Origin of the sequence: Neolewinella xylanilytica (genome assembly GCF_002934605.1) — a bacterium.
GTDB classification, from domain to species: Bacteria; Bacteroidota; Bacteroidia; order Chitinophagales; family Saprospiraceae; genus Neolewinella; species Neolewinella xylanilytica.
Map to the genome: position 1 here is coordinate 1,730,144 of NZ_PTJC01000005.1, position 57,671 is coordinate 1,787,814.

Annotated in this window: 46 protein-coding genes (2 of these 46 running past the window's edge); 17 read left to right on the forward strand and 29 right to left on the reverse strand. The window is 59.5% G+C overall.

Going from position 1 to position 57,671, the window contains the following annotated elements; genetic code table 11:
• The 9 genes from CLV84_RS06850 to CLV84_RS06890 form a co-directional block, all read left to right on the forward strand.
• Positions 1-1,140, forward strand: partial view of a sensor histidine kinase gene (locus CLV84_RS06850; protein ID WP_104418973.1) — the 3' portion only. 90 nt of this gene lie to the left of the window's left edge; only the last 1,140 of its 1,230 coding nucleotides appear in the window; the start codon falls outside the window, past its left edge; its stop codon occupies positions 1,138-1,140.
• 39 nt (positions 1,141-1,179) lie between these two features.
• Positions 1,180-2,382, forward strand: a complete 1,203-nt coding sequence (locus tag CLV84_RS06855; RefSeq protein WP_170067601.1) for a sensor histidine kinase — start codon at positions 1,180-1,182, stop codon at positions 2,380-2,382.
• 67 nt (positions 2,383-2,449) lie between these two features.
• Positions 2,450-4,159: a mechanosensitive ion channel family protein gene (locus tag CLV84_RS06860; protein WP_104418975.1), complete on the forward strand. Its 1,710-nt coding sequence runs from the start codon at positions 2,450-2,452 to the stop codon at positions 4,157-4,159.
• A 191-nt stretch (positions 4,160-4,350) separates the two neighbouring features.
• Positions 4,351-4,791, forward strand: coding sequence for a 50S ribosomal protein L13 (gene rplM / locus CLV84_RS06865; protein WP_104418976.1), 441 nt, complete (start codon positions 4,351-4,353; stop codon positions 4,789-4,791).
• 7 nt (positions 4,792-4,798) lie between these two features.
• Entirely contained in the window at positions 4,799-5,188 is a 390-nt protein-coding gene (gene rpsI, locus CLV84_RS06870) for a 30S ribosomal protein S9 (RefSeq protein WP_104418977.1), read from the forward strand.
• 114 nt (positions 5,189-5,302) lie between these two features.
• On the forward strand, positions 5,303-6,049 hold the full coding sequence (gene rpsB, locus CLV84_RS06875; protein ID WP_104418978.1) for a 30S ribosomal protein S2: 747 nt from the start codon (positions 5,303-5,305) through the stop codon (positions 6,047-6,049).
• Between the two features lie 165 nt (positions 6,050-6,214).
• A complete protein-coding gene (gene tsf, locus CLV84_RS06880; RefSeq protein ID WP_104418979.1) occupies positions 6,215-7,045 on the forward strand; it encodes a translation elongation factor Ts in 831 nt (276 codons plus the stop codon).
• A gap of 95 nt (positions 7,046-7,140) precedes the next feature.
• Positions 7,141-7,356, forward strand: a complete 216-nt coding sequence (locus tag CLV84_RS06885) for a heavy-metal-associated domain-containing protein (protein WP_104418980.1) — start codon at positions 7,141-7,143, stop codon at positions 7,354-7,356.
• Positions 7,357-7,360: 4 nt separating this feature from the next.
• On the forward strand, positions 7,361-8,266 hold the full coding sequence (locus CLV84_RS06890) for a 1-aminocyclopropane-1-carboxylate deaminase/D-cysteine desulfhydrase (protein ID WP_170067602.1): 906 nt from the start codon (positions 7,361-7,363) through the stop codon (positions 8,264-8,266).
• 1 nt (position 8,267) lies between these two features.
• On the opposite strand, the gene CLV84_RS06895 is transcribed toward CLV84_RS06890, so the two are convergent.
• The 3 genes from CLV84_RS06895 to CLV84_RS06905 all read right to left on the reverse strand — a co-directional run bounded on the left by CLV84_RS06895 (position 8,268) and on the right by CLV84_RS06905 (position 11,102).
• The gene (locus tag CLV84_RS06895) at positions 8,268-9,128 is read right to left on the reverse strand and encodes a glycosyltransferase family 2 protein (protein ID WP_104418982.1); all 861 of its coding nucleotides are present in this window, start codon (positions 9,126-9,128) and stop codon (positions 8,268-8,270) included.
• A 173-nt stretch (positions 9,129-9,301) separates the two neighbouring features.
• Positions 9,302-10,276, reverse strand: a complete 975-nt coding sequence (locus tag CLV84_RS06900; RefSeq protein WP_104418983.1) for a polyprenyl synthetase family protein — start codon at positions 10,274-10,276, stop codon at positions 9,302-9,304.
• A 19-nt stretch (positions 10,277-10,295) separates the two neighbouring features.
• The gene (locus CLV84_RS06905; RefSeq protein ID WP_104418984.1) at positions 10,296-11,102 is read right to left on the reverse strand and encodes an SdiA-regulated domain-containing protein; all 807 of its coding nucleotides are present in this window, start codon (positions 11,100-11,102) and stop codon (positions 10,296-10,298) included.
• A gap of 137 nt (positions 11,103-11,239) precedes the next feature.
• Here CLV84_RS06905 and pdeM point away from each other — a divergent pair, with 137 nt between their 5' ends.
• Entirely contained in the window at positions 11,240-11,890 is a 651-nt protein-coding gene (gene pdeM / locus CLV84_RS06910; RefSeq protein WP_104418985.1) for a ligase-associated DNA damage response endonuclease PdeM, read from the forward strand.
• A 154-nt stretch (positions 11,891-12,044) separates the two neighbouring features.
• Here pdeM and CLV84_RS06915 read toward each other — a convergent pair whose 3' ends face one another.
• The 6 genes from CLV84_RS06915 to CLV84_RS06940 all read right to left on the reverse strand — a co-directional run bounded on the left by CLV84_RS06915 (position 12,045) and on the right by CLV84_RS06940 (position 16,644).
• Positions 12,045-12,587, reverse strand: a complete 543-nt coding sequence (locus CLV84_RS06915) for a hypothetical protein (RefSeq protein WP_104418986.1) — start codon at positions 12,585-12,587, stop codon at positions 12,045-12,047.
• A gap of 192 nt (positions 12,588-12,779) precedes the next feature.
• On the reverse strand, positions 12,780-14,168 hold the full coding sequence (locus tag CLV84_RS06920) for a sulfatase family protein (RefSeq protein WP_104418987.1): 1,389 nt from the start codon (positions 14,166-14,168) through the stop codon (positions 12,780-12,782).
• Positions 14,169-14,243: 75 nt separating this feature from the next.
• A complete protein-coding gene (locus tag CLV84_RS06925; RefSeq protein WP_104418988.1) occupies positions 14,244-14,678 on the reverse strand; it encodes a hypothetical protein in 435 nt (144 codons plus the stop codon).
• Between the two features lie 50 nt (positions 14,679-14,728).
• Positions 14,729-15,160 carry a hypothetical protein gene (locus tag CLV84_RS06930; RefSeq protein ID WP_104418989.1) on the reverse strand — a complete coding sequence of 144 codons (432 nt, stop codon included), beginning with the start codon at positions 15,158-15,160 and terminating at the stop codon, positions 14,729-14,731.
• Between the two features lie 171 nt (positions 15,161-15,331).
• Entirely contained in the window at positions 15,332-15,673 is a 342-nt protein-coding gene (locus CLV84_RS06935; protein WP_104418990.1) for a hypothetical protein, read from the reverse strand.
• 83 nt (positions 15,674-15,756) lie between these two features.
• Complete coding sequence (locus CLV84_RS06940; RefSeq protein ID WP_104418991.1) at positions 15,757-16,644, reverse strand: NAD(P)H-binding protein; 888 nt, start codon at positions 16,642-16,644, stop codon at positions 15,757-15,759.
• Between the two features lie 140 nt (positions 16,645-16,784).
• Between CLV84_RS06940 and CLV84_RS06945 the strand changes: the two genes are divergently transcribed.
• On the forward strand, positions 16,785-17,156 hold the full coding sequence (locus tag CLV84_RS06945) for a winged helix-turn-helix transcriptional regulator (protein WP_104419530.1): 372 nt from the start codon (positions 16,785-16,787) through the stop codon (positions 17,154-17,156).
• Here CLV84_RS06945 and CLV84_RS06950 read toward each other — a convergent pair.
• From CLV84_RS06950 to CLV84_RS06965, 4 genes are all read right to left on the reverse strand, one after another.
• A complete protein-coding gene (locus tag CLV84_RS06950) occupies positions 17,153-17,830 on the reverse strand; it encodes a haloacid dehalogenase type II (protein ID WP_104418992.1) in 678 nt (225 codons plus the stop codon). The two genes, CLV84_RS06945 and CLV84_RS06950, sit on opposite strands and share 4 nt — an antisense overlap.
• Before the next feature lie 14 nt (positions 17,831-17,844).
• Positions 17,845-18,714, reverse strand: a complete 870-nt coding sequence (locus CLV84_RS06955; protein ID WP_104418993.1) for an alpha/beta fold hydrolase — start codon at positions 18,712-18,714, stop codon at positions 17,845-17,847.
• A complete protein-coding gene (locus CLV84_RS06960; protein ID WP_211295186.1) occupies positions 18,707-19,285 on the reverse strand; it encodes a redoxin domain-containing protein in 579 nt (192 codons plus the stop codon). The genes CLV84_RS06955 and CLV84_RS06960 overlap by 8 nt, the downstream gene beginning before the upstream one ends.
• 108 nt (positions 19,286-19,393) lie before the next feature.
• A complete protein-coding gene (locus CLV84_RS06965; protein WP_104418994.1) occupies positions 19,394-21,073 on the reverse strand; it encodes a DUF2341 domain-containing protein in 1,680 nt (559 codons plus the stop codon).
• A 411-nt stretch (positions 21,074-21,484) separates the two neighbouring features.
• Between CLV84_RS06965 and CLV84_RS06970 the strand changes: the two genes are divergently transcribed.
• Both CLV84_RS06970 and CLV84_RS22065 read left to right on the forward strand, forming a co-directional pair.
• Positions 21,485-22,078: a Crp/Fnr family transcriptional regulator gene (locus CLV84_RS06970; protein WP_104418995.1), complete on the forward strand. Its 594-nt coding sequence runs from the start codon at positions 21,485-21,487 to the stop codon at positions 22,076-22,078.
• Between the two features lie 65 nt (positions 22,079-22,143).
• Positions 22,144-22,530, forward strand: coding sequence for a VOC family protein (locus tag CLV84_RS22065; protein WP_104418996.1), 387 nt, complete (start codon positions 22,144-22,146; stop codon positions 22,528-22,530).
• 36 nt (positions 22,531-22,566) lie between these two features.
• Here the strand turns inward: CLV84_RS22065 and CLV84_RS06980 are convergent, their stop codons facing one another.
• The 13 genes from CLV84_RS06980 to CLV84_RS07040 form a co-directional block, all read right to left on the reverse strand.
• Complete coding sequence (locus tag CLV84_RS06980; protein ID WP_104418997.1) at positions 22,567-23,007, reverse strand: MarR family winged helix-turn-helix transcriptional regulator; 441 nt, start codon at positions 23,005-23,007, stop codon at positions 22,567-22,569.
• Between the two features lies 1 nt (position 23,008).
• Positions 23,009-23,500 (reverse strand): glutathione peroxidase, encoded by a 492-nt coding sequence (locus CLV84_RS06985; protein ID WP_104418998.1) that lies wholly within the window; start codon positions 23,498-23,500, stop codon positions 23,009-23,011.
• 239 nt (positions 23,501-23,739) lie between these two features.
• Positions 23,740-24,546 (reverse strand): oxygenase MpaB family protein, encoded by an 807-nt coding sequence (locus CLV84_RS06990; RefSeq protein ID WP_104418999.1) that lies wholly within the window; start codon positions 24,544-24,546, stop codon positions 23,740-23,742.
• 178 nt (positions 24,547-24,724) lie between these two features.
• Positions 24,725-25,729 (reverse strand): SGNH/GDSL hydrolase family protein, encoded by a 1,005-nt coding sequence (locus CLV84_RS06995; RefSeq protein ID WP_104419000.1) that lies wholly within the window; start codon positions 25,727-25,729, stop codon positions 24,725-24,727.
• A 6-nt stretch (positions 25,730-25,735) separates the two neighbouring features.
• On the reverse strand, positions 25,736-27,046 hold the full coding sequence (locus CLV84_RS07000) for a trypsin-like peptidase domain-containing protein (protein WP_104419001.1): 1,311 nt from the start codon (positions 27,044-27,046) through the stop codon (positions 25,736-25,738).
• Position 27,047: 1 nt separating this feature from the next.
• Positions 27,048-28,211, reverse strand: coding sequence for a hypothetical protein (locus CLV84_RS07005; RefSeq protein ID WP_104419002.1), 1,164 nt, complete (start codon positions 28,209-28,211; stop codon positions 27,048-27,050).
• A gap of 4 nt (positions 28,212-28,215) precedes the next feature.
• Entirely contained in the window at positions 28,216-28,974 is a 759-nt protein-coding gene (locus tag CLV84_RS07010; protein ID WP_104419003.1) for a hypothetical protein, read from the reverse strand.
• A gap of 229 nt (positions 28,975-29,203) precedes the next feature.
• Entirely contained in the window at positions 29,204-29,626 is a 423-nt protein-coding gene (locus CLV84_RS07015; RefSeq protein WP_104419004.1) for an SRPBCC domain-containing protein, read from the reverse strand.
• Between the two features lie 42 nt (positions 29,627-29,668).
• Positions 29,669-30,100, reverse strand: a complete 432-nt coding sequence (locus CLV84_RS07020) for an SRPBCC domain-containing protein (protein WP_104419005.1) — start codon at positions 30,098-30,100, stop codon at positions 29,669-29,671.
• 64 nt (positions 30,101-30,164) lie between these two features.
• Entirely contained in the window at positions 30,165-31,565 is a 1,401-nt protein-coding gene (locus CLV84_RS07025; protein ID WP_104419006.1) for a sulfatase-like hydrolase/transferase, read from the reverse strand.
• A 58-nt stretch (positions 31,566-31,623) separates the two neighbouring features.
• Positions 31,624-32,961, reverse strand: coding sequence for a hypothetical protein (locus CLV84_RS07030; RefSeq protein WP_104419007.1), 1,338 nt, complete (start codon positions 32,959-32,961; stop codon positions 31,624-31,626).
• A 57-nt stretch (positions 32,962-33,018) separates the two neighbouring features.
• Positions 33,019-33,393 (reverse strand): epoxide hydrolase N-terminal domain-containing protein, encoded by a 375-nt coding sequence (locus tag CLV84_RS07035; RefSeq protein ID WP_104419008.1) that lies wholly within the window; start codon positions 33,391-33,393, stop codon positions 33,019-33,021.
• Between the two features lie 144 nt (positions 33,394-33,537).
• Entirely contained in the window at positions 33,538-34,806 is a 1,269-nt protein-coding gene (locus CLV84_RS07040; RefSeq protein ID WP_146088740.1) for a glucuronyl esterase domain-containing protein, read from the reverse strand.
• Between the two features lie 1,016 nt (positions 34,807-35,822).
• Between CLV84_RS07040 and CLV84_RS07045 the strand changes: the two genes are divergently transcribed.
• The 3 genes from CLV84_RS07045 to CLV84_RS21975 all read left to right on the forward strand — a co-directional run bounded on the left by CLV84_RS07045 (position 35,823) and on the right by CLV84_RS21975 (position 56,009).
• Positions 35,823-42,830, forward strand: coding sequence for a malectin domain-containing carbohydrate-binding protein (locus CLV84_RS07045; protein WP_245911400.1), 7,008 nt, complete (start codon positions 35,823-35,825; stop codon positions 42,828-42,830).
• A gap of 95 nt (positions 42,831-42,925) precedes the next feature.
• Positions 42,926-50,458 carry an immunoglobulin-like domain-containing protein gene (locus CLV84_RS07050; protein ID WP_104419011.1) on the forward strand — a complete coding sequence of 2,511 codons (7,533 nt, stop codon included), beginning with the start codon at positions 42,926-42,928 and terminating at the stop codon, positions 50,456-50,458.
• 70 nt (positions 50,459-50,528) lie between these two features.
• Positions 50,529-56,009, forward strand: coding sequence for a MopE-related protein (locus CLV84_RS21975; RefSeq protein WP_211295188.1), 5,481 nt, complete (start codon positions 50,529-50,531; stop codon positions 56,007-56,009).
• A gap of 123 nt (positions 56,010-56,132) precedes the next feature.
• On the opposite strand, the gene CLV84_RS07060 is transcribed toward CLV84_RS21975, so the two are convergent.
• Positions 56,133-56,363, reverse strand: coding sequence for a hypothetical protein (locus tag CLV84_RS07060; RefSeq protein WP_104419013.1), 231 nt, complete (start codon positions 56,361-56,363; stop codon positions 56,133-56,135).
• Between the two features lie 85 nt (positions 56,364-56,448).
• Positions 56,449-56,901 carry a hypothetical protein gene (locus CLV84_RS07065; protein ID WP_104419014.1) on the reverse strand — a complete coding sequence of 151 codons (453 nt, stop codon included), beginning with the start codon at positions 56,899-56,901 and terminating at the stop codon, positions 56,449-56,451.
• Between the two features lie 209 nt (positions 56,902-57,110).
• Here CLV84_RS07065 and CLV84_RS07070 point away from each other — a divergent pair, with 209 nt between their 5' ends.
• Positions 57,111-57,464 (forward strand): hypothetical protein, encoded by a 354-nt coding sequence (locus CLV84_RS07070; protein ID WP_104419015.1) that lies wholly within the window; start codon positions 57,111-57,113, stop codon positions 57,462-57,464.
• A 134-nt stretch (positions 57,465-57,598) separates the two neighbouring features.
• Here CLV84_RS07070 and CLV84_RS07075 read toward each other — a convergent pair whose 3' ends face one another.
• Positions 57,599-57,671, reverse strand: partial view of a hypothetical protein gene (locus CLV84_RS07075; protein ID WP_146088741.1) — the 3' portion only. The gene runs 431 nt beyond the window's last position; 73 of the gene's 504 nt are visible here — the last part of the coding sequence; the start codon falls outside the window, past its right edge — the gene reads right to left on this strand; it ends in the stop codon at positions 57,599-57,601.

A 57,671-nucleotide genomic window follows, 5' to 3' on the forward strand; every position in this document is an offset into this window, starting at 1 on the left:
GATCTCGTAACGTTGGCCGCCGAGATTTGCCAAACGCCCGTAGCGCAGATTGCGCTGGTCGATGAGGACCGGCTGTGGTACAAGGCGGAATACGGCTTCCAAATTCCGGGGCGACAGATCCCCAGGAATGACGGGTTCTGCACCCATACCATTCTGGAAAAGAACCGCCCGCTCATCGTTTCCGACATGCGCGTCGACGAGCGCTTTCGCCACAATCCTTTCGTTGCTCAGGACCCCAACGTGGTTTTCTACGCCGGCTTCCCCCTCTGTTCCCGCGAAGGGTACCCGCTGGGCTCGCTTTGCGTGATCGACCTGGAGCCCCGGCAGCTTAGCGAGGGGCAACTCAACTCCCTGCGCCGGCTCAGTAACCAGGCCGTCAAGCTGCTCGAGCTGCACCGGTCGGTACGGGTAAGCCAGGACCGGCTGCGGGAGAAAGAATACGCCTACCGGCTGCTCAGGGATTTCAGCCACATCATCGCTCATGACCTGAAGGCGCCGGTCCGCAACATCCGCCAGGTAGCGGAAATTCTACGGGAAGATCATCAGCGGGAGCTTTCGGCGGAAGCGGCGCACTTGTTTGCCATCATCGAGAGCCGGGCCGCGGATGCGGGTCGAATGATCGAAGGAGTTCTCCGGTATAGCAAAGTTTCCGGTAGCATGGACGCCAAGAGCGAGCCGGTGGTTTTGGCCGACCTTATCCCCCTGATCGCCGCTCAGGTGGGGAAGGAAGCGTGCCGGATAGAATACGTCGGCAAGGTCGAAGCGCTGAACATCTCCCCCATTGCGCTGAAGCATATCTTTCAGAACCTGATCGGCAACGCCGTGAAGTTCAACGACAAGCCGGAGGGCCGGGTCGTTATCGACAGTTGGTATACGGAGGGCGTCGGGTGCACCTTTACCGTTAGCGACAACGGTCCGGGCATCCCCGAACGGGAAATCGGCGCCATTTTCCAGTTGTTCCATTCCGCCGGCGAGGAGCACCTGCGCGGGCATGGCGTCGGCCTGTCGATCGTGCGTCGGCTGCTGGAGGATTTGTCGGGTAGCGTTTCGGTAGCATCGAAGTTGGGGGAGGGGGCGACATTCACCCTGGTCATTCCCTCGCGGCCGATCTCCGCGCCGACCCAGCTCCTGCGGCCCTAGGCGCGCAGACGGGTCGGGAAATATCGTATGTTTGCCGGGGTGAGGCATTCCGACAACGAAGAGAAGCGACTAGAGGAACTGCGTCGCTATAAGATACTAGACACGCTGGCCGAAGAGGAATACGATGAGCTGACCTCCCTGGCGTCCCAGCTATGCGGAGCGAAGGTGTCGCTGATCAGCCTGATCGACCGCGACCGCCAGTGGTTCAAGTCACAGGTCGGCTGGGATCTCGGGGTGCGGCAGACGACCCGTGACCTAGCCTTTTGTTCGCACACCATTCTCGACCCCGATCGACCCCTGGTTGTTCGGGACGCCCGCGTCGACGAACGCTTCCGCCACAATCAGCTGGTCACCGACGATCCGAATATCGTATTCTACGCCGGGATGCCGCTAGTGACCCAGGAAGGGTACGCGCTGGGCAGCCTCTGTGTTATCGATCACGAACCCCGGGACCTTAGTGCGGAACAGTTGGCGGCCCTCGAGAAACTTGCCCGCCAAGTGGTGCGGCTGTTTGAATTAAGGCGGGCGGTGGACCGGAGCCACAAACTGCTGCGGGAGCGGGAAGCCGCGTACAACGTGCTGCGGGATTTTAGCTATGTTATCGCCCACGATCTCAAGGCGCCGGTACGCAACATCAGCCAGGCCGGTGAATTCCTGGCCGAGGATTACGGCGACTTATTGCCCGAGGACGGTACGGCGCTCATCGGGATGATTCAGCAGCGGGCGAGCGATGCCTCCCGGATGATCGAGGGCGTACTGAAGTACAGCAAGGCCGCGCACACCCTCCGCATCGAAAATAACCGGGTGATCGTCCGCGACATCATCGAACAGGCCGTGCGCCAGGTGGAGGTGCCGGCCGGTTGCGCGGTGGAATACGTCGGCGAAATCGAAACGTTGCACACTTCCCGGATCGCAATGCTGCAGATCTTCCAGAACCTGATCGGCAATGCCCTGAAGTTCAACGACAAGGAAAGTTGTTCCGTCCGGATCTCCTCGCACCTGGATGCGGATGAGGGCTACGTTTTCGCCGTCCAGGATAATGGCCGCGGCATTCCTCCCCAGCACTTGGAGGCCGTGTTCCGGCTCTTTCATTCCGCCGTGTCGGATAACGATGCCATGCGCGGGCACGGCGTCGGGCTGAGCATCGTAAAGCGGCTGGTCGAGGCCCTCGGCGGGACGATCCGCATCGCGTCGGAGGAAGGCCTGGGATCGACCTTCACCTTCACCATCGCCGACCACTGATTCGACGAATAGGGAGCGGTTTGCCCGTACCGGCAAACATCCGCTCCCGGGCGAACGTAGGACTAACATGCGTACGTTTTGTTATCTCCTTTTCTTTCTGCCGGGCATCCTCTGGAGCCAAAGCGGAGCTCCGGATACGCTGCCCACCCGGGACACGGTGGTGCAATCCGTTCCTACCAGCCTGCCCGATACCCTTGCCCTCGGTGAATACGCGGAAGCCTACTTCCAGCTCGAGCGGCTGAATACGGGCTTACCCGACCGACCCACCACCATCAACCTGCGCACGCCGCAGGCCGCAATGGAGCACTTCATCCTCTCGGCGCGGGAGGGGGATTTCGCCAGCGCGGCTTTCGCCCTTAACCTCAATCTTATGCCGGCCCGTGTGCAGCCACAGGAGGCTGCCGTGCTGGCCGAAAAGTTGTCGTACGTCCTCGACCAGCGGGTATCGCTGAGTTGGGATGCGCTGCCGGACCGGGCGGACGGACAGGTAAATGTTGCCTCCGCCGGGAAGCAAGCCGTGGCCGGTCAGCCCCGGCGGCTGATCTCGTTCGGCCAGCTGAGCCAGGGCGATCGCGACATTCAACTCAACCTGCAGCGCGTACGAGTAGGCGAGCAGGCGCCGATATGGGTGATCGCCGCGCCGACGGTGGAGAACATCGAGGCGCTGTACGCCGAGTTCGGGCCTACGTGGCTGGACCGGAACGTGCCAGACTGGGCCGACCAGATCGTTTTGGGCATCTCGCTATGGAAGGTGGTGGCGGTATTGTTCCTGGGCTTCCTGTGCTACCTGTTGTTCCTCTTGATCCGCACCATTACCAAACGCCTGCTGAACCGCAGCGAGAGCGAGTGGCTGACCGACCTGAGTACGCACATTGCCACGCCTACGGCCCTGGCCCTGTCGATCTTCGTCTTCTACCTCTGTATGAATAACCTGCTGAGCATTGCCGGCGGGTGGTCGCCTTACCTCTACGCCCTGCTGCTGGTGGTCGTGGTGGGGACGGTCACCTGGCTGGTGATGAGCGTGATCGATTACGTCATGGAGCGGCTGACGGAAACCCAGGTCGAGGATGTCAGTGACGAGGAGAACATGGAGAGCCGGCGGACGCTGACGACGATCAGCGTGGCCCGGCGGGTGATCACCTTCGTGGTCATCGTAGTGGGCATCGGGGTCATTACCAGTCAATTCCCCTCCTTACAGAATCTGGGGGTCAGCTTGCTGGCCTCCGCGGGACTGGCCACCATCCTCCTCGGTATCGCCGCTCAGCCTACGTTGGGCAACATCATGGCCGGGCTACAGATCGCCATCACGAAACCGGCGCGTATCGGCGACAGCGTCATCTTCGAAGGCGAATACGGCACCATCGAGGAAATCCGCTTTACCTACCTCGTCATTAAGACTTGGGATGCCCGGCGGCTGATCATTCCGTTGAAGTACTTCATCACCCATCCCTTCCAGAACTGGAGCATGAACGACCCCCACATGCTCAAGCCCATCGTGCTCCACGCCGACTTCAAAACGGACGTCGACCGGGTCCGGGAAAAGTTCTCCGAGCTGCTCAAGGGCCACGACCTCTACGACGGGGAAAGCGAACCTAGCGTGCAGGTGGTCGACAGTGACACTACGGCCATGGAGATTCGCTGCCTGGTGTCGGCCCGTGACTCCAGCAGTGCCTGGGAGCTGCACTGCGACCTCCGCGAGGGGATGATCCGCTTTCTCGCCGGCCTTTCGGACGGTACCGCTTTGCCCCGGGAGCGGGAGCAAAAGGTCGTGGAATAACCGCCGTTCCGGCCCCCGTGCGAAATTTCCCCTGTTTTTCAGTGACTTACAGGGGTGGTTAACGAAAATAATGAGCGTAAACGCTTGTTTCTCGCCGGGGATAATCTTACCTTTGCGTCCGCTTTCGTGACCGCGTCTCCATCAGGGCGGCGTTGCGGCTGCGGTAAATCAGTTAAAATCAAGTATTTCCAGTGAATACACTATCCTACAAGACGCAGTCGGCCAATACCGCCACCGTCGAGCGCAAGTGGCACGTGGTAGACGCAGAGGGAGAGATTGTCGGTCGCCTGGCCACCAAGATCGCCCGCGTACTGCGTGGTAAGCACAAGCCCGACTACACTCCCCACTTCGACAACGGCGACCACGTCATTGTTATCAATGCCGATAAGGTCCGCTTTACCGGTCAGAAGTTCAACAAGAAGGTCTACCTGCGTCACACCGGCTATCCCGGTGGACAGCGCGCGGCTACCCCCCGCCAGATCATGGACCGCAAGCCGGAACTCGTGCTGGAGCACGCCGTAAAAGGCATGATGCCGAAGACCAAGCTCGGCCGCGCCCAGTATAAGAAGCTCTACGTTTACAACGGCCCCGAGCATCCCCACACCGCACAGCAACCGCAGGAACTGAAGTAGAAGAATCATGGAACAAATCAATGCAATAGGTCGCCGCAAGGCCGCCGTCGCCCGCGTCTACCTTATGCAGGGTAAGGGCAATATCACCGTCAACGGTAAGGACTACAAGAACTACTTTCCCCAGACGCACGTCCAGGGCAAGATCGTTCAGCCCTTCCAGGTCATCGAGGTGGACAACAGCATCTACGACCTGAAGGTCAACGTAGACGGTGGTGGCTACAAAGGCCAGGCCGAAGCGATCCGGATGGCAATCAGCCGGGCTCTCGTGAAGCTGAACGAAGACTTCCGCAGCCCCCTGAAGAGCAACAAGCTGCTTACCCGCGACGCCCGCGTCGTAGAACGTAAGAAGTACGGTAAGCCCAAGGCCCGTAAGAGCTTCCAGTTCAGTAAGCGCTAATCCCTACGGTAGCACCGTACTACAAGGGTACGGTACTATCGACGGCAGCGCTTTATTCATCCGTAATTCAAAAATCCCCGGCTGGCTCGTCCTGCCGGACACTAATAAAAATCAATGGCTAAGCCAACCCATCAGCAGCTTCTGGAGGCCGGCGTCCACTTCGGCCACCTGCGCCGTAAGTGGAACCCCAAGATGTCGCCCTACATCTTCACCGAGAAGAACGGCATCCACCTCATCGACCTGAACCGCACCCTCGAGAACATCGACCGCGCCGGAAACGCCATGCGGCAGATCGCCCGTGCCGGTAAGAAGATCCTTTTCGTGGCCACCAAGAAGCAGGCTCGCGACATCGTGACCGCCGCCGCCCGGGAAGTCAACATGCCCTTCGTCACCGACCGGTGGCAGGGTGGTATGCTGACCAACTTCAACACCATTCGCCGCTCCATCCGTAAGATGCAGAATATCGAGCGGATGCTGGCTGACGGTACCCTCGACAGCGTTACCAAGAAGGAACGCCTCACCCTCACCCGGGAGCACGACAAGATGAACAAGGTGCTGGGCGGTATCGCTGACATGCAGCGGATCCCCAACGCGATCTTTGTCGTCGACATCGTACACGAGCACCTCGCCATCGCCGAAGCCAAGAAGCTCGGTATGCGCACCTTCGGTATCGTGGACACCAATGCCGACCCCACCAGCGTCGACTACGCCATCCCCGGTAACGACGACGCCAGCAAAGCCGTTGGTGTCATCACCAATTACCTGGTCGAATGCATCAAGGAAGGCCTCTCCGAGCGCAGCGAGGATAAGGACGCGAAGGAAAGCGCCGGTGAAGAAACCGAAGCCGCTACCGCGGAGTAGGGTTCAGGGTGGTAGGTAGTGGAAGGATAGTACGGTAGGCTTTGTTACGGAGGCTACCGCACTACGTACTTAGCACGACCAGCTACTCCCATACTTCCGGTTGGCAACGCCAATCATTCGCGTACTACGCTTCAATTAACCGAAGAATATAAAATTAATAACAGAATGGCCATTAGCGCTCAAGACGTAAAGAAATTACGGGACATGACCGGTTCCGGTATGATGGATTGTAAGAAAGCATTGGCTGAGGCCGACGGTGATTTCGACAAAGCCATCGAGGTACTGCGTAAGCGCGGGGAGAAAGTCGCCGCGAAACGGGGAGACCGCGAAGCCAACGAAGGCGTGGTCATCGCCCAGGTATCCGACGCCAACGATTTCGGCATCGTCATCCGGTTGAGCAGTGAAACCGACTTCGTAGCCAAGAACGACGATTTCGTCGCCTTCGCCCAGAAGATCGCCGATATCGCCCTTACCGAGCGTCCCGCCGACATCGACGCCCTGCGTGCGCTTAAGATGGAAGGCAACCTTACCGTCGGCGACAAAGTCACCGAGATGGTCGGCAAGATCAACGAAAAGATCGATGTCACCGCCTACGAGCAACTGGAAGCCCCGATGGTGGCTCCTTACATCCACAGCGGCTACCGTGCCGGCGTGCTGGTCGCCCTCAATAAGCAGGACGAAAAAGCATACGATGCCGGTCGTGACGTAGCCATGCAAGTGGCTGCCATGAAGCCCGTCGCCGTCAGCAAGGAAGGCATCGACGAAGCCACCATTACTCAGGAACTCGACATCGCCAAGGATCTGGCCCGCCAGGAAGGCAAGCCGGAGGATATGCTCGAAAAGATCGCCAAAGGTCGCTTGAATAAGTTCTTCAAGGAGAATACCCTCGAAGAGCAGGCCTTTGTAAAGAGCGATAAGCAGTCCGTAGCTCAGTACCTCGACAGTGTGGAAAAGGGACTCAAGGTGACCGATTTCAAGCACGTCGCGCTTGGATAGGATTCCCAGCTAAACTTCTTAGGGGTCGACTTCCGTTAAGGAAGTCGACCCTTTTTGCGTTGAACTTGTTGTGTGACCGTTAAATACAGCTATTCATGACTGCCACCCTGAAATCCTTTCAAACCAACATCAACTGCGGTAGCTGCGTACGCAGCATCTCGCCCTTCCTCGACGAACTGGATGGGGTGACCATTTGGCGGGTCGATGTGGAAGACGACCGGAAGGTGCTTACCGTGGAAGGTACCGCTTCCGACGCCGAGATTATTCGGGTAGTCGAGGATGCCGGCTACGATATCCGCCCCCTGAATTAGGGAATTGTCCGGACTATCCACCAGTCCGCTACAGTCCCTCCCGCATCCGCTCGCGATCGCGGCCGGGGTGGCCCTGTACTGTAAGCGTGACGATCTGTACGCCTTCGACCCCGCAAGCCCGCTACAGGGGAATAAAGTCCGTAAGCTCCGGCCCTATCTGGCCGCCCCGGAAGCGTTGCGCGGTCGCACCATAGTCTCTTTCGGAGGTGCGTACAGCAATCACCTGGCCGCGCTTAGCGCCGCCGGGCGCCGGTTCGGTTTCTTCACCCGCTTTCTGGTTCGCGGCGAACCGGTCAGCAACCCCACTCTCGATTATATCCGCGCCAACGGTAGTGACCTGCGCTTCGTAAGCCGATCCGATTACCGCCGTAAGAACGACCCCGAATTTTTGCAGGCCCTGTCCGTCGGACCGCAGGATCTGGTGATCCCGGAAGGTGGTGGCACCGCCGCTTCCCTGATCCACGCCGGAGCCCCTTTTTCCGAGTCCGTGGTTCAACTAGGTCGGGTACCGGACTACTTTTGCCTAAGCGCGGGGACCGGCTGTACGGCAGCGGGTATCGTCGCGGCAGCCGAGCAGTGTCCGGCCAAGATCGAAGTGTTTCCCGCCCTGCGTGGCGATTGGATGCGGGGAGCGATCGAAGCGTGGATGGGCCGCCCGATACCCGCCAACAAACTCGAGGTAGTTAAGGAATTTACCTTCGGTGGTTACGGTAAGTTTCCAGGCCACTGGAAGCTCTACACCCCGCCCGGCTGCCTGGCCAAACGGGCTGACGTCGGTATGCAGGACTTACCACCCCTCGATCCCGTATATACCGCTAAGCTGTTCGTCGGTGTCTTGGAACGGATCCGGCTTGGCGCGTATCCCCGGAAAAGCACCGTCGTGGTTCTCCACACCGGGGGGATTTACTGATTCAGCCAAAGGGGGAATCACTACGGGCCGCCGCTAGGGTTTTCGCCTCTACGGGCCGTAATTTCCGGATGGTATGGGATTCCCATGCAATGTATCCGTCGGCAACGAACTGTTTAAGCCAGCCTTCCATTGGCCAAACGTCCCACTTCTTGTAGAAACGGTCCGCGTTCTCGATGATGTCGTCGAGGTGATGGTAAGGTGGGGAAAAAGTGGGGTGGAACTGGTGAAAGGCCCGGGCCTTGCAAGCATACATGGGAATCCGAGTCTGCCGGGCGGTGAAGGAGAAGTCAGTGTCTTCGCCGCCGTAACCCCGGTATCCTTCGTCGAACCCGCCGAGTCGGGCAAAGTCGTTCGCCCGCAGCCCGAAGCTCAATGACCAAAACAGGTGGTAGGCGAGGGGAATCAACGACCGATCCGCTGGAATCACCGGCCGCCGCGGGTGGCGCACCGCTAGCTCGGCTAGGTCCTCCGCCGTCCACCCTTCCGCAGCGATGGCCCGGGGCAAATAGTGTACGTCGCCCATTACCACGCCGTGGGTCTGGCGCACGGCGGTGGACAGTAGCTCCAGGTATTCGGGATGGGGGATGCAATCCACGTCCAAAAACGCAAGCAGACGGCCGCTGGCGTTGGCGGCGGCAAGGTTGCGGGCGGCGGCCAGCGGCAGCGGATGGTCTGGGTCCGCGATCTGGTGCAGATACATTTTACAGCCGGGGTCCGGCAGTTGATCCGGAATCGCTTCGTTCATAAAAACGACGATCACTTCCTCCGGCTTACGGGTCTGGGCCGCTACCCCCCGGAGTAAGTTGTGCAATTGGGTGCGCCTTCCGCGTACGATGGTCAGCAAACTGATGTCGGTCATCATATCGCTAAAGATTGTAGGGGATTTGGCTTCCTCTCCCTACCGGGGGCCGGGGGCAATGGCCGGTGAAAGAGAAAGGGCTGGCGGTATGGTCGGGCATGCGTTTTATTTGCCAGGGAGCGGTTTATTCAGGGGTTAAAACCCTGCCGTTTCTCAAAGTTCGCACGGAAGAAAGCCTAATGGGTACGGTCGACCACGAAGTTGACCAACTGCTCCAGGCCGGTACGGGCTTCCGACGGGGGGAGCTGCCGCAACAGCACGAAAGCCTCGTCACGGTACCGGTGCATAGCCGCCTCGGCGTAAGCGATGCCCTCACTCTCGCGGACGAACTGCAGCACTTCCTCCACGCGCTTCGGGTCGTTACTGTACTTTTTGATACTGCGGATCATGCGCCGCCGCTCGGAGCGGCTCGCCCGGTTGAGCGCATGAATCAGGGGTAAGGTCATCTTCTTTTCCTTGATATCGATCCCCAGCGGCTTACCCACCTGGTCCAGTCCGAAATCGAACAGGTCGTCCCGGATCTGAAAGGCGATACCGATTTTTTCTCCGAAGGCGTGCATCAGCGTCAGCGTCTCCTCGTTGTCCGTAGCCGAGGCGGCACCGGCGGCACAGGAGGCGGCAATGAGGCTGGCGGTCTTCTGGCGGATCACCTCAAAGTAGATCGCTTCGTCAATGTCCAGCCGCCGGGCCTTCTCGATTTGCAGCAACTCGCCCTCCGCCAGGGCCTGCACCGCGTTGGAGCTGATCTCCAGGGTACGGTACTGTTTCGCTTCCAGGGCGATGGAAAGTCCGCGTGCCAGGAAATAATCCCCCACGAGCACGGCGATTTTATTTTTCCATAGCGCATTGATGCTGAAAAACCCCCGGCGTTCGTAGCTCTCGTCCACGACGTCGTCGTGTACCAAACTGGCGGTATGGACGAGTTCGATCAGGCTCGCCGCGGTATACGTGGCGTCGGTGATGCCCCCGCAGGCCGCGGCGCTGAAGAAGGTGAACATGGGCCGCATTTGCTTGCCCTTGCGCCGCACGATGTAGTAGGTGATCCGGTCCATCAGCGGCACCGGCGACCGGAGCGTATCGCGGAACCGCTTCTCGAAGGTTTCCAGTTCCTGGGCGATCGGTCGCTTTATCTGATCTAGGCCGTGGGCCATCCGGAGGGGGTGCAGCTGGTTAGGCCGGCAAAGGTAGCCTATATATCCGGGCCGGTTGGCCGTCCCTCGCTTCGGTGCTGATGTACAACGTCCCGTCCGCCGTAAAGCAAATTCCCTCGGGCTGGGGGAAGAGGTCCCGATCGAGGTTGATTAGCATGTCAACTTCTCCCGCCGGGGTCACTACCGCGAGTTGCTTGCCGACGCTACTGGTGAGGTACAGGTGGCCGGTTTGGGGATGAATGGCCAGGCCGGAAGGGGAAAAGTCATTGAGGCGCGGGAAGGAATACGCCGGTTCCTTCGCTAATTCGTGGGTGGTGAGGTCGAAAGAAAAGATGTATCGGTCGGCCTTGTCCAATCCGTTACCGGTGGGGTCCTCCTTGCCGGCTAACAGCAGCCGGTCTCCGGCCGCATCGTAGTATAGCCCTTCGACGTCGTAGTCCGCGTCCAGCCAGGTTTTGTGCTTCGTCACGGTTTGTGTCGGCTTACCCGGGAGAGCTACCTGGTACAGGCGGCCGTTACTTTCCGCTACCCATATTTCGTCGCCAACCAGGGCAATACCTTCGTAGTCTCCGTCGTCGCCGAACAGGATCCGTTCCTGCACGGAGCCGTCGGCGGTGCTGATGCGAAAAATGATCCCGTTCTCATCCTGTATGGCCAGCAAATCGTCGCCGAACAGCGTCAGTCCGCTGATCTCTTCCAGCTCCTTGGGTAGCTCCACGAGCAGTTCCGGGGAGTGGACCGCATAGGGGAACTGGGCGGGAGCGGGCGACGGAGCGCAGGTGCAAAGAATTCCCATGAATAGCCAGGCAAGTAAATACGTACGCATGCCTTGAAAAGGTGCCGCCCACCCCGATAGTTCGCGCAGCGTAGTAGGCTTCCCTCCGACATCGCGCCGCCGACCTTCCCCCACTTTTTGTTTGATTTTAGGTTCGGCTGTCCGAATTCGAAGTATTTTCGCCGCCTATGGAATCCGTCCACATCGCCGGGGAAGCCCTACTGCTGCACCCGGAACGCGCTGTCTACTGGCCGGCGCATAAGACGCTGCTGCTGGCGGATCTTCACCTCGGCAAGAGCGCCCATTTCCGGCGGGCGGGCATCCCGGTCCCCCCGTTGGTCACGAATGTCAATTTCGCGCGTCTTCGTAGCCTGATCGAGACGTTTTCGCCCGACCGGGTCCTGCTCCTGGGCGACCTTTTCCACAGCGATCATAATCATGTCTGGGGGGCATTTTGCGATTTTACGGCCGCCCACCGAGAGGTGCGCTTCGAACTGGTGCCGGGCAACCACGATGTCTTGCCTCCGCACTGCTACGCGGAGGCCCGGTTGCTGTACCATCCCGAGATCATCGAGGAGGGGCCCTTCAGCTTCAGTCATCATCCCCTCGAAACGAGCCAGCGCCGCCCGGGTAAGTACAACCTCTGCGGTCACGTGCACCCCTGCGTAAAGTTGTTAGACCGCAGCGGCCGGGGCATTAAACTGCCTGCTTTCTACTTCGGAGCGTACGAAGGCATCCTACCCGCCTTCGGTGAGTTTACGGGCTGCGCGGAAGTGAAGGTGCGCCCCGGCGACCGGGTCTTCGTATTGGCCGAGGACAGCGTACTCGCGGTAGGGTAGGCCCGTAGTCCGCCGAGCTCCGCTCGTCTGCCCAGGGGGCTGGGCGATGAAGTCTGCCCGCCTGCGAGGGCGCTTCCGGAAGAGAACCGTAAGCGGGCTTGCTACGACCGACCCGTGGGCGGAGAAACTTCGTTATACTCCGTTGGACGGACCACTACCGAAACCGCAGCGAAAGTTGCCGCCCGTCCAGCGTATCCGGGGCGTCGTCGAAGAGGAGGATGGTATAGGCCAGTCCGCGCCCCTCCCGGTAGAGGGCGATCATCTGGGCCTGTTCTTTATCGCTGAAGCTCCGTTTGGGGCGGAAGGTGTACATCCTGGCCCAATCAGCATTGTAGAGCGCCATTTCCTCCGTTCCGAAGCTATGGACGGCGGTCACGGCGTCTTCGTCGTTACTGCCGAGGTTCATGGCCAGGGTGGTGGCGGCCAGGTGGGGCAGGCCGTAGTAGCGGTCGCCTTCGTGCTCCGGTACGATGTGGAACCGAAGCTCCAGCTTTTCCCGACGGGAAGTCATGGTGTAATGATCTTCCAGCCAGCGGTTTTCGTCGCGGAAGGTCTTCTCCCGGTAATCACTGTCGAGCGGCGCGTTGAACCGCATGTCCAGGCTATCCAGCCGGAGGAGGAACTCGGGGGGAAGGTCGATCTGGGCGCTTCCGGCGAGGGAGGTCAATAACAAAAAGGAAAGCAGCAAAACCTTCATGTGCTGGGAGCATTTCGGGCACCCAATATACCGCTATGAACAGGGATCGAATAATCGGGCTTCGGGTAGGGTCGGCGGTGCGACAGGGTGGCGGAGCTCCAGCTGCACCAGGGGTTTCCGAGGGGTAGGTCTGCTCGTGCGAACTCCGTGGGGTGGGATACCGAGTTGCGGGAGGTCGCCCTCCCGGCGCCCTCAATTCCGCTCCGCCAGCTGATCCTTCACCGGCAGCACCGTAACCTCATGGGCCGCTTTCAGCGCTGTCAGTTCGACGATAATCTCGGGGTGGGCCGCAGCGATGTCCGTAGTCTCGCCGGGGTCGCGGCCGAGGTGGTACAGCAACGGCGGACCGTGTTCCTCCCGCGGCCCGAACTGACCGTAAGCCCCCTCGGTCACGAAATGGGCTTTGAAGGCGCCCTTGCGGATGGCGAACACTTCCTGGCCCCGGTAGAAGATCATCTGATCGCGGGCACTTTCGGCTCCATGCAGGAGGGTTGCCGACAGGTCCAAGCCGTCGATAATCCGGTCATTGGGTACCGCGACCCCGGCTAGGCGGCCAAGCGTAGGGAGTAAGTCGAGGGTGGAACCGATGCCCCGGACCGTCCCCGGCCGAACCCGCCCCGGCCCCCAAAAGATAGCCGGTACCCGGTGGCCCGCCTCCCAGGTGGTGCCCTTGCCGGCGTAGAACGGCCCCGGACTCCCCCCGTCCAATCCGTAGGAGCGCCAGGGACCGTTATCGGAAGTGAATACGACGACGGTGTTTTCCGCCAGGCCCTCGGCACGCAACAAGGCCAGGATGCGGCCGACGCCGTCGTCGATCTCCTCAATGACGTCGCCGTAGAGGCCGCGTTCACTGCTACCGAGAAAGTCCGCGGAGGCAAAGAGGGGCACATGTGGTAGGCTGTGGGCGAGGTATACGAAGAACGGTCCTTCCCGGTGCTCCCGGATGAAGTCCATGGCCGCTTCGGTGTAGCGGCCAGTGATCGTTCGCTGGTCGGCGGGCCGCTCCACCGTGGTCGTGTCCCGAAGCAGCGGGACGTTGAAATTTTCGATCCGGATCGAATCGTGCGGCTGCTGCCAGAACTCCCGGTAGCCGAGGTCACTCACCAGGTCCATATCGTTGGAATAGGGGATGCCGAAGTACGTATCAAAACCGTGTTGGGTCGGTAAGTACGCGGGTAGGTGCCCGAGGTGCCACTTGCCAATCGCGGCGGTTGCATAGCCCGCCCCTTGGAGTTGCTCGGCGAGGGTGACTTCCGTAGCGGGTAGCCCGCCAGTACTGTTCGGAAACAGAACACCGACAACGTTGCTGGTCATGCCACTCCGCACCGGATACCGGCCCGTAAGCAAAGCCGCCCTGCTCGGGGTACAAACGTTCGCGGCTACGTAGAAGCTGGTCCATCGCTGTCCCTCCCGCGCCATGGCGTCCAAATGCGGGGTACGAATCGTCGGGTGGCCGTAACTGCCGAGATCGCCGTAGCCCAGGTCGTCGGTAAAGATGACGATGATATTGGGTGGCTCGGTCGACTGGGCGGTCAGGCTGACGGCAATGACTAAAAGAAGGTAGAGTAGGGGATTACGCATGACCGAAGTTTCACCTCAATCTACGCATCCGCACGCGGCCCGAAAAGGGCCGTGATATTTTGGAAGACCCACGGCCTAATAGCCTTCCCGGATCAGTTCCAGCACCACAAATCCCGCAAAGGAAACTACGCCGCCGCCAATGCCGACGAGTACACCCCGCCACTTGGAGTATACGCCACCGCCGCGATCGATGAGCACGTTTATTTCAGACAGCTGCGTTCTTTGGAAAACGTAGTGGGCAAGCAGGGCGGTCAGCAGTGGGGGGACAAAACCCGGCAAGTCCGCCAGCGGCGGCACGAAGTCTACCAGGTAATACAGGAATAGCGCCAGGGCAACCGCGCTAACCCAAACCTGTGGTATGCGTTCTGCCCTGTCAAGCGTGCGAAAGTTCGTCGCCAGCACGTATCCGGCAGCCAGCGGCCCGCCGATAAAGGTGCTGATCCACAGCGATTTTTCCAGGTACACCCAGCCCGGGTGGGAAGCGGAGTCGAGTACGGTGTTGGTTGGCACGGAGGATGGCTTTGCCTTCCGGCTCCCGGTAAGGAGTCCGCTGAGGAAACTTACTTTTCCACGCTCACCGTAGCCGCCCCGCAGTAGATTTCCGCTTCCTTGAAGGTGAAAACGATGGTGTACACCCCGGAATCCCGACAGCGATAATTAAACTGCTCCCGGTAGCCCGTATGGTCGTAAGAGGAGGCGACCTCGTTGTCTTTGTTGTTCAGTACGGCTGCCACGACGCCCTCGGCTCCACCGTCGGCACCGGTAGCCAGCTGGAAGTGGTAGTTGGTATCCTTGCGTAGGTTAAGTTTTACTTCCACCTGTTTTTGCTCGCCACCCTTACCGTCCAGGTGGTAGCTTTTGAGCAGGCGATGGGTGTCCGGCATTTTCGCGGCGCTAAATTCCTGGTACGCTTTGAAGTTGCACTGGGCCGGCAGCTGGGAAGCAGCGCCGAAGAGGAGACAAAGGAAAAATACGCGAGACAGCAGGTTCATGTCAGATGAATGGATGACCGGATAGGTGAACACCCATCATAACTGCTTCCAAAGCAACAAATTGCTGGTGTCGGCTACCTTAAAGGACGGTGCCTCGACTAATTGGTGCGATTTCCCGTCCGTTGCCAGGTTTGCCATGCACCCGCGCTCCGGCGCCCCGCTGGCTTTCCGTTACAACGCCCCCCGCAGTCGTTCCACCAGCAAGTTGGTGATCCGACGGTTAACGCTGCTCTCGTTGTCGAGGTAATACTGCATTTCCTCGGGGTCGAAGTGGCCGACGGTCATGCCGAAGAGCAACCCCCGCAGGCGGTTGTCACGGGTCACCAGCTCCTTCACCTTATCGAAGCGCTGGGCCGCCGGCAGAGAGTGCAACCGCACCTTGCGCTTGTCCAGGTAGTGGACCATCACGGCAACCAAACGATCGTGCTGCTGCTTGAGGATCGGGCGCAGGGTATCGTTCTGGAAGGCCTCGTCCGGAGAATCGGTGGGCTGGGTATCGATGTGGGGGCGCATGGACTGTAAGTTTTGTGACCGCGGCTGGCAAATGCCAATTGATGAAATGTACGACGCCGCATGGACATGCGGTTCCCCGTCGGTCAGGCGTAGGTTTCCCGGAAGAAGTCCTGCAGGGAAGATGTTTTCCGGCCAAGTATCTTCTCCAGTTCGTCGGACGGGCCGGCGAATTCCCCCTCGGCGATGCCGGTGCTGAAGATGTCCGTCATCCAGATTGCCCCCTCGGGCACCCCATGGGTCTTCATCGTTTTCCGGAATTCCTCCCGGCCTGGTGACACGTAGTCGATTTTCGTATCCAGGATGTCGCCAAGCATGGTGGCCACTTCGGAAAAGGTGACCCGTTCGCTGCCGTTCAGGGAAAGTACCCGGTTGCGGTAAGCGGCGGGGTCCGCCAGCAGGATGGCCGCGGCTTCCGCCAGATCGCGGCGGGGTGCCAGGGCTACGCGCCCGTCGCCCGCGGGCAGGTAAACCGTTTTGCTCCCCAACAGCTGTTCCCGGTCGCCGATGAAGAGGGGGGCAACTTCCGCGTAGAGGTTGTGGCGGAGAATGGTGTAGTCCATGCCGGATTCCATGATCCGGTCCTCCGTCTGCTTATGGGCGTCCACGATGGGGTGCAGCACCGTCTCCGGCCCCTCCGTTTCGCGGACGCTGCTGGTGTAAATGATGTGCTTTACGCTAGCCCGTTGCGCGGCGCTTACGACGTTCTCGTGCTGCTTAAGGCGATTTTCCACATCGCTGGAAGAAACGAAATAGAGTACCTCGATGCCGTCGAAAGCGCTTGCGAGTTCCTCCGGCTTGTCGTAGTCGCCGATGCGGACGTCCAGTCCTCGGTCGCGAAAACCGGCGGTCGTATTGCCGTCAGGGTGGCGGCTCAACACGGCCAGGGAACCCGGTCCGTTGCGTTCGAGGAGGTAGTCGACAACGCTTCCGCCAAGGTGGCCGGTTGCTCCGGTGATCAGGGTCTTTTGCATGGTAAATTTTCTTTAGTAGCTATACGTGTGTTACTTACTTTTGGTAAGTCAAAATTACGGGCGGTTGTTTTGGACCGCAAGTGGGTACCTCCGCCTTCGTAGCCCACCCCGGGGTAAGTATCATTGGAAACCAGCGGCTTATGCGTCAAGAAAAAATCGTCGATCTCGCCAATTCGGAAAACTGCCCGGTGCGGAACGTCCTGGACCGCTTCGGCGACAAGTGGTCTACGCTCATTCTCCTCGTCCTCGGGCGGAAGGAGCCGCTTCGCTTCGGAGCCATTCACCGGTCCATCGGTACCATTTCCCAGAAGATGCTGACGGTGAGCCTGAAGAAGCTGGAGGCCGACGGGCTGGTCGACCGCACCGTTTTTGCCGAGGTGCCGCCACGGGTGGAATACTGCCTTACCGAGCGGGGGAAGAGCCTGCTGCCGGTGTTGCAGCAGCTGGTCGACTGGGCGAACGAGCATATGGAAGACATCCGCGCCTCCCGTGCCGCATCGGGGGTCGACTAGCGCATCGTCAAGGCGTCGGCGAGCCGGTCGAGGTCCGGGAAAGTGTGATCCGGTGCGTCGGCCAGCGGGTAGGTGACCTGGCCCGGCCGCGCAATGAAGGCCGTTTGCATGCCCGCCCAACCGGCACCGGCTACGTCCCAGCCATGGGCGGCCACCAACAGGCAATCTTTCGGATCCGCCCCCACCTGCTCCGCCGCCCAGGTGTACACGTCGCGGTGGGGCTTGAACTTCTGGACCCCGTCCACGCTCAAGCGGCCCGCGAAATACCCTTTAAGCCCGGAGTGGGTCATCTGGTCTTCCAGCGCATCGGCGGCCGAATTCGTGAGGGTATAGAGGAGAAAGCCTGCTGCATTCAGTCGTTCCAGCGCCGCCGGCACTTCTGGGTGGGGCGGTAGCGATCGTACGGGCTTGACGGCGGCTTTCGCCGCGGCTTCGGAAAACTCCATGCCCTGCTGCCGGGCGACCATTTGGAGGGCGGCTGTAGCGATGGACCCGAAATCGGCGTAGCGCCCGCCAACCGTAGAAACCAGGGAATACTGCAGCAGGGTGGTAAACCACAGTGGGACCAGCTCTTTGCTTCCTCCGAGGGCCGCCGCGACGCTTTCTTTCACTGGCTGCAGGTCTAGCAGGGTTTCGTTGACGTCGAAGAAGATGGCTTGGGGTGAAGTTTGCATGACGATGGGAGGGTTTATTGGGCGATGGCGGCGATCCGGCGGGCGATCTCCGGGGCCCGGTCCTCCTGCAGGAAGTGCTTGGCGGGCAGGCGGAAGATATCCTTCAGCCCGGCCACCCGTTTGATCTCCTCCCCGAAGTGTTCGTAGGTCAGCCCGGGGTCCCGGTCGCCCCAGATGGCCTGGACGGGGTAGGGGACGTCCTGTACGGCCTGGTAGCATCGGTCGCGGAAGGCCTCCGTTTGGGTAAAGTTGCGCATGATCTTGAGGAAGGCGAAACCTTTGTCGTGGTGCTTTAGCAGGTCGACGTAGGCGTTCATTTCTTCCCGCGGTACCCGATCGGTATCGGCCACGCACATCCCCTTGAACATAAGCGGCCACGTCAGGTGATTCATCAAAGCCAGTTCCGCCTCTCCCATTACGGGTACCTGGAAGGGGCGCATAGGCAGGGGCTTTTTAAAATTGACTACGTCGATGAAGGAATTCAGTACGGTAATGGAGCGGACCCGTTCGCGCTGGTCGGCCGCCATGGCGAAGCCGATCGGTCCGCCGATGTCGTGTACCACGAGGTGGTAGGAGTCGAGAACGAGGGCTTCGGTTGCCAGGGAGGCGAAGCGGGCCAGGCCGGTGAAGCTGTAATCGTAGGCTTCCGGCCGGTCGGTGAGGCCCAGTCCGGGCAGGTCGAAGGCAATGCCCCGCAGCCCGAGCGCGGCCAATTCCTCGACTACTTTCCGGTAGAGGAAGGAGGAAGTCGGCACGCCGTGGAGGCACACGACCGCTTCGCCTTCGCCTTTATCCAGTACGAAAGTGTCGAGTCGGTCCACCTGAATAAAGCGGCCGGCGCCGCGGTGGGCGTCGATGACGTCGGCGGTGGAACGGTCAGGCATCGGATCGGCTGTTGTAGGGAAAGAAATCCTCCCGCTCCCCGTTTTCGTATTGGCGCCGGAGCGCGGGTGCATTGATTTCCCAGTCGGGGCGACACTTCCTGGAAATCGCCCGAAAATCCTGCCGAATTTCTTCCGCGGTTGGCCGGCCGAAGTACCAGTACCCCTGGTAGATTGCGTAAATCCGCAGGCCGGGCGCTAGCAACAGCGTGTGGGGTATCATCGGGTCGTGCTCCGGATCGGTGTACTCCTGAATGTCGAGCTCCCGTTGCAGTTTCCGGTCCGGATCGCAAAGAAAGGGCCAGTGGGCTCCGAGTCTCGTACGCCACTCCAGGCTCTGCATTTGCTGGTCGGTACTGATCGTTACGAAGCGGCAGTAGCCGACTTTGAGTTCCGTCTGCATGGCGGCCATCCACTGGTGTTGCAGGTCTTCCTTCGGGCAGTAGCTGCCGCGGGCGAGGACGAGCGCAAGGGGGTCGTTGCCCTGTAGTTCGCTGATTTTACGGGGGGCGCCCCGGTGGTCGGGGAGTTCGTAGTCGGGGAAACGGTCGCCCGGTTTCAGGGAGGGAATCATGGGGATGCTAAGCAATGGCCGTGTTACCAAAGGTGGCATCCGCGGTCATATGTTCGCTAGCTACACCGCCGGCCCGGCGCCTGCTGGACGCCGGTTTGCCCGCGCCCCTTACTGCTTGATCACCCGGTGGAGGCCGTTCGGGGTACGTAAATAGTATACGCCGGCCGGAAATCCGGTCAGGTCGACCGAGAGCACGTTCCCATCCTGGCGCTTGAGTAGTGCGGCTCGGGTGAGGTCGGTTCCGCTACTGTTTTGAATGTGCAGGTCGGCGAGCGTGACGGTCTCGCCGGAAAGGGTGAATCGCTCGGAAAAGGGATTCGGAAAGATCGTGCCGCCCGCGGAGGAAGCCCCATTGTGAACGCTACGGACATCGGAGTACCCGGATCGCCCGTCGAAGTCCGTCTGCTGGATCCGGTAGTAGCTCAGCCCGGGCAGGGGGTGGCGGTCGAGGGCTACGTATTCGGTCAATTGGAAGGTGGTGCCGGCCCCACGCATTTGCATTACGGCTTCCCAGTCAGTCCCGTGGGCGCTCCGTTCAACGGTGAAATAGGCATTTGCGGATTCCGAGGCGGTGCTCCAGTTTAGCCGTACTTCACCATTGCGGTCGGTTTCGGCAGCGAAGGATAGCAGCTCTATCGGTAGCATCGCGTTCAGGGCCTGTCCGTCCAGCTGCGGACCAACGCTATAAAAAGTGGCGGGGCTGTTCTGATTGGCGTATTCCGTAGCGATCCAGGCACTGGATTTGGCGGAGGAAGCCAGGCGGAACTCGTCGAAGCGGGCGTCGATGTAGTGGTCGGCACCGTACTGCGACCGACCGAAGTAATTCCGGGTGGAGTTTTCCATGTTCGACGGCCGAAGGGTTACCCCGGTGGTGGTGGCGTAGAGGGCGCCGTTTCGGTACAGTCGCAGGGTGCCGGTACTGTTTTGCAGGGTTACGGTCCAGTAGATCCAGGTATCGGTAATGTCTCCCGGATGATTGGCCGAAGGACCCTGTTCGCCACCGTTGAAGTTGGTGGTGATGCGGACCCTGGCGCTGGAGGGAGCGTTGGCGGCGATGGTCGGAGAGAAGAAGAAATTAATTTGTTCGCTCTGACCGAAGTCGAAGATCCGTTCCCAGTTGGTGTCGAAGCGATCCAGCCAGACCCAGCCGGAGAAGGTGAAGTCGTTCACGCCCGCCAGCAGGTTGTTGGGCGCGGCGTAATAGATGCCCGTGTTGTTGGACAGGACGTTCGTGCTATTGTTCAGATCCCGGCCGCGGCCGATTTTCGCGGTAGCTAAGTTCGTCGTCCCGTAGTTCGTCAGGTTCCGGCCGTTGCTGGTAGCGTCATTGCCCGACCCGCTGAAATGGTACACGCCGAGGTAATCGCTGCTGAAGGTGGACGACGAATTGGGGTTCGTGGTAGCCGCGGTACTCCCGTAGTACATATACAGGTCGGTATTCACGGTGGCGCTGAGGGTGGGAATACGTACCCAGGCAACGAGTTGGCCGGTGGTGCGTACATAGCGCTCGATCTCGTAGTCCAGCGGCGTATCGTACCCCTCCAGGGAAAAGAGAATGTCGAAGCCGGAATTATGGCGAACGAACCCCCCGTTGGCCACCGTGCGCAGATTGGGGTCCGTGAAACTGATGAGCAGGGGGAAGTCCGTCAGATCCCCCGTGCCGGCAACCTCGCTGGCCTGGATAGTAATCACCTTCGCATGCGCGTAGGGGCCGGTTTGCGCCGAAACCGGTAGGAGTATTCCCCCTCCTAACAATAGGAGGAAGAGACGCGGTAGAAGTTTTTGCAAAGCTTGCGTTTGATTAAAGTGTCAACAATTCGAGCAGGATGCTGCTCCTAAATCCGTTTTTCCGCGGCCCGATAGGGCCACGGGAGAAGTCGTAATCCAACCAAGCTTACCGCACCCCCCAAAGCATTCCGGACGGTACAAAAGCTTATCAGGATCACCGCCTTGGCGCGACGATATCGCCGGGCCGTCAGCGGGTTGTATGCTGTTGGGTGTTCTAACGTCTAGTAGTATGTGGCAAGTACGATTTAACGGCTATAGCGCGGTAAATCCGTTCAGCCAATGAGGTAATAAACTGGTATTTAGGCTTTTGCGCTTGCAAAAATCTGCTCGATGATAAAATGGGTGTCCTAGGTTTACGCCGGGTATTTAGCGCCGGCTGGTGCGTAGTTTTACTGCGATAACCCGGTGTTCATGATTCCTGACTTACTCCGTACCGTCTACGACTATCCGGCCCGGCGCGAAAGCGAGCTGGTGGTGCTAGCCGCCGCACACACCCGGGTACACTTTAACCGCGAGGACTGTATTCTTCGAAGGGGGGAGCGGGCCGGTGCGTACTACCTTTTGGAAGCGGGATTGGCAAGGTCTTACGTGGCGGATTACACCGGCCGGGAGATCACCACCGAATTCTTCCGACCCGGCCAGCTGGTCATCGAAGTGGCTTCGCTCTTTCAGCGGATCCCTTCCCGTAGTACGCTGCAAGCGCTGACGGAGGTCACCGCTTACCGGATCGAATATGACGTGTTCCAGGAGCTCTTTCACCGCTTCGAGGGCTTTCGGGAATGGGGTAGGTCCTGGATGGCCGAGCAGCTGTTTCGCGAAAAGCAACGCAACGTGGATACGATCACCCTCAGCGCTACGGAACGGTATCGTGCCCTGCTCGACCAGCAGCCCGAAGTGCTGGCGGGGGCTCACCTGAAGCACGTGGCATCCTACCTCGGCATTACCGACAGCTCCCTCAGCCGGATTCGGAAAGAGGTTGCCCGCAGTCACCGGAACTTGCCATAGGGCAATTTTCCCGCGCTCCGACGCCCGTAATTTTGAAGTATTCCTTCACGCTTTAGACCACCTGTATGTCTGTCCAAAATCCCGTTGTCTGGTTTGAAATCTACGTCGACGATATGGCTCGCGCCAAAGCCTTTTACGAGCAGGTTTTCCAGTACGAACTGTCCGAAATGCATGCTCCAGGAGATGAGCCCATCCAGATGATGAGCTTCCCGAGCGATATGGATTCCGTGGGTGCGGCCAGCGGGGCGCTGGTGAAAATGGCGGGCTTCCCGGCCGGCGGCAGCAGTACGATCCTCTATTTCTATAGCGCGGACTGCAGCGTGGAGGGAGCCCGCGTGGAGGGCGCCGGCGGCAAATTGCTCCGGCCGAAGACCAGCATCGGGGAATATGGCTACATGGTGCTGGCCGAGGATACCGAGGGGAATACCTTCGGGATTCACTCCATGGCCTAGCCGCTGCTCGCTACGGGTACGGACAAGCGGCGCCCGTCAGCCCAGTTGCTCGATCATTTGCCAGAGCATACGCCGGAAGTTGTCCAGTTGCCGCCGGCTGAGTGCCGACTTTCCCCCCGCCCCGGTGATCTTTTCCGGTATGCAGGCCGCTCGTTGCCGTAGCTGATCGCCGGTTTCGCTCAGCCGTACGATCACTTTGCGCTCGTCTTCGGTAGACCGTTCGCGGCGCACCAGGCCCTTTCGCTCCAGGCGTTTCAGCAGGGGAGTGAGGGTGTTGGTGTCCAGGTAGAGCCGTTGCCCGAGGGCGGTCACCGGCTGCCGGTCGCTTTCCCAGAGGGCGAGCAGCACGAGGTACTGCGGGTAAGTGATGTCCAGCTCGTCGAGCAAAGGAGCGTAGGCCTTGGTGAGCAACCGGGAGGCGACGTAAAGGGGGAAGCAGAGCTGGTTCTCCAGGTGCAGGGCGGTACCGGTTGCCATGTCAGAGCAGTTTTTCGATGTCGGCGGCCAGCTTGGCGGGCTCGGTCGTGGGGGCGAAGCGGGCCACGGGTTTGCCCTGCCGGTCTACGAGGAATTTGGTGAAGTTCCACTTGATGGCATCGGTCAGGAAGCCGCCGGAGGCTTTCTTCAGGTATTTGAAGATGGGGTGCGCTCCTTTCCCGTTGACCTCCACCTTCGAAAACATGGGGAAACTGACCCCGTAGTTCACCTGACAGAATTCGCTGATCGCTTCCTCGTTTCCGGCCTCCTGTCCGCCGAATTGGTTGCAGGGGAAGCCGAGGATGACCAGGCCGCGGTCTTTGTACTGCTGGTACAGTGTTTCCAGCCCCTCGTACTGGGGCGTGAGGCCGCACTTGCTGGCGGTATTGACGACGAGGACGACCTGGCCGGCGTAATCTTCCAGCGAGACGTCCCGTCCCCGGATGTCCGGAGCGGAAAATTGGTAAAGCGTGGCGGTGGTAGCGGAGGCCATAGGCGTATTTATCGGGTAAGATTATATCGTGTGCGATGTAAATGTACGCAATTCGGAGGAATTTGTTTGGGCGGCGGGGCGCGGGAGAACGGAAATTCCGGGAAGACTGGCTCACCGTTCGCTCCAAGCCTGGTGAGACCGGGCTGCCGGTGGCCGGGTAACTGGAAGGTAACCAGCAGCCCGGCCGTAAATCCCGAAGCCACGGCCACCGTGCGGGTCGTTCGATGTCCGGTCCCCACTCAGGAATCGGAGACGGCTACGGACCCGCGTGCGGGCAAAGGCGCCGCCACCCGCCGGTCCAGCGACTTGATCTCCGTCTTGTAGGCGGTGGGCAGGATCAGGTCCCGTAGCAGGGTGTGTACCCCGATCCGGCGCGTCAGTTTGTAGATCCCGATCACGGGGCGGAGCAGTGAAAAGTCGCTCAGCCCGAGCATCACCCGGACCCGCTTGGGTACCACGATCTTCTGTCCCTCCCGCAGCATCAGGTAGCGCGGCCAGCCGAGGTGCTTGCGGTACTGCCGGTAAAGGTCGGCGGTGTACTTGCTCCGTACGAGGTTCGTTTCCAGGTGGTCTGCCCGCATCCGTTGCCAGGCCGGGAAGGAGTCGGGCAGGCCGCGTACGCCCATCCGGGTACCCACGCGGTGAAATACTTCGAAGACTTCCGTCTTTTCCGACTCGGTCAGCTTGCGTTCCAGCACCTCGTAGGCACGGATCGAATAGTCGATCAACATGAAGAGCACGTCGCGGTAGGCCCAGTCGGGGATGCGTTTGCCCCGTTTTTCTTCGACCACCGCGTGGATGTCGGCCATGGCGTCGATGGCCCGGTGGGCGCCCTCGCGGTCGGAAAAGACGATGGCACGGGCGTAGCCCACGGTGGAAAAGAGGCGACCGAGCGGATCCTTGGGCAGGCGGCCGGTGAAGTAGAGCCAGTCTACGGCCTTGTTCAGGGCGAATTCCGCGGCGGCTCCGGCGAAGATGAAGAGGATGGTGTCGCCGGTGCCCCAGATTTCGCGGACTATGGAGTCATTCTTGACGAAGGGATGCATGGAGTAATAACGCGCAAGACTGTATAAAGTGCTTTACTTTACAAAGTAATTATCGCGCATCCTTTTTTGCATTTTCCATCCATCGCCGCACTCACTTTTGCCCGGACGAAGCAATACGCGTTCCCAACTCTTCCTCGCCCCCCGAATCGGCCGGTCACTTACCGGTACCCCGCCAGGTTCAATTGGCACGTATCAGGACCTCCTCCAGTTGGGCGATGAATTTATCCGCAACCAGCCGAAAGCCGTAGTCATTGGGATGGATCTCATCGTGCCAGAACTGGGGATCTTGGGGTACGGTGCCGCGAATGTTGATGAAGTGTACCTTTTCGTACTGCTCGCTCAGTTCCTCTATGGATCGATTGAATTTGTCCATGATGAACTTGATCAGCCCTTTGCGATCCTCATCGCGGGTAAGCCCGCCCGTTTCGATCATCGGGCGGCCGATCCACTTGCCATCCGGTCGCGGCATGATGTAATCGTAGCCGTGCACGAAGATGTCCAATTCGGGAAATTCGGTGGTCAGGATCTGCAAGATGCCCTTATAGTAGGTCCGGATCACTTCGATTTCCGTGAGCCAGGTCGTCTTCAGGAAGGTTTCAATGTCATCGATGCTGCCCTTGCGGACCATCCTCGGGAAGACTTCAAAAAAGTCGTTTCCCCCGCCGCTGAGTACGAAAGCTTTGGGGGTGTATTGCTCGATGGCGTCCAGGTACTCGCTCATGTGGAACATGTTCCGGATCACGTCGCCGGCCCCCCCGAGGCTCTTCACCGCGAACCGCTCGTCTTCGATGAGGTAATCGATCACGTCCTTGACTTCCTTGGACAATGGGATTCCGGCCGGTTTGAAGCGGGGGTACTGGAACCAGGAATCGCCTTCGGTCACGATCACAATCCGCTCGCCGTCCTGCTTTCTTTCCTCGAACAATTTGTCCCTGACGCCCCGCGCCAGTCCGTTCGCTTTGGTGATCAGGAAATCGCGGATATTGATTAATGATTCGGCCTCGCTACTGCTCTCGGCGTCGACGGGCTCGTGCTTCACCACCTTTATTTCGTTGCGTAAGCGGTATTCGCCGGTGAAGGGACCCGTTGGTAGGTACTCGAAGTAGTCGGCGAGGGCCTCGGCCCGGGTAGCCTCGTCCTCCAGGAGGCGCTGTAATTCGTCGATGGTGATCGGGTTCTTCATGGTGCGCTATTGCGGTAAGGAGAAGTTTCTCTGCTGCAGGTCCTGCAGGATCCGTTTGATGAGTATGCCCCGATTCGCGGGCTCGATTGTTCCCTCCGCGTCGATCTGTAGTCCGCCCTCGTAGGACTGCTCGTTCTTCCCGGCGTGATGCAGGGCCACTACCTTCCACCTGATGTTGAAAACCGGTGAGCCGCTCGACCCCTCCCGCGTATCGGTGGTGTAAAAGAGGTAGGGATCCCAGATGCTGATGACGTCGTCCGGGAGCGCCATCTTCATGTAGTTGCCCTGGGGATGCTGGATGACCGTGACTTTTTCGTGGAGATTGGGATCGAAGAAGTCCTCGAGGTGGACGTGACCCCATTCCGCGAGTGGGTGCTGGGCGTCGTCGACTACTTTTACCAGGGTGTAGTCCAGGTCGGACTCCGCACTCGTGATGAATATGGAAGTGTCCAGACGGTAGCGGAATTCGGTCATCACGTTGTTATGCTGATCCACCTTATAGTTAAAGGTGAGTCGGGTTTGCTCCGCGGTAGCGACGTCGGGAATGACGTGGTTGTTGGTCATCAGCAAGCCACCCTTCAGCAGAAAACCGGTACCGCTTTCTCCCTGTGAGGTTTCGATTTTGCAGACCGTTTTCGACTGTTCTTTCGCTGCCTCCACCCAGGTGATGATATCGATGAGGTCGTCACTACCCACCACTTTCTCCAGACCCTTTCTGCCGGGAACCAGAATGTCGTAGTGCTTTTGCTGGGGGGCGGCGGGCGCGGGTGCAATGATGGCCCGGTCGGGTAGCGCGATGTCGGAGGCCTCCATCGCCTCGGCGATTTCATCTTTCGTCAAGTCGCGCAGCCGTTCGAACTCCCCGTCTGAAATGGCGCCGCGGTTCCGGGAAGTGTAAATCGAATCCAGGTCGTCGATCTTTTCGGTAACCGTGGCTTTCAGTTGATCGGCGTCGGCACCCGAACGGCTGCGATCGATGGCCTTCGGCAGTTCGCGGATTTTTTCCAGGTCCAGCTGCCGATCCAGCGTGGTGGACGGGGTGAGGGGCTCCCTGACCTCCACTTCTTTGTACAGGCGCTTCAACTCCTGTCGTTCCGGATAATCCTGGATGGCGATCTGCACGATATCGGTAATCCGTTTTCGTTTATTCGCCTCCTTGAGGATGTTGTGCCAGTTATCCCGGGCGCGTTCGCTGAAAGCAATCGCGCTGGAAGGGATACCGGCCATATCGACGACCATTTTACCGTCCGCTTTCTCGGGGTATAACTCGAGCAGGTTATCCCGTAACTCCGTTAGTTTCGTTGTCCAACTTGCCATATCATACTGGGCTTAGTCCATAATTCACGAGTGCGTCCAGCAACTCGTCTACCTTATCTCGCTCCATGACCGCATCGAGAAAATTAGCGGATTCGTCGAAGACGCGCCCTCCCCGGTACCAGGCATTGGGATTGAGGAGGATGACGTCGGAGCAGGTTTTCAGGTCATCGGTATCGAAATGATTGTCGATGAAGATTTTGATTTCCTCCAGGGTGCGCGAGCCGAAGCGTTCGTTTTTGATCCGTTCCACCAGCAGGCTCAAATGCGAGTTCGCCGCGGAATGCTCCTTCCTCAATTCTTCCGGTGACTGGTACATCACGTCTTGCTCGTACAGCAGCGGATGACTGACGAATGGTTCGATCAGGTAGTTCCCGTGCCGGCCCTTCATATATCTGTATTCCCCCAAAAAGGCCCGTATCTGGTTGCGAAAGTCGGGGTCCGAGGAATCCACCGTAACGTAAACGAAATCGTAAAAGAGCGAGCCGTTTACCTCGTATTCCATGATGGTAAAGGGATGATAGACCGTGGGGTAGACATCGGGCGACACCCTTAGCTGGTCGGGATGATCGACGACGAGGTACCCTTTGGGCATCCCGCGCATGGACGGAAAGCGCTTGGCCCAGGAAGCGTCCATTTGCTTCCAGTGGGCCGTGAGCGAATGGATCCGCCGGCCTTCCCGCAGGCCGTAATGTTGCCATACGTTTTCGTGCATCAGTACGGGTATGCCGAAGGAGACATTGTTGGCATAACTCACGCTGACGATGCGCCATTCCTCCAGCGTCGGGGGGATCTGCAGGGTACCTATTCCGCCGAGTACCTTTTGGGATTTTCCGGGCGGGGTGTAGTGGGTCCACCTGTCCGTTACGTATTCCATGACGCTGTCCGGAAGCGTTTTGAAGTGCTGGACGTCCGGATGGTAATACAGGCCCGGCACCCGGGCAACGTGCTCGGACAAGGTTACCTCGTGCAATTCAAATTGCTCGTTCCAGGATTGGGCTACGTTATTCAGGATAAGGTTCCAGAAGTAATGATCCGAGTAAATCACCACCGCGGGGCGCGAGCGCGTTTCCCGTTCTACCGGACATGCATTGACCAGGTCGCTTCGGGTATAGTTTTCCAGCGTTTCGATGACGCGGGCGGCGGTGTAGGCAGTCTGCAGGGACATGGCATCATTCCGGTTTATTCAGTAGCCTGGTGAGCAGCGCAGTAATTCGTTCCGCCAGCGTTTCCTGGTGGTCTTCCACGAGGCGGAGTACGTTGGCCGTATTCACCACGGCGGGATTACTTTCCACGACGGTTAGGGCCGCTTCCAGTAGCACGGCATCATCCTCGAGGGGAATGGGGGAGGTGTACAGTTGTTGGTCGGAGAACTGGTTGTCGCCGAAGCTAACCGACGACACGGTAAGCGCCGGCAAAACACGTTCAATGATCTGATCCCCGATCAGAAAGTACAGGGTGAGCTTCAGCGTGTAGTCGAAAACTTCGCTATGCCGGCTGGTTTTGGCCTTGGAGTACTGGAGCCTTAGCGCTTTTAGCTGGTAAGTGAACCTGTTGGTCTCTCTGATTACCACCGGTGAGAAGGTGATTCGCAATCCCGGTTGCTTCGATTTCCCGATGAAGAGGTAATGCGTAAAGTGAATGACGGGAAGGAGATAGCTGCCCGCCTGCATATTCGTGGCCCGATGGTGGTATTCGTAAACGAACCGCTTGACCCGCCTCTCGAGTTGCTCATGTAGAAAGCGGAAGCCGTGTGTAACGACCTGGGTAATGACGGCAACGGGTATGGAGAAGCTTTCCCGGACGGAATTCTTGTCAAGAACCGGAATCACGGAATTCTCGAAGGTGAGGGTCGAAAATTCCTTTTCGTAGAATACCTTCTCCTTGGTAGGGGAGTAAGCAACGAACCGACTGCCTGAAGTAAACAGCATGGTGGCATCCTTGAAGTGGCGAGCGGAGACAGAACAACCGGGAAATTTCCCCCGGGCGATACGCCGGAAATCAAGATAGGCCTTATAACATCAATTTGCCAGGGTCATTTTCTTCTTGCGATCCGCGCACGAAAATTCATTCCCGCACGGGCCGAAATGTTACCCCCCGCATACCGAATTAATCCGTTCCACCGGCGCTTCCCGCCCGGGGCTACCCGGAGAACTCCGATCAGGCCTCCACCTGTCCGACGTATTTCCGGAAGTTGTCGAGGATGGCCTGCCAGTGCTTTCGTTGCTCGTCGTTATCCATCTTCTCGGCGGGGTCGAAGGTGACGCTCACCTCGGTGCCGCCATCGGCCTCGGCGAAGTCTACCCGGACGTGCCGGCCATTCTCGAGGGTATACTCGATGTGGCTGTGCGGCTCGATCTGGGTGTAGGTACCTTCGAGCTCCATCTTCATGGTGCCGGACTTTTCGGCCATGACGATTTCAAATTCCCCGCCTACGCGCAGGTCGTTGACGGCCTTCGGGCAGTGCCAGCCCTTGCCGGCGAAGTTCCAGTTGATGACGTGCTCGGCCTCGGTGTAGAAGTGCCAAGTTTCGGACTTGGTGGCGGGAGCGGTGGTCTGTATGGTGATGCTTGGTGCGGGCATAGGTGATAGCTTTAAGGTGTAACCGCAGCCTTTCCTTCTAGTTCAGGCGGCCGCCCCGTGCTGCGACTCGGCGTAGCGTCGGAAATTCTCGAGAATGGCCTGCCAGCCCCGTTGCTGGGGATCCCGCTCCTCACCGGGCTCGGGGTCGAAGGTGACCCGAACGTGGGTTTTTTTGCCCTTCGCCTCGAAATCGACCGTTACGCGGCGCCCGTTACTCAGGGTATAGGCAATGTGCTCGTCCGGTTCCACCCGGTCGTAGACACCTTCCATATCGAATTCCATGCTGCCATCTTTTGCGGCCATGGTAATGATGAATTCCCCGCCAACGCTCAGGTCGTTCACGGCTTTCGGGCAGTGCCAGTCCTCGGAAGCGAAATTCCAGTTGATGACGTGCTCGGATTCCGTGTAATAGTGCCAGGTTTCGGGGCGGGGAGCGTCGACGTCGGTCTGTACGGTAATGGTATTTTCGGCCATGATCGAAGTGGTTTTTGGGTAGAACCGCGGCCGCGCCGGCAGGTTTTAGCGCATCGGACGTGGATTACGGAAACGCAGCATACCAATCGACCGCCATTCGGGTCAGCCGCGTGGTCCGGTCGGGGTGTTCGGCCACGAGGTTTCGTTCTTCTCCCGGATCCGCCGCGAGATTGTAGAGCTCCGGGCGACCGCCGTCGTAGTCGCACAGCAGTTTCCAGTCGCCCTCCCGCACCGCCAGGTCGGGCAGGTCTTCGAAGCCGTAGTAGTTTTTCCGGTCGGGCGGACGGCTCCAGAAGATTGGTGCCTGCCGGGAACGGCTGGCCTCGCCCAGCAGGGTAGGGAGCAGGTCTTCCCCGTCGGTCAGCGTGTCCCGTGCGGGCGCCCCGGTGAAGGACAGCAACGAGGGCCGCAGGTCGATGGCCGAGAAGACCGATTCCCGGTTGCGGCTGCCGGCCGCGGCGGTATCCACGAATCCGGGCCCCCACACGATCAGGGAGGACCGGATGCCCCCCTCGTAGAGGTGCGTTTTATAGCCTTTGAGCTCGCCGGCCCGCCCGGCCCCGAGCTCCGGGCCATTGTCGGAGCAGAAGACGATGAGCGTGTTCTCGCGCAGGTCCGGGTGGTTGCGCACGTAGTCGAAGAGCTGGCCGAACTGCTCGTCCATCGCCGCCAGCACGGCGAGGTAGAGCCCGCGCTTGCCGGCTTCCTTGGCCAGTCCGTATTCCTCGTACGGGGGCCAGTAGGGACTGTGCACGTCGTCCGGCCAGACGTTAACGTAGAAGGGTGCTTCCGCCGCCACCGCCGCGTCCATGAAGGCCAGCGCGGTATCGATGAAGCCCGTGGTGATCTCCGAGCGTTGCATCCAGGTGAAGGGCCCGCCGAGCCGTTCGGCGCCTTCCCAGATGCGGCCTACGGCACCGGTTTCGTCCTTCGTCAGGGGCAGCAGTTTCGGCCCCATGCCCTCGAAGTTGGTCAGCGAGGTATCGAAGCCGTAGGCGGTGATCGGCGGGGCGTCGTCCACGTCGCGTTGGCCGCCCATATGCCATTTCCCGAAGTGGCCCGTAGCGTAGCCGGCCGCCTGCAGCTCCCGCGCCAGCATCGGGGCCGCGGGGTCGAGCCAGTTCGCTACGCCCCGTTCGGCGTTCGCGGCGCGGTTGTCGAGGTAGGAGGTGATGTCCCACCGCTGCGGATACGTCCCCGTGCTGATGGCCACGCGGGAGGGCGAGCAGATCGGGGCGTTCACGTAGAATTGCTCGAAGGCGATGCCCTCGGCGGCCAGCCGGTCGATGTTCGGGGTCGCCGCGTCGGTGTTTCCGAAACTGCCCAGATCGGCCCACCCCATATCGTCGATGAAAACCAGGATCACGTTCGGCCGGCGGGCGCCTTCCTCCGCCGAAGCCACTTTGGGCGGCGGAGCGCAGGTGAAAAGCAGCAACAAGGCGAGGAGGGCAAGCAAGCGGAGCATGGGCCAGGATTCTTTCCTAGCCTGAACATACTGCAATTCTTACGGGATGGAGCTGCGGTTAGCGCGCGACCACCGTTTCCGCAGCGCGGCCGGATGCGTCGCGCAGCAGGATGCGGTACCGGCCCTTCCAGAGGCGTACGGAACGGTCGTCGTCCGACGTCATCAGCTCGCTCGCGTAGATCGGCGTGGCGACCGGGCTGTCGAATTCCCCCCGTACTTCCACGATGGCCGGAAAGGATAGCTTGTTCCATTCCGCGCCGAGGCTTTCGCGCAGGTCCACGTTGGCGTAGGCCCGCCCGTCGCAGCTCCAGCCTTCCCAGCCGCGCCGCCGGTCGGTGCTCCCCAGCGGCGGGGTCACGGTAACGATATCGAAGGGCATGTCGCCGTGCGGCCCGCGCCACAGTTCGCCGGCGGCGTTGACCAGGACCTGCGGGGTGCCGCCCGGCTCCAAACGGTCGCGCAGGGCCGCGTAGTAGGGACTGGACGCCTGTTCCGTGGCCACCTTTTCGTTCAGGGCATCCTGGTAGACGGTCAGGGGATCGTCGCCCGTAAGCTCGCGGTAGTGGTAGGCCATCCAGTAGGTGTCCGATCCGGGGCGTTTCTCGGTTGCGTCTTCGATGGCGTGGTACCAACCCCCGTGGCAGACGATCTTCTCGCCGGGATGAGCCCGTTGGTAGGCTACGATGTGCTCGGCCTGTTGCAGGTCGCGTTCGCTGTCCGAACTGCCGTTGTGCTCGTAGGCGAAAATCCGGAAGCCCAGGTCGATCGCGTGGCGCAACAGGTTACCGTACTCCGGTTCGCTCGGATAGATGCCGGAGAAATAATTCATCAGGGGATAACCGCGCTCGTGCAGGAGCGAATCCCACGGACGGCTGTCGGAGGTCTCCCGTAGGGGCGTGATGTTCTCCAGGCCAAGGTGGCGGTACCCCTCGGCGTACAGATCGTCCAGCAGACAACGCGTGAATACCCGGTGCTCCGGCTTGGTATGCGCCTCGGTGATGATGAGCAGATTCGCGTCGCGGGCCCGCTCGGCGATGACCGCTTCGGCGGGAATCAGCCGGTATTCGTTTAGGGCTGCCCGTGCGTCCGGGAGCAGCGAATCCAGGTCCCATTCCAGCGGCAACTCGGCCTCTCGGTTGATCGTACCGTACTTCCCGATCTGTACCCAGGGGTGATGGAATCCCGGGCGGATATGGCCCGCCGCAAGTCCCCGCTGCAAGGAGTCGGAAAACAGCAGGGGATAACGCGGGAAGTTGGCCGGAAAATCGGCGTCGGTAAGCGTATCGTAGGCCGTCGGCCCGGTTGCTCCCTCCGTGCGCTCGCCCCGGGGTGAGCTTTGGCAGGAGCAGAAAACAAGCAGGATGGGAAACAGGGTGGATAGGCAACGGGACAGCATGGGCGGTGCGGGTGTACCGGTAATATACACCTCCCGTGCCACGGGGGCGGCTACCGCTCAGTACAACTTCGGGTCGAACAGCTCGCTTCCGACCCACTGCACGATCAGGGCACGGATGCGCGGGGCCCGTACCCATTCGTACGTCAGCCCGAAGGTGGCGGTGTCGGCATCCTTATTGCTGATCAGGATGAGTTCTCCCTTCCAGCTTTCGGCGTCGATGCCGGTGAAGCGGTGTGGGTGCCGTACCCTTTGGCGGCGCAGGAAGTAATTCAGGTCGCGCAGGCTGTGCAGGATTCGCCCCACGCAGGACAGCTGGCTGCGGAGCGGGCCCGAGGCGTAGCCGTCGATTTCCGCCATGAAGGTCAGGTAGGCCATGATCCGGCGTTCGACGGCCCGCCAGTCGAAGGAGTCCCGCCAGTATCGATCAACCATTGCAGGTACTCCAGGCTGCTACCGGTTTCCCAGCTGCCGGGATCGATGGCGTCCGGTCACCGGTTTCGCGTCAGGCGTTCGTGCAGGTCGTCCAGATCTGCCCGGGGTACGGCCAGGTTGAATGGAATTGGCATGGTACGGGACTTAGTCGAGGAAGTGTTGCTTCATGAACTCAATGAAAACCGGGTAGTCTTCCGGCAAGGTACCGTGGCCCCCTTCGTGCATCAGGTAGCCGAGATCGTGCAGAACCGGCTCACCCGCCCCCGGCCATTCGGTGGTGGCGAGGCCCCGCTTGCCGAGCAGCTCGTAGACCGGTTCCGCGGCCACGGCGGCTTCGAACTCGCCCCTCGGGTCGGACCAGTTGTCCGTCGTCCCGGTCTGCAACAGAAGCGGACGGGGCGCGATCAGCGAGAGGAGCATATGGGCGTCGACGGGACTGGTATTGGGGTCGGCTCCGTACTGCCGACGGTTGCCGGCAAACTGGTAGTCGTAGCGGGTGGAATCGATCATGTGGGCGGTGGTTTCCCCGTACTGCCGGCGGGAGAGGGCCGCCCCCCCTTCACCCGAGCAGCAGGCGATGACCATGCCGAAGCGTTGGTCGCGGGCACCGGCCCAGAGGGCGGTCTTGCCGAGTCGGGACGCCCCGAAGACGGCTACTTTGTCAGCGTCGACCCGCTCGTCGGTTTCCAGGTAGTCCATGACGCCGCTCATTCCCCAAGCCCAAGCGGCGATCGTGCCCCACTCGTAGTCGGCCGGGTATGCCTGATCTGCCGCCAAATAGTGACCCCGGACGCCGTAGGGGATCCCCTCCTGAAAATCGGGCTCGATGTCGCCGTAGTAGATCGCGGCCACGCCGATGCCTGCCGATAAAAAGGGAGCCACGTCCATTGTTCCGAACGAACGGCCTTCGGAAGCCGGAACGCGCTTTCCCTCCCGGGTCCAGATCGTACCCTCCCGGATGCCGGGGTCGTCGAAGGAGAGCGAATTAGCGGAAAAGCCGATTTTCAGGAACAGCGGAACGGGGACGCGCGCATTGGCCGGAGTGTAGATCAGCAGGTCGGCTTTGTGCCGGGAGGTATCCGGGGTAAAGTAGATCGTTACCTGCCGGCGAACTGCGGTGCCGTTGTAGGCCGGAGTGGCCGATTCGAAAACGGTGAATGTTGGCTTCCCGCGCTCCGGCGCCCTACCAAATTGCTCGGTTTCGAAAAGGCGGAGGATCTCCGGCCGGCGGCGCTCGTACCAAGCGACGGAATTGGTAACGGGTTCGCCGTTTTGGAGAATGAGCGGATCGGGAAGCGCGTAAGCCGGTACCCGCGTCTCGTCGTAGTTGACGGGGATACCGGCGACGGTATCGGTCTGCGCGAACACCATCCTGCCGGTAAGGAGCAACGCGGTGAGGTAAAGGACGTGCACGATCAAAAGAGTTGTAAGGGTAAGATACCATTCCTCCGTCCCGATCCGCTTAGGAATGTACGAAGGGCCACGGTCGACTGGCGGGTTCGCGATCTACCGCGCCTATGGGCGGGAAACCACTACCCGGAGACGCGGCGTTCAGCCACCGCTCCTGCAAACAAGTGGAGGAAAAACGGGGGAGCCGATACTTTTTCGTTCCGGCATCCGCAAGCCACGGCAGGCATATCCGGGAGCATGCCATCAACGGGTAATTCATTCAAATTTTGTCGGATCAACGAATGCAGGACAAAAGCCATGGCAAGCACTTTTTACCCGTACGCGTGATTGGGTTGTACCCACATTTAGGGAGATAACCACATAAATTTCAAAATAGAGTGATAAAATTTTGATACTCCACAATACTTTATATCTTAGGTGGAAGAATTGGCTTTGGCCGGTCCGTTACAGCAGGTTGGTGCACGGTGCATCCTTCATTGCTTTCCGGCCTTGGATAAAGTGGGCACGCTTGATTTCCAATAATGCCACCAACACCTACCCGTACTTATTCAGCTGGATGATGCCAGCAAGCTTCAACGCAAAATTGAATTCAGTCGCGCCTGATGCGACTTCGCTATGCTATGAACAAAAAGAACACATTGACTGACACTATTCACTAGTTATAAACACACCCTCCTCTGTATTCGACCGGGGTTTACCAGTAACCTAGCGCATCGGCCGTGAGCCGACGCGTCCTGGAATCGTATTGCTGTATCAACGAATGGTCGATATGCTTATTAATTACGTTACACTCCATTAACCACTACATATACCGGTAGCCGATAGGTGCCGGAATGACCGACTAAAAAAGCACTTCTGCACCGCAGATATGGAATTTTTATGCATACCGGCTACGCTTTTATTCAGGTATGCTTTTCATGACTCGCTACATTGATACGGACTTTAATCCCTTAGTTATATAGACAACACACATGAACAACCAATTACCTACTCCCTCCCGCAGGGTTTATGGACTATTTATGCCCAATACTTTGCACTGGGTATTGTCTGCCTTCCTGGTCCTATTTACCTACACTGTTCGGGGGCAGAGTTTCGGCCAGAGCAACTTAGACTTTGCGGGGCAGGGTGGGGTCTCGCAGGGTACCTCCCTGATGTTCGGCCCCGACGGTCGATTGTACGTCCTCGGCCTGAATGGAACGATCGATATTTTCACCGTTCAACGATCGGGCAAGGATGACTACGTGGTCACCGATGCCGAGGAGCTGCTGGATGTAAAAAACATCCCCAACCACAACGACGACGGTAGTGCGAACAGTAATAATAACCGGGAAGCTACCGGCCTTGCGGTAGCCGGAACGGCGCAGAATCCGGTGATTTACGTTACCTCGAGCGATTCGCGGGTAGGCGGACCGAGTGGCGATTTGGACCTCGATACCAACTCCGGGGTGATTACCCGGCTTACCTGGAACGGTGCCTCGTGGGACGTAGTTGATATCGTACGCGGCCTGCCCCGTTCGGAGGAAAATCACGCTACGAACGGGCTTGAATTCGTTACAAAAGGTGGCGAGAATTTCTTGATTGTTTGCTCCGGGGGCCACACCAACGCCGGCTCACCTTCCGACAATTTTGCCTGGACGACGGAATACGCCCTATCCGCCGCCATCCTGTCGGTCAATCTGACGGCCCTCGAGCAACTGGCCATCCTCACCGACAACACCTCCGGTCGGCAGTACATCTACGATCTCCCAACCCTTGACGATCCTACGCGACCTAATGCCAACGGCATCATCGACCCTGACAACCCAGGCTACACGGGTATCGATGTTGGCGATCCCTGGGGCGGCAATGACGGGCTTAACCAGGCCATGATCGTGGAGAACGGTCCGGTGCAGATCTTTTCGCCGGGCTACCGCAATACCTACGATCTGGTGGTGACCCAGGACGGTAAAGTGTTCGCTACCGACAACGGTGCCAACCAGGGCTGGGGGGGCTTGCCCGTAAATGAGGGCGTCGACGGTACCGTCACCAATGCGTATATCTCTTCCGAACCGGGAAGCTCCAGTGCCGTAGGGGGCGAGCAGGTGAACAATGCGGATCACCTGACCATGATTACCAACGACCTGCAGAACTATGTCTTCGGGAGCTTCTACGGAGGGCATCCCGCCCCGGTACGGGCGAATCCGGTGGGGGCGGGGCTATTTACCAACCCTACCTCCAACGCCAATAGCAATTCAGTCTTTCGCACCCTCATCTACGATCCGGATGGCTCCCGGGGCGCCGGATACACCAACGATCCGTCTATCGGGTTGCCCGCCAACTGGCCGCCGGTGCCGCCAAGTATGGCGCAGCCCGTGGAGGGCGACTGGCGCGGACCGGGTATCAACAATCCTGACGGCCCCGATGACGTACTGGTGACCGTCTGGGGTACCAACACCAACGGAATCGATGAATACACCTCTTCGCTCTATTTCGGTGGTACCATGAAAGGCAACCTCCTCGCAGGTACTAATGGCGGCGTACTTCGTCGGGTCCAGTTGGACGAGGACGGAAATCTCCAACAACTTACCAATAGCTTCATTTCCAATTTAGGTGGCAACCCGCTGGGTATCACGTGCAATAGTGATTCGGATCCCTTTCCAGGCACCATTTGGATCGCCACCTTCAATAGTACCATCAAAGTACTGGAACCCGATGACGAGCCCTGTACGCAACCCGGGCAAGCCGGCTATTCTGCTACCGCTGACGGTGACAACGACGGGTACACTAACCAGGACGAAATCGACAACAAATCCGCCGATCAATCGGTGCTGGACGTAATCTGTAACGGGGGCAACCAGCCCAATGACTTCGACAAGTCTGCCGGCGGCAACCTCGTATCCGACCTGAACGACCCGGACGACGACAACGACGGCATCCCCGACGCCGACGACCCCTTCCAACTCGGTGACCCCGACACCGGCGGCAGCGATGCCTTTGACCTGCCGGTACTCAACGATCTGTTCTCGGACAACCAAGCGTTGAAGGGCTATCTGGGCCTGGGCCTGACGGGCCTCATGAACAACGGCGACCCCAATCCGAACTGGTTGAACTGGCTCGACCGCCGCGACGACCCCAACGATCCAAATACCAACGATATCCTTGGCGGTGCCGTCGGGGCGATGACCATGCAGATGACCGGCGGTACGGCCGCCGGGGCGGCGAACAGTCAGGAGAAAGGCTTCCAGTACGGAGTGAACGTCGACCAGACTACGGGCACGTTCACCGTCGAGGGGCGCTTGTTCAACTTCACCGATCCAACGCAGTTATACGGCACCTCGGCTCCCGCAAACGGTGAACTGGGCCTGTACATCGGCGACGGTACGCAGCGTAACTATCTCCAGTTCGTGCTTACGGCGGACGGTCAATTGGAAGCGCGCCAGGAAATCAACGATGTACCGCAAGCACCTTTATCGGCGACGGTAGCGGCCAGCCAGGATATCATCCTGTTTTTCGCGATCAATACTTCCGACGGAAGCGTCACGCTACAGTACACCATCGACGGCGGTACCAAGCAAACCCTCGGAACGCTAACGGCACAGGGTGCTATTTTAACGGCTATTCAGGACGGCAATAGCCCCCTCGCCGTAGGGTTGATCGGCACCTCGAATGCCGCCGGTGAGGAAGTGGAAGGTACCTGGGATTACCTCTACGTACGCAGCACAGAGCCCTACGCCGAGCAGCGTTTGCCCGATATTGACGTACTGATCAATGCCAACGACCGGACCTTCGACCTCGCGGACTACTTCGGTGACGACGAAGGAGACGGCAACCTCACCTTTTCCGTCGCCAATAACACCGGTACCGTTGGTGCGGATATCAGTGGAAGTACGCTGACGGTCTCGTTCCCGGCAACTTCCGAAATAGCTGACATCACCGTTCGCGCGACCGATGTTAACGGGCTTTTCGCGGAACAGACCTTCACGGTCACCGTCTCCGACGAACCCATTCCCATCCTGCGCATCCGGGCCAACGGTGCTACCCTGGCCGCTACGGACGGTTCCAATCCACCCTGGAGCGGCAATATTCCCGCCGGCCAGCAAAACGGAACGTACAATAGTATCCCCTTCGCCGTCAACACGGGGACCTATTCCACCCAGAACGTGACCGGACGGCACGCCTCCCTGCCCGACTACGTACCGCAGGCGCTCTTCACGAACGAGCGGTATGACGTAGAGGCCGCTCCGGAAATGGAATGGACCATCGGTCTGCCGCAGGGGAACTACTTCGTACGGTTGTACATGGGCAACGGCTTCGACGGCACCTCCTCCGCCGGTGAGCGAATATTCGACATTCTGATTGAGGGACAATTGGTGGAGGATGATCTTGACCTCGTGGCCACCTTCGGCCACCTCAACGGCGGTATGCTGGAGTACCCGGTTGCCCTGACGGACGGTACGTTAAATATCTTATTCGAGCACGTCGTGGAAAACCCACTCATCAACGGCATCGAGATTCTAACGGTAGGCGGCGAATTCACCTCGCCGGTCACGGTAACGCCGATTCCCAATCAAACCAACGACGAAGAAGATGTCGTGAACCTCACGGTTTTGGCTTCCGGCGGGGATTCTAACGAAAACTTTTCCTTCAGTGCGACCGGTCTGCCGGCGGGTATCCAGATCGAACCAACGACCGGTCTGATCTTCGGCACCATCGCCGACGGGGCCTCGGCCGGGAGTGTCTACACCTCCGTCGTCACGGTAAGCAAACCCGGCAGTACGAACGCGGTAGTATCGTTCAGTTGGACGGTCAACGGTCCGTTTAGTCAGCCGGTCTGGAACAACCAGACAGACGACGAGAATTACACCGCGCGGCACGAATGTTCCTTCGTACAGGCCGGGGATAAATTCTACCTCTTCGGCGGGCGGGAGAACTCCACCACCTTTGACGTATACGATTACGAAGCGAAGACCTGGAGTCAGATCCCCAATTCGGCCCCGTCGGAGTTCAATCACTTCCAGGCCCTGGAATACCAGGGACTGATCTGGGTAATCGGTGCCTTTAAAACCAATAATTTCCCGGCCGAAGAGCCGGCTGACTACGTCTGGGCCTATAACCCGGCCACCGACGAGTGGATACAGGGACCGGAAATTCAGGAGGACCGTAAACGCGGGTCCGCCGGACTGGTCGTCCACAACGGAAAGTTCTACGTCATCGGAGGGAACACCATCGGACACGACGGGGGCTACGTAGCCTGGTTTGACGAGTTCGACCCGCAAACCGGCGTTTGGACGAATCTGGGTAACGCACCCCGCCCCCGCGACCACTTTCATGCGGAGGTGATCGACGGAAAACTTTACCTCGCGGGTGGTCGCCTGTCCGGAGGCCCCGGGGGCACCTTCGCTCCCCTGATCGCGGAAGTGGACGTCTACGATTTCGCTTCCCAGAGCTGGACGACAATACCCGATCTGCCTACTCCGCGGGGCGCTGCGACCGTTGCCGTATTCGAAGGAGAACTCTACGTCATCGGCGGAGAGATCGGTACGGACCTGCAGGGTAACAACATCGGGGATGCCCAGAAAACTACGGAGGCGTTCAATCCCGCAACCGGATATTGGTCCACTAAGCCCGACCTGGTCACGGAACGGCACGGTACCCAGGCGATCGTTTCCGGGAACGGCATTCACGTCACGGCCGGATCCAGTAGCCAGGGCGGTGGCGGCACCATGAAAAACATGGAATACTTCGGAACGGATAATCCCGTCGGATCCCCGCTCACCGCCAGCCAGCTCGTGACTCCAAGCAGTGTATCCATCACTGCCTACGGTACGTCCGATTTCACGGCAAATGCTACGGGCGGCAACACCGGACTGATCATCACCGATATGGCGATTTCGGGGCCGGATGCCGAATTCTTCTACGTGAATACCCCCCGGACCTTTTCCCTGGTCGAGCCGGGATCCAGCGTAGACCTCACGGTCGGGTATAGCGGCACGCAGGCCGGTCAGACCGCAACGCTGACCATCACCTACGGTAATTCGGCTACCACTACGGTAGCCCTGAACAGCACCCTGATCACCTCCGGAACCGTGCTCTACCGGGTCAATGCCGGTGGATCCCTGACCGCCAGCAATGACGCCGACCCGACGGACTGGTCCGCCGATCAATCGGCCGTCAACGCGGGCGGTAGCGCCGGCTCTGGTACCCCATCTCCCTACTATAACCTGACGCCTCCGGCCCAGGACATTACCTACGGCGTGGCCTTCACGGGTACGAACACTACCGGCTATCCCGATGCGCTGTTCTCCACGGAGCGGTACAGTACGGTGCCCAATCCCGACAACATGCAGTGGGACTTTCCGGTAGAGAACGGCGACTACACCGTCAACCTACTCTTCGCCGAAGTTTGGACCGGTGCCCAGGATGCCGGCACCCGGGTCTTCGATGTCCTGATTGAAGGAGACCCCGTGTTGGAGGGTTTTGATCAAACCGTGGCCTACGGTTGGAATGTCGCGGGGGTAGAAACCTTTTCGGTAACCGTCACCGACGGCAACCTGGATATCGACTTCCTGCTGGATGCCCAAAATCCGAACATCAAGGGTATCGAAATCCTCACCGCTGGTGGTCCGCCAGTCAACGAAACACCGGTGGTGAGTACACCCGTCGGACAAATTGATAGAGAAGGCGAATACGTGTCTCTACCGATCGACGCAAGCGATGCGACATCCTGTAGCGGGTTGACCTATACGGCAACCGGTTTACCGCCCGGTCTCATGATCGATCCGAACTCAGGACTGATCTCCGGGACGCTCGACGTCGAAGTGGAAGGCGACGGCAACGGTCCGTTTATCGAAAGTGGCGGGCTCGTCGTAATCGAGATGGAATCGGCCGCGACGTTGCCGGGGGCGTGGGAAAACGCATCCACCTACAGCACCACCGCATCACCGAATGTAAATAATCCGACCAGCGCTTCCGGCAATGATTTCATCATTTGGCAAGGATCTCAGTACCTCAACAACCCAGGTAATGGCTTGCTCACCTATCCGGTGGAGATTACCACGCCGGGGGTATATCGCTTTCAGTGGCGGAGTCAAGTAGGCAACGGCACCGATGCGACGGAGCACAACGATACCTGGTTAAAAATCGAAGGGGATGCCTTCTACGGCCAACAGGGCGGGTCGAGCATCGTCTGCCCGGTAGGTGCTCCCGCGGGAAACGATTGTAACGGTGATGCACCGGAGGGTTCTTCGTCCGGTGGCTGGTTTAAGATCTATGCGGCTGGAGCGAATAACTGGAGTTGGAGTACGAATACCAGCGACAACGACGGTCACCAGATCTACGCCCGCTTCGATGCGCCGGGTACCTACAATATCCTGGTGTCCGCACGCTCCTCGTCGCACGCCATCGATCGGATGGTCCTGTCGCACTCCGGCTACTCCGGCAACCCCCAGAGCCTCAGTCTTCCGGAATCGGACCGGGCGGACACGGGGTCGGCCGGCGCCGCGGCAAACAGCCCCTATAACGTAGTAGTGACCGTTGCCGATGGTTGCGTGCCATCCCTGAGCACCCAGGTAAGCTTCAACTGGGAAGTGGTCGATCCGCAGGCACCCTCCAGTCTCACCCTGCTAACCACGACTCAGGGCCGTACCAACTACGGTGGGGTACATACGGTAGAATTGTATACGGCGAGTAACCTGGCAGCTCCGCTCTACCGCTATACCCCGACGGCCGATGCGGCCGGTCGGATGACGGTGTCGGGCTTTGCCCTCGGGGAATACCGGGTACTGGTCAAACGATCCGGATTCCTGCAACGGGTACAAAGCGTAACCCTGAACGGCGGTGACGTGACCACCACCTTCGGTGAGCTGCGAGCCGGAAACCTGAATGCGGATAACTCCGTCAGTATTCTGGACTTCTCCCTTCTCGCAAATTCCTTCGGTCAGTCGGGGCAAGCTGCGGATTTCAACGGTGACGGGGTGACCAATATCCTGGACTTCTCGCTACAGGCCTCCAATTTCGGGCAGAGCGGTGAGCCCCTATCCGATAATTAATACTCTCTGAATAATGGAATAGGGTTGCTTTCGGCCCTATTCCGTCTAATAGTCCAATAACGCGTAATCCTGCCTCTGGCGGAAAATAATGGCATATGGCATACTTATCGAACAACACTATTTCTACGCATATTCCGCGGTATATTTCATTCAGGACCGGATTGGTGCTGCTGTTCTTATTATCGGGATGGTTGCTGCAGGCACAGGCGGATTTAATCTTGTCGCCGAGCAGTTCCAGTGTAACCGTGGGGGAAGCCGTAACCCTCGTACTACAGGTTGACGCCGGGGCGCAGGAAATAGACGGTGTGGAGGCCTATTTGAATGTTGACCCGGCCTTTGTCACCATTAATTCCGTCGAATACAACGCGACCGCCGAATTGCCCACCGTCATTATCAACCCGACGGTTGACGCCGCGGGAGCGATCAATGTAGCCTCCGGACTACTTGGCGGTGGATCGGTGACCGGCACCTTTGACTATCTCACTATTAATCTGACGGCCACTGCGGCGGGGACTACAACCATCGATTTCTCTTTCGATCCGGGCCCGCCCAACCGGAAGACGGAGATTTCTCGGGTAGGGCTGCCCGTATTGGGAACCGCTTCGGGTGCCGTTCTCACGATCACCGATTCCGCAACGCAACCGGTAGTGACCATTGGCGGACCCGCCGTTAAAACGGTTTCCGAAGGCGGTAGCTTACAGATACCCCTATCGGTGACCGACCAGGACGGCGACGGGCTCACCGTCACGATTACTTCGGTATCCGAGGAGCCCCAGTTGCTGGAGACGGGTAATACCGGTACCCAGAAAGATCCCTTTCCGACCAGCGCGGAAGGTTTTCTTACAATTACGGACGTAGTACATACCGCCGGAGCGTACAGTGCAAATTTGAATGTAAACCCGGTATTCGGTGACGGCGGCGGGGCGAATGGGGATGGTGATGGCGTCTACACCGTGACCGTTACCGTATCGGACGGTGACAATACCATCACAACACCCTTCACCCTTACGGTAACGGACGAACCGCAACCCCTCTCCGCATTTTCCGCTACGCGGATCGAAGCCGAGTCCTACGATAATCAGGGGCCGCCTAACCCGGGAAGCGGGAACCAGGGAATCGGGGTGGAAGTCAATGTCGGGGCCGCCACCAACATCGCCTTCACCCACGTCGGGGATTTCGTCGAATACTTTATCGACGTGCCACAGGCCGGGATTTACGACTTCACCTTTCTGGTGGCCAAGGACAACGGCGGCACCGCTACGATGGACGTCAAGGTAGGCGGTAGCACAACGGTTTTGGGGTCCATCGACGTGATGTCAACGAACGGATGGCAAACCTACGTTCCCGTAACCACCACCGCGGAACTACCGGCGGGACCGCAGACCCTGCGCTTCGAATGGTCCGCAGGCAGTAGCTTCCTCTTCAATATCGATTACTTCGATGTCGAATTTGCCGGTGATGCCGCTCCGGTTGTCGCCATTACAGAACCTAACGACGGAGATTCCTTTCTGGAAGGCAGTACGGTCACCGTAACCGTAGAGGCGAATGACGACGTCGGCGTGACCGAAGTCGAGCTATTTAACGGCAGTACTAGCTTGGGTACCGATGCCACTGCGCCCTATACGTTCACCCTTTCTAACTTTACTGGAACGTACGCATTGACGGCGGTTGCTTCCGACGGCTCGGCTACGACGACCTCCGCCCTGGTCACGATCGGCTCGGTGGACGAAAATACCCCACCCGTGGTGTCGATTACCAGCCCCACCGAGGGTGCTACGGTGACCAGGGGAACCAACCTTTCCCTTATTGCTACGGTCATTGATGCCGAAGAAAGCGGGCTGGCGGACGAGTTACAGTGGACTTCCAGCGACGTTCAGTTTTCGACGAACCCGCTAAACGGGACCGGTGCCAGTATCACCGGCCGATTAGTAACCCCCGGAAGCCAGACTGTCACGGCCTCCGTTACCGACAATGGTGACCTGTCAGATTCCGACGCGGTGACCGTTACGGTGTCCAGTCCGGACGTGGAGATTACCTCCCCGGTGAGTGCCGCCACGGTTTCAAGTACGAATGTGCGGGTGGAATGGACGGCCACCAGTATGCTCTACGATCTGGCGGAACACTTCCATGTGTACGTCAATCCGCCGGACCTTAACAACATCGATTCCGACAATCGGATCTCTACGGCTTCCGCCCCCGCGCAGACCTTCTGGGACCTCGGCGCGGCGGATGGCATCACGGGTGGCGCCAACACCATCGTACTTCGGGCGGCGAATCAGTTTCACGAGGAATTCTTATCCGATCCCAATGATCCGACAAGCTTCGTGCAGGACGTGGTCAGTTTCACGGTCGATGCTTCCGACGCAACACCGCCGGTCATCACGCTGCTTGGCGATAACCCCCTCAATCTAACCGTAGGAGAAGCGTATACGGAATTAGGCGCGACGGCAACCGACAACGTAGACGGTGACCTGACGGGCAGCATTGCCATTGACGCCTCGGCGGTGAACGTAAGTGCCGTCGGAACCTACGCCGTGGATTACAGCGTAAGTGATGCGGCGGGAAATCCTACCAATACCGTTCGGATCGTCAATGTGTCTCCCGGGCTGGAGCTGCCCGAACCCTGCGAGAACACCCTGTACCGGGTGAACGTGGGAGGCTCGGAAGTGGCTTCCGCCGATGCCACTCCACTGGCATGGAGCGGCGATACGGGGCAGTTCCCTGGCACGGCTAACTCACCCTATTTGGTGGCGAATTCAACCGGAGGCAGCACCTTCAACGGGAACTCCGGATCGGCCCATACCGGCAACATTATCATGACGAATCCCACCGTTCCCCCCTCGGCCCCCGCGGCGGTGTTCAACACGGAGCGATACGATCTGGATAGTGACCCGGAAATGAAGTGGGAATTCCCGGTAGCCGCCGGGACTGAGGTACAGGTTACGCTGCTCTTCGCCGAGCTCTTCGGCCAAGTAAACCAAGCTGGTCAGCGGGTATTTGATGTGGCCATCGAAGGGACCGTACTGCCGGCATTCGACGATATCGATCCCTACGCCATTGCGGGTGCGAAGGGTGCCTTTACCCGTTCCGCAACGCTTACGGTTACGGACGGTACCCTGGACATTGAGTTCATCCACGGCATAGAAAATCCGGCACTGAAGGGAATCCAAATCTGTGGAATCTCGTCCGCCGAGGATAACACCCCGCCCGTCCTTACGCTCTTAGGAGACAATCCCCTGGACCTGACGGTGGGGCAAACCTTCACGGATCCCGGAGCGACGGCAATCGACAACGCAGACGGTGACCTGACCGCAGCCATACTCGTTGACGCTTCCGGCGTCAATACGAATGCGGTCGGTAGCTACGCCGTGAACTACAGCGTAAGCGACGCGGCGGGAAACACCGGCAATGCCGTTCGGATCGTTAACGTTTCCCCCGGCGTGGAACTTCCCGACCCGTGTGAAAACACGCTGTACCGTGTCAATGTCGGCGGGGGATCACTTGCTTCCACGGACGCGACCCCCCTGGCCTGGAGTGCGGACCAAGGAGCTTACGGAACTGCAAATAACTCCTCCTACCTGGCGGCTATGTCGGCCGACGGGGGATTATTCAGCGGAACGTCCGGATCGGCCCACAGTGGTAATATTATAATGATAGATCCCACCGTACCCGCCTCGGCCCCCGCCGAGGTTTTCAATACCGAACGGTACGATGGCCCGAACGATCCCGAGATGAAGTGGGAATTCCCGGTGGCCGCTGGCACCGAGGTGCAGGTCACGCTGCTCTTTGCCGAACTCTTCAACGGAATCACCGCACCCGGCCAGCGGGTATTTGATGTGGCCATTGAAGGGGTCGTACTACCGGCATTCGACGATATCGATCCCTACGCCATCGCGGGACCGAAGGGTGCGTTTACCCGTTCCGCAACGCTTACGGTTGCGGATGGTATGCTGGATATTGAATTTATTCACGGCGTAGAAAATCCGGCACTGAAGGGAATCCAAATCTGTGGAATCTCGACCGCCGAGGACAATACCCCCCCGGTGATCGCGCTGCTCGGAGATAATCCGCTCAGCCTCACGGTTGGTGACAGCTACGTCGACCCCGGTGCCACCGCATCGGATAACGTGGACGGTGACCTTAGCGGTTCGATTGTCGTTGGCGGTGACTTCGTTAACACGCTAGCGGCCGGTACCTACGCCGTAACGTACAATGTGACCGACGCCGCCGGTAACGCGGCCGCGGAAGTCGTCCGCACGGTGATCGTCAACCCCGCTGATTTTGCCTGTGCTTACGTGGCCATCGATCCGGGCAGTAACGATTTGCTTACCGCCAGTACGTTCAACGACGGATTGATCATCACGAACAACTCCCAGGGACAGCAGATTACCTCGGTCAGCTTTGACCTTAGCACGGCGATCTATCCGAATATGGTCTTCGATCCGGTCGGGACGGCGGGCGACGCCACCGCAAAATGCCTGACCATTACCAGCCAGACCGGCGGAGACGGTAGCGTGGGCCTGACGCTACCCGGAAACGGCGGGGCGGGAAGCGACCCGGACTGCACGGCTCCCTTTATTGGAGAAGCCGAAGTGGGCAACGGAGGTTATTTCATTCTCAACCTCAATTTCAATGACTTTGAGCCCGGGGAAAGCATCAATCTGGCAATTGACATCGATCCCACCAGTATTGAAGGATTTAACGGGGCGGGCAATGCAGGCGCGATTTCCGGGCTGGAACTTGCCGGAACTACGGTGACCGTAGCATTTTCCGACGGGCAGACCTTCACCTCGGTTTCCGGCGAACTGTTTCGCATCCAACCCAACAGTGGGGTAGGCTCCGCCAACCATTTCTATCCCGGCAGCGAAAACACGGCCCCCGGGCTGACGCTACTCGGAATTACCGGTACCTCCAGTGTAGCCGGATTTGTAGATGCGAACGTAGAACAAGAGGCCCAGACCGTACAAATCAGCGGTACGCCCGGTGACGCGGTATCACTGTTGGTGCTGGAAAGCACGATCGAAGACCTCGGCCCCGGCATCTTCCCCGGACCATTTGAAGCCAATAAGGCGCAAACGGTAGCGCAATTCGACGCCGTGGTAGGACCCAACGGTACGGTAGACATTCCCGTCACCCTGTCGGACAACGCCAGTGGAAATATCTACCATCTGGTAGCGGTCAAGGCCCGCAACGGCGGCGGCTCCTGCGCCAGTGGTACTTCGAATACGTCCGAGGTATGGCGGGTGCGGGTGAACAACGTCTCCGGTGAGCCCAGCGTACTGATCGAGGTTACTCCGGGGGGGCAGCTCGGTGCTTCTACCTACGGCGGAAGCAGCAACTTCCAAATCACCAACCAGTCGACCGGTAACCTGCAGGTTACCGGGGTATCGTTTGACTTGTCTACCGGGATTCTGCCGGATATGGTTTTCGATCCTACCGGAACGGGCGGTGATGCTACCGCTCAGTGTTTTTCGCCCGGAACAACTGCGGGTGCCGTTGGGCTGGTTACCCCCGCCAACGCCTGCACCGATCCCTTCACCGGTGCGCGGAACGGCGGCTTCGACATCATGAGTACCGCATACACCGATTTCGACCCGGGAGAAACATTTACCTTCTCCGTAGACCTCGATCCCAATAGTATCCAGGGCGTACCCGGTGCCGGGGATGCCGGAGCCGTGTCGGGCTACGAGATTACGGGAGCGACCGTGACCGTCACCTTCAGCGACGGCTCCACCATCGTGAGCAGCCTTTACGAGGATGGTAGTTTGGGCGGTAGCCAAGCTGTCATTGAGCAGGACGCTCCCCTTGCACCAGTGATCGGCGTAGTAGGCCTGTCTTCCACTCCCGCTACGGTGGGAGAAACCGAGCAGACCATCACGGTGACCGGTACACCCGGCGACTACGTCTCCCTGCTGTTGATGGATTCCCGCTTATTCATCGCTTCCGGCGACCCGCCCTTCGACGTCGCGGACCCCACCTACTACGCTAACGAAGCGATGTCGGGCAAGGCAATGTATTCCGCCCAAATCGGTTCCGGCGGGACGGTGGATATACCCATCACCCTACTGGCTACGCCGAGTGGCAACACCTCGCCCGACGGCGGACTGAACCAGATCGTTGCGGTGACTTCATCGGCCCCCTACGCGGTTGACGAACCGGTGAGTACCACTTCGAACGTAATTACCCTGCTATACGATCCGAATCTCCAGCCGCCGTTCGGCGACCCTACCGCGGTGATCGAAATCACTCCCGGAACCGGGCTTGATGCCACGACATACGGGGGCAGTGATAAAGTCCAGATTACGAACCAGTCCACGGGAAATTTGACAATCACGGCGGTTTCAATCGATCTCTCAACGGGTATCCTGCCGGATATGGTGTTTGACCCTACCGGTTCGGGGGGTGACGCTACGGCACAGTGTTTGACCCCGGGCACCACGGCGGCTACGGTCGGTCTCGTGGCTCCGGGCGACCCCTGCGCGGCGCCCTTCTCAAGCCCCCGAAACGGTGGTTTCGACGTGGTGACCACCAGCTTTACCGATTTTGATCCGGGAGAGAATTTCACGTTTACCACGGATATCGACCCCAACAGCATCCAAGGGGTCGCCGGCGCGGGTAACGCCGGTGCCGTGTCGGGTTACGAGCTCATCGGAGCTACCGTGACCGTCACCTTCAGCGACGGATCAATCCTGGTGAGCAGTCTTTACGAGGATGGCAGCTTGGGGGGAGCCCAGGCAGTAGTTACGGCGACCGCTCCGGTAGCTCCGGTCATTTCGGTGATCGGCCAGCCTTCTACCCCGGCGACGGTCGGTGAAGCCGATCAAATCGTCACGGTAACGGGTACGCCCGGTGACTATGTTTCCCTGCTGGTGATGGACTCTCGCCTGTTTATCGCATCCGGCGATCCGCCGTTCGGCGTTGCGGACGATACCTACTACGCCAACGAGGCCATGTCCGGAAAAGCGCTCTATACCGGCATCATCGGATCCGGCGGAACCGTGGATATTCCCATCACGTTGCTCGCTACGCCGAGCGGCAATACGACCCCGGACGGTGGATTGAATCAAATCATCGCCGTCACCTCGAGTAGCCCGTATGCGGTAGATCAGCCTGTCAGCCAGACCTCCAACGTCATCACGCTGCTGTACGATCCCAGCCTGGCCACCGCGGAGCTGACCATTTCGGTTACCCGCCAGGGAATGACCGACCACAGCGGGGAATACACGGTCGATTTGTTTCCGGTGGGCGGCACCACGCCGGCCTACGAACTGATCGGTACCGCTACGGCCGCCGGTGAGCTGGTCGTGGATGGTATCGCCCCCGGCACGTACGAACTGGCAATCAAGTACGCCAACTGCCTGCAGGTAGTGGACGTCGTCTCGATTACCGGTAACGACGACACCCACGACGCCGGTGAGCTCAAGGCGGGAGACGTCAACAACGATAACGAGGTGGACATCTTCGACTTTTCCACCCTGGTCGGCTCCTTCGATCTGGAAGCGGGAGATGCCGGCTACAACCCAAATGCCAACCTGAACGGACAGGGAAAGGTGACCATTCTGGACTTCTCGCTGCTGGTGTCCAACTACAATGCATTTGGCGAACTACCCTCCGGTCTCATTCCGTAGGCGTCGGTCCTGCGCGCTAGAGGAGATACCACCCATGCTTTTACCATACCATGAATTGAACTTTGATACTATGAGACATCACGCTTACGCTTTGCAAATTTCCCCGTTCGTTCGAACGCTTAGACAATTACCCGAGAGGCTGGTCTGGATCGCTTTGGTATGTTTTCTAGGGTATCAGCCCCTCGTTGGACAGGACATCGTCATCTCGCCGGACAACCCAGAGGTGACGGATGACCTGCCCGCCGAAATCACGCTGACCGTAGAGGTCTCGAACAGCCCCGAGCTCATTGACGCGGCGAGCCTGAGTATCCAGTTCGATCCGGCTTTGGTACAGGTAGTTGATGTGGCACCCCTTTCCGGCTACTTCGAAATCGTCGATCCCCTGATCGATAACGGCCTGGGAACGCTGGTGTACGATATCGGTCGCTTCACCGGCTTTCTGAGCGGCAGCTTTCCACTGGCTACCATTACGTTCCGGGCCATCGCCGAAGGGGATGCCGTGATCAGCTTCCTGAGTTCGGAACCCTATCCGACGGTGCTCGCCAGCGTGGGGGTAAACGTGCTGCAAAGCGCCGTGGGTACCACCATCGCGATCGGACCACCCGATGTGGAGTGCACGGTGAATGCCAATGTCTCCGGTGAGCCCAAGCAAATTGACTGCGCGACGGGGAGCGTGACCCTGAACGGTCAGGCGTCCACCGGTACCTACCTGTGGAGTGGCCCGGATAACTTCAGTGCCACGGTGGCGAACCCCACCGTGACCCTGCCTGGCGTATACACCCTGACCAGCACGACGCCCGGTTGCGCCGCAACCAGCAGCGTTACCGTGCTGGAGGCCGAGCCGAAACTGACTTATTACGCGGATGCGGACGGTGACGGCTTCGGCGATCCCGATGCCTCGGTACTGCTCTGTGCACCACAATCCGGCTTCGTGACCAACGCGCTCGACTGTGACGACGGTGATGATTCGGTCTACCCCAACGCGCCGGAAGTATGCGATGGGATCGATAACGATTGTAACGGTAGCGTAGACGACGGGCTACCGACCTTCACCTACTACGCCGACGTCGACCAGGATGGCCTGGGCGATCCGAACAGCCCGCTTGAGGATTGCACCCAACCCGCCGGCTACGTCGCCAACGCACAGGATTGTGACGACACCGATGCGACGATCGGGGGAGAGACGACCTTCTACGCCGACGCCGATTCGGATGGCTACGGCGATCCGGGTAATACCCTCACCGCCTGTACCGCCCCCGCCGGATACGTAAGTAATGCCGGTGATTGTGACGATACCAACGGTACGGTGTATCCCGGAGCTCCGGAACTCTGCGACGGAATCGATAACGATTGCGACGGCAGCACCGACGAGGGCGTGACCACGGCCGTTTTCTACGCCGATGCCGACAACGACGGCCTCGGCGATCCCAATAGCTCGATCGAAGACTGCGCGCAGCCCGCCGGCTACGTCACGAACGACGATGACTGCGACGACACCGATGCGACGATCGGGGGAGAGACGACCTTCTACGCCGACGCCGATTCGGATGGCTACGGCGATCCGGGTAATACCCTCACCGCCTGTACCGCCCCCGCCGGATACGTAAGTACTGCCGGTGATTGTGACGATACCAACGGTACGGTGTATCCCGGAGCTCCGGAACTCTGCGACGGAATCGATAACGACTGCGACGGCAGCACCGACGAGGGACTGAACACCGCCGTCTTCTACGCCGACGCAGATAACGACGGCCTGGGCGATCCGAACAGTTCGATCGAGGACTGCACGCAGCCCGCCGGCTACGTCACGAACAACGATGACTGCGACGACACCGATGCGGCGATCGGCGGGGAAAGCACCTTCTACGCCGACACCGATCGCGACGGTTATGGCAACGAAGCGACCACCGTCCTCGCCTGCACCGCACCCGAGGGGTACGTAGCCCAGGCCGGTGATTGTGACGATAACAACGATACGGTCTATCCAGGGGCCCCGGAACTCTGTGACGGACTGGATAACGACTGTAACGGCAGCGTAGACGATGGCGTGACCACCACCGTATTCTACGCGGACACCGACGGCGATGGATTGGGTGACCCCAACAGCTCGGTGGAAAGCTGCTCCGTGCCCCCGGGTTACGTGAATAACGCCCGGGATTGCGACGATACCGACGCAACCATCGGCGAAGCTTCCGTCTTCTACGCCGACCGAGATGGCGATGGTTTCGGTGATCCCAATATCCGCCAAACGGCTTGTACCGCACCGCAGGGATATGTAGCCCAGGCCGGTGACTGTGACGATACCAACGCCGTGGTGTACCCCGGCGCTCCGGAACTGTGTGACGACCTGGACAACGACTGTAACGGCAGCGTAGATGACGGTCTGCCCACTTCCACGTACTACGCGGACGCGGACAACGACGGGCTTGGGGATCCGGGTCAATCGATCGAGCGCTGCTCGCAGCCGGCGGGCTACGTCGACAATCCGGACGACTGCGACGATAGTGACGCAGCCATCGGGGAACCCAGCCTATTCTACCTCGATACCGATCGGGATGGGTACGGAACGGCTGCCTCCGCCGTACTGGCCTGCGTGCCGCCGAGCGGCTACGTCGCGGTAGCCGGCGACTGTGACGACAACAACGACACGATCTATCCCGGAGCTCCCGAGCTGTGTGACGGCTTAGACAATGACTGTAACAATGCCGTAGACGACGGTGTGACCACCACCGTCTTCTATGCGGACGTCGACGGAGACGGTCTGGGAGATCCTGACAACTTCCTGGAAGACTGTTCCCTCCCCGGCGGTTACGTTACCAACGACGATGACTGTGACGATACTGACGCCTCCGTCGGCGCGGGAGCTACCTTCTACGCCGACACCGACGGGGACGGATTCGGAAACCCCTCCTTCACGGTAACGGCCTGTACGGCCCCGCAGGGCTACGTGGCCTACGGGGGTGATTGCGACGATACCGAGGCAACCGTTTACCCCGGTGCCCCCGAAATCTGTGACGGTCTTGACAACAACTGCGACGGCCGCGCGGACGAAGGCGTGAGCTGTTCCGGCAAAACCACTTACTGGTTGGAAGCGGAATGTGCCGCCGTGGGGGATGCCTGGACGATCATGAGCGGTGCGGAAGCTTCCAACGGTAGCTACGTGAAGGTCAACAGCGGCCGGAATGCCACGAATACGCCACCGGCGGATGTACCGGCTAACCGTGTAAGGTTCACGATCAGCGATGTGGTGCCGGGGACCTTCAACCTGTTTGCCCGCATCGGCGCGCCTTCGGGAACCGAGGATTCCTTCTGGGTCCGGGTCAACGGCGGTAGCTGGTACCAGTGGTCCAAGGGCTTGATCCGCACCAGTGGCACCGAGCTTGCCTGGAACGCCTATCCGGGAGATCAGCCCGTGCTCACGGCCGGCAGCAACACCATCGACATTGCCTACCGTGAAAACGGAGCCCTGCTCGATAAGCTCTACCTGGCGCAGTCGGGTACCCTGCCCAACGGGGTGGGTAGCCCGGCTTCAAACTGCACCCAAACCCCTACGACCGAATCCACCTTCTGGCTGGAAGCTGAGTGTGGCGATCTGGGTAGCGAATGGACGATCGGGTACGATGCGGCTGCCGCTAACGGTCAGTACGCCGTTGTCAAAAACCGCAATTCGCTCGGAGCGGCTCCTGCTGATGTACCCGCGAATCGCATTCGGTTCAGTATCCCCAATGCCGAAGCCGGTGACTATGATCTGTACGCCAGGGTGAATGCGCCGTCTACCGGTGATGACTCGTACTGGGTGCGGGTCAACGGTGGAAGTTGGTACAAGTGGAACGGCGACATCCAAACGAAGGTAGGCTTCGCCTGGAATCCCTACTCGGGCCCCCAGGTTATCCTTTTGGAAGGCGCTAATACCATCGACTTCGCTTACCGGGAGGATGGCACTCAGCTCGATAAGCTTTACCTGAGCAAATCGGCTGCTACACCCAACGGAATCGGCGAAGGGGCTTCCAACTGCGGAGGTACGCCGCCGGTAAACCAGCTTCCGGTAGCGGTGGCCAGCGCTATCCCCGAGTCAGGCGATTCGCCGCTTACCGTTCAGCTTAGCAGTGCCGGGTCCTACGATCCGGACGGAACCATCGTCAGCTATACCTGGACCTGGGACGGCGGTTCCATCACCGGTGCCGATCCAGTGGTGGTCTTTACGGCCGGTGACTACGATCTCACGCTAACGGTGACCGACGACGATGGCGCAACGGCCACCGATGCAATCACCATTACTGTAGCGGATCCGCAAGCTGCCGAATCCACCTTCTGGCTGGAAGCCGAGTGTGCTACGCTAGGCAGCAAGTGGACAATCGTCGATGATGCCACCGCCTCCAACGGCGCGTACGCCGTAGTACGAAACGGGAACGCTACCTCCGCCCCACCGGCCGACATTCCCGATAACCGAATCCGTTTCAGCCTCACCAACGCCGAGGCCGGTAGCTACTACCTGTTCGCCCGCGTTAAGGCACCGTCAACCGGCGATGATTCCTTCTGGGTCCGCGTCAACGGCGGTAGCTGGTACCGGTGGAACGGCGACTTCCAGACGAAGGTCGGATTTGTCTGGAATGCGTACACCGGTCCTCAGGTCACGCTAACGGAAGGAGCGAACACGATTGACTTCGCCTACCGCGAGGACGGGACACAGCTCGATAAGTTGTACGTAAGCAAATCGGCTACTGAACCTGCCGGTGCAGGCGAAATGGCTTCCAATTGCGGACCGAAACCTCCCACCGCCACGGCGGCCTGGCTGGAGGCGGAATGCGCGGAGGTCGGCAGTGGCTGGACGCTGCGTACGACGAATGCTGCGTCCGGAGGACAGTCCGTCGTCTGGACGGGCATGGCATCCATGGCTACGCCCCCCGCTGACCTGCCCGAGAACCGGATCCGATTCACGGCCTACAACATGGAGCCCGGCGACTACACGATGTTCGCCCGTATTCAGGCTCCGAACCGGGACAGTGATTCCTACTGGGTGCGCGTCAACGGAGGCACTTGGTACAAATGGAGCACGCAGATCCAGAAAGGTTCCGCCTACTACTGGAATGAATACCCGGATGGTCTGCTGGCCCTTACCGCCGGCACCAATACGATTGATTTCGCCTACCGCGAAGCCAACGGCGCGCTCGATAAGCTCCACCTCGATCTCGATCCTGCCGCGCCCGCCGGGATGGGCGATCCGGCCAGCAACTGCACCGAAATCTTTAGCCAGAAAGTTGATCGCCCGGAATTCGCGAAAGATGTTTCGCGGGCAGCAGTTACCGAACTCAAACTGTTCCCCAACCCCGTGGCCGATCAGCTCAACCTCTCCCTGGGCAGCGACTACCGCGGCTCGGTGGATGTACTCCTTACCGATGCTACGGGACGCACTGTCCGTACGCTCCGGGTCGACAAGCTCGGCCAGGAGTTGCGGCAGGAGCTACAGGTTGGCATGTTGCCTCCGGGCGTGTACCGCCTGCGGGTGATCGAAGGTGAAAGCCAGTCCGTCCAACCGTTCATCAAACTCTGATTCGTTCGGCAATAAGCTTTGCAGCCCAATGGGGTCGCGTCGACAGACGTGGCCCCATTTTTATTTACGGAAACCACTACACCCCTGGCATGGCGATGCGGTAAAATACTTGCCCGCAGCCATTCAGACATAGTAATCATCTTCGCGAATGGTTCCCGCGGCGATGCCCCGGCGGATGCGATGGGAGAAGAGGAGCGCATACCGGGAAACGTTAGCCGCTACGGCGGCGTCGGTGATGGTGTCGTAGGGGGTGGGGGAGCGGGAAGCGGTTCCGGAATGCGGTTCCTGCGCGGTAGGGCAGGCAGGCTGCCTCAATACCAGACAGCCCAACGCAATGTCTGGCCGATAGAACATGGATACGTAATTGATGGGCCGCTCCGAAACGTACGGTCACCATAACCGGAAATCCTCCCGGCTCCCTGGTAATCGCATCCCGGACCTAACCCGGTAACTCCTCCACGCTAGCCAAAACGTGGGACACCCAGTGAAGGTCACCCGTCTCGATGATCAGGGTTTCGAAGCAATAGGTGAGGCCTTCCGTTCGGACACCGGGAGCATCGTCGATGTGGAGATCGATACCGAACAGGGCAGGATTTTTGGAAGCGGAACACTGATGCGCCCGTAAGACCTTGCTACTATCGTAACCATTGATGATGCGTTCCGGCCACAGGCCATATGCCAAAAAGGTTCTGCGGAGGTACCACCGGCTCCGAAAGGAAGTGGTATACAGCCATAGGTGGTGTCCCTGGCGCTCGAGTTCCCGGAAAAGCTGTACGGTGCCCCGGCGGAGCTTTTCTCCGCCTAGCAGCCCCGTAAGCACCGAATTCGCCTCGACCGGGAATTCGTCGGAGTAGGGAATCAGGGTATTATCGATGTCAAAACTGATGAGCACGGTAACAATATTCCCAACAGCAGGAGGCGAGCGAATTGGTCATGCCCAAAACACGGAAAGACCCGCGCGGTTGCGGTAAACCGCTGCACCGGCGCCCCGCCGCCAAAACCTACCGCCCCCGCTCCGTTTTAAATAGGCTTAGTTCCCACTCATCGCGCCAGTGCAAGTGCATCTTCCCGTCGGGGCCGCGCCACAAATCGCCGGCGGCGTTGATCAGTATCTGGGGTGCCGCCCGGTTCCAGGCGGTCGCCCGGGGCGGTGCAGTAGGATTGGTGGGATGCGGTTTTCTCGTTCATGGCGCCCTGGTAATCGGTCGGCCGGTCGTCCTGGGTCAGCTTCTTCTTGTAGTGGTACCCCATCCCGTAATCGCTACCTGCCGCTCGCTTCGGCTGGGGCCCCTCGATGGCGTGGTATCAGCCCCCGGGGCGGACGAACTTTTCCCCGGCCTGGTCACCTTGGTAGGCAGTGATGTTTTCCGCCTGGGCGAGATCTCTTTCGCTGCCCGAATTCCCGTTGTCTACGTAGGCGAAGCGCTGAAAGCCCAGGGCAATGGCGTGGTGTAGCAGGTTGCCGTATTCCGGCTCGGGGGGATAAATGCCGGACCGGATGGTCTGTGCCGGATAGCCACGCTCCTGCAGCAGGCTGTCGAAGGGGCGGCTACCCCCGGATGGATAGATCGTCAGCAGGTTCTCCCGGCCTAGGTAACGGTAGCCGATGGCGTATAGGTCAACGAGCAGACTGCGGGTGCAGACCGGTGTTCGGGCTTGGTG

Coding starts and splice junctions, on each gene's coding strand:
- CLV84_RS06860 (WP_104418975.1), top strand. CDS start 2,450: ATGCGTACGTTTTGTTATCTCCTTTTCTTTCTGCCGGGCATCCTCTGG.
- rpsI (WP_104418977.1), top strand. CDS start 4,799: ATGGAACAAATCAATGCAATAGGTCGCCGCAAGGCCGCCGTCGCCCGC.
- rpsB (WP_104418978.1), top strand. CDS start 5,303: ATGGCTAAGCCAACCCATCAGCAGCTTCTGGAGGCCGGCGTCCACTTC.
- tsf (WP_104418979.1), top strand. CDS start 6,215: ATGGCCATTAGCGCTCAAGACGTAAAGAAATTACGGGACATGACCGGT.
- CLV84_RS06885 (WP_104418980.1), top strand. CDS start 7,141: ATGACTGCCACCCTGAAATCCTTTCAAACCAACATCAACTGCGGTAGC.
- CLV84_RS06895 (WP_104418982.1), bottom strand. CDS start 9,128: ATGATGACCGACATCAGTTTGCTGACCATCGTACGCGGAAGGCGCACC.
- CLV84_RS06900 (WP_104418983.1), bottom strand. CDS start 10,276: ATGGCCCACGGCCTAGATCAGATAAAGCGACCGATCGCCCAGGAACTG.
- CLV84_RS06905 (WP_104418984.1), bottom strand. CDS start 11,102: ATGCGTACGTATTTACTTGCCTGGCTATTCATGGGAATTCTTTGCACC.
- pdeM (WP_104418985.1), top strand. CDS start 11,240: ATGGAATCCGTCCACATCGCCGGGGAAGCCCTACTGCTGCACCCGGAA.
- CLV84_RS06915 (WP_104418986.1), bottom strand. CDS start 12,587: ATGAAGGTTTTGCTGCTTTCCTTTTTGTTATTGACCTCCCTCGCCGGA.
- CLV84_RS06920 (WP_104418987.1), bottom strand. CDS start 14,168: ATGCGTAATCCCCTACTCTACCTTCTTTTAGTCATTGCCGTCAGCCTG.
- CLV84_RS06930 (WP_104418989.1), bottom strand. CDS start 15,160: ATGAACCTGCTGTCTCGCGTATTTTTCCTTTGTCTCCTCTTCGGCGCT.
- CLV84_RS06935 (WP_104418990.1), bottom strand. CDS start 15,673: ATGCGCCCCCACATCGATACCCAGCCCACCGATTCTCCGGACGAGGCC.
- CLV84_RS06940 (WP_104418991.1), bottom strand. CDS start 16,644: ATGCAAAAGACCCTGATCACCGGAGCAACCGGCCACCTTGGCGGAAGC.
- CLV84_RS06945 (WP_104419530.1), top strand. CDS start 16,785: ATGCGTCAAGAAAAAATCGTCGATCTCGCCAATTCGGAAAACTGCCCG.
- CLV84_RS06950 (WP_104418992.1), bottom strand. CDS start 17,830: ATGCAAACTTCACCCCAAGCCATCTTCTTCGACGTCAACGAAACCCTG.
- CLV84_RS06955 (WP_104418993.1), bottom strand. CDS start 18,714: ATGCCTGACCGTTCCACCGCCGACGTCATCGACGCCCACCGCGGCGCC.
- CLV84_RS06960 (WP_211295186.1), bottom strand. CDS start 19,285: ATGATTCCCTCCCTGAAACCGGGCGACCGTTTCCCCGACTACGAACTC.
- CLV84_RS06970 (WP_104418995.1), top strand. CDS start 21,485: ATGATTCCTGACTTACTCCGTACCGTCTACGACTATCCGGCCCGGCGC.
- CLV84_RS22065 (WP_104418996.1), top strand. CDS start 22,144: ATGTCTGTCCAAAATCCCGTTGTCTGGTTTGAAATCTACGTCGACGAT.
- CLV84_RS06980 (WP_104418997.1), bottom strand. CDS start 23,007: ATGGCAACCGGTACCGCCCTGCACCTGGAGAACCAGCTCTGCTTCCCC.
- CLV84_RS06985 (WP_104418998.1), bottom strand. CDS start 23,500: ATGGCCTCCGCTACCACCGCCACGCTTTACCAATTTTCCGCTCCGGAC.
- CLV84_RS06990 (WP_104418999.1), bottom strand. CDS start 24,546: ATGCATCCCTTCGTCAAGAATGACTCCATAGTCCGCGAAATCTGGGGC.
- CLV84_RS06995 (WP_104419000.1), bottom strand. CDS start 25,729: ATGAAGAACCCGATCACCATCGACGAATTACAGCGCCTCCTGGAGGAC.
- CLV84_RS07000 (WP_104419001.1), bottom strand. CDS start 27,046: ATGGCAAGTTGGACAACGAAACTAACGGAGTTACGGGATAACCTGCTC.
- CLV84_RS07005 (WP_104419002.1), bottom strand. CDS start 28,211: ATGTCCCTGCAGACTGCCTACACCGCCGCCCGCGTCATCGAAACGCTG.
- CLV84_RS07010 (WP_104419003.1), bottom strand. CDS start 28,974: ATGCTGTTTACTTCAGGCAGTCGGTTCGTTGCTTACTCCCCTACCAAG.
- CLV84_RS07015 (WP_104419004.1), bottom strand. CDS start 29,626: ATGCCCGCACCAAGCATCACCATACAGACCACCGCTCCCGCCACCAAG.
- CLV84_RS07020 (WP_104419005.1), bottom strand. CDS start 30,100: ATGGCCGAAAATACCATTACCGTACAGACCGACGTCGACGCTCCCCGC.
- CLV84_RS07025 (WP_104419006.1), bottom strand. CDS start 31,565: ATGCTCCGCTTGCTTGCCCTCCTCGCCTTGTTGCTGCTTTTCACCTGC.
- CLV84_RS07030 (WP_104419007.1), bottom strand. CDS start 32,961: ATGCTGTCCCGTTGCCTATCCACCCTGTTTCCCATCCTGCTTGTTTTC.
- CLV84_RS07035 (WP_104419008.1), bottom strand. CDS start 33,393: ATGGTTGATCGATACTGGCGGGACTCCTTCGACTGGCGGGCCGTCGAA.
- CLV84_RS07045 (WP_245911400.1), top strand. CDS start 35,823: ATGCCCAATACTTTGCACTGGGTATTGTCTGCCTTCCTGGTCCTATTT.
- CLV84_RS07050 (WP_104419011.1), top strand. CDS start 42,926: ATGGCATACTTATCGAACAACACTATTTCTACGCATATTCCGCGGTAT.
- CLV84_RS21975 (WP_211295188.1), top strand. CDS start 50,529: ATGAGACATCACGCTTACGCTTTGCAAATTTCCCCGTTCGTTCGAACG.
- CLV84_RS07060 (WP_104419013.1), bottom strand. CDS start 56,363: ATGTTCTATCGGCCAGACATTGCGTTGGGCTGTCTGGTATTGAGGCAG.